The organism is Adlercreutzia sp. DFI.6.23 (assembly GCF_024462535.1).
GTDB lineage: Bacteria > Actinomycetota > Coriobacteriia > Coriobacteriales > Eggerthellaceae > Adlercreutzia > Adlercreutzia rubneri.
The window spans coordinates 1-57,508 of the sequence record NZ_JANGBP010000004.1 but is presented as its reverse complement, the minus strand read 5'-3'; the positions used below and the strand labels follow the sequence as shown (position 1 = coordinate 57,508).

Below are 57,508 nucleotides of genomic sequence, written 5' to 3'. Positions count from 1 at the left end.
GCGCGACGTGTCCCACATGGTGCCCCGCTTCGACCAGTACGTGCGCAAGTGCACGTTCTGTCGCGATCGCCGAGCGCTCGACCCCGCCGCCGAGCCCTACTGCGTGGCCACCTGCCACCAGCGGGCTCGCATCTTCGGCGACATCGACGATCCGGAAAGCGAGGTGTCGAGGCTCATCAACACCACGCACACCGAGCGTTTGTTCACCGAGCTGGGAACCGACCCGCAGATCTACTACATTCCTGAGATGGGAGGTGGTGCGCGATGAAGCACCATTACTGGGAGGCCCCCATTGTCATCTACCTGTTCCTCGGCGGCTTGGGCGGCGGCATCTTCTTCCTGTCCGCCCTGTTCGATCTGATCATTGCTCCGGGCTCGGGCCCGCTGTTCTTCGCTCCGGTGTTCTTCGCCCTGGCGGCGCTGGCCCTAGGCTGCTTCTTCCTCGTCTTCGAGCTGGGACAGCCGCCGGTGTTCTGGCGCGTGTTCACCACCAAGACCGCCATCATCAAGTGGGGCGCGGTGCTCCTGTCCGTTGCCATGATCTTCGGCTTCGTGTGGTGGGCCAGCTACCTGTACGTGCTCGGTTGGGAGTGGACCTTCGGTTTGGCCGCCGCTCTTGAGGGCGTCCGCCCGATCATGCTCGGCGTGGCCGGGGTGGCGGGCTTCGGCATCATGGTGTACACCGGCGTCATGCTCTCCACACTGAAGGCCCACGCCTTCTGGGCCACCCCGGCGCTGCCGGTGCTGTTCACCGTCTCGGCACTCTCCACGGCCTGCGCGGCCATTGCGCTGTCGCTCGGCGGGGCGCTTCAGCTTGAGGGCGTGGCCCTTCTGCTCGCTGAGCTCATTCACGAGATCGTGCATACGGTCGACATCGTGCTCGTTGTGGCCGAGATCGTCGTGCTGCTCGTGATGGTCTTGAGCTTCTACGGAGCGGGCAACGTGTGCGCCCACGAGGTTGCCGCCCGTTGGGTGCGCGGCAAGACGGCCCCCTTGTTCTGGGGCGGCATGGTCTTCGGCGGTCTGCTGCTCCCGCTTTGCCTGTATGTTTTCGGCGCCGGCACGGCGGCTTCCGCGCTGGTAGCGCCGTGGCTCGTGCTCTGCGGCGGCCTGCTGCTGCGCTACCTGTGCGTGTACTCCGACGAGCGCGCGCCCATTCCCGGTGAGGTGCGCTTCAACGAGCGCCTGCCGAAGAAGGACGCGGCGTTCCTCACGGCTTGGAAGAAGGACGAGAATCTTTACTAGGTCGGCGCGGTGGGTCGACCGGTGGGTTTGCGAGGCGGCCCGCATCGGGCGCAAGCTCCGATGCGGGCCGCCTACTGATAGGATGCGGAAGGAGGATTGCTGTGGACGATATGGCGTTCACCGATGCGCTGACCGGGCATGTTATCGCCGTGTCGGCGGACGGCGGGGCGGCGCGCGTGGTCGAGAAGCGGCCTGTCGAGGATGCTCCGTCGGTGTTCTTTCCGGGCTGCTCGATGGTAAACTACGCGCCCGCGCTCGTGTCGGTTATGGCTGATTATCTCGCGGGTGCGGGCATCGCGCAGGGCGTCTCCCTTCTGTGCTGCGGCAAGATCCTCGATTTCGAGGAGGGGGGAGCGGCCCGTCGCGACACGGTTGACGAGAAGATGCGCGAGGCCTTTGCCCGGGCCGGCGTGCATCGCATCGTTGCCGCGTGCCCGAACTGCTCCGCCGCGCTGCGACGGGCGCTCGCCGCCCCCGGGGCGCCGGCTATCGAGGTGGTACCGCTTTCGCGCGCGCTAGCCGATGCCGGCTGCCGGATCGAAGAGGGGGCCATCGCGCGCACGCTGGCGGCCAAAGGGCTCACCTGCGACGGCGGCGCGCTTCTCTGGGTGCACGACTCCTGCCCCGATCGGGGCGCGTACGGGTTCGGCAGTGGCATGCGCGAGCTTCTGCCTGCCGCGGCGCTCATCGAGGAGAACCTCAAGCCCGCCTCGCGCTGCTGCGGATCGACGGCTCGGGCCGCGGGCCGCTTCGAGGCGGCGCTCTCGCAGGGCGCGCGCAGGGCCGATGAGGCGGCGTCGTGCGGCGCGGACGCGCTCGTATGCGGCTGCATGAGTTGCGCGGCCTCGCTCACGATGGCCCAGGAGACGCTTCCCGTCGTTCATTACCTGGAGTTTCTCTGTGAATACCCCATGGACTGGCGTGCCCTGGCCCGCCCCATGGCCTTGCGCTTCCTTTTGGAGGGACGCGCCGCGCCTGAGGGAGAGGGCGGACGTGGCTTTATCGATCTGGCGCGCGATGCGGAGGCCGGGCGATGAGCGCGGTTGAGGAACGTCCGAGCAATTGCCAGTACTGCGGCTACGACTGCGCGGTCATCGCGACGGTGGAGGACGGACGGGTGACGGGGCTGCGGCCCGATCCGGCACGCTACCCCTATGGGTCGCAGGTCATGGCCGCATGCAGGCGCTGGCCCATGAACGTGGCGGCGCTCGACGCCCCCGACCGCGTGAACTGGCCGCTGCGTCGCGTCGGCGAGCGGGGGAGCGGGAAATGGGAGCGCGTGAGCTGGGAGGTGGCCCTCGACGACATCGCGGAGCGGCTGGCGGCGCTGGCGGCTGAGAGCGGGCCGGAAACGCTGGCGAGCGCCATCGGCGGCCCCCATGCGTCGTTCTGGCCGCTGCACCGTTTCATGAACCTGTTCGGCTCGCCCAACAACATGGGTATCGGGCAGATCTGTTGGAACCCGCGCGTGTGGATGGATATGGCGACGTTCGGCTGGTCGGTCGAGGCCGATATCGTGCCGGGGCTCACCGAGTGTCTCGTGCTGTGGGGCACCAACCCGGCGCAGTCGGACAACTCCGCGTTCTGGCAGCACATTCGCGCCTACGCCGCGGGCGGGGGCGCCCTTGTCGTGGTCGATCCGCGGAGAACCGAGGCTGCGGCCATCGCCGACGTGTGGTTGCCCGTGCGTCCCGGAACTGATGCGGTCTTGGCATTGGGCCTTCTGAACGTCATCATCGGGGAGGAGCTCTACGACGCTTCGTTCGTCGACGCATGGTGCTCTGGTTTCGATGAGCTGGCGCGTGCGGTGGCGCCGCTTGCGCCCGAGGCCGTGGCGGTTACCTGCGGAGTTTCGGCCGACGATATCCGCCGGGCGGCGCGCCTGTTTTCAGGCGGTCGCGCCTCGGCTCTCGTGTCGGGCCGCGGGATCGACCAGATCGGCGCGGCGGTGGCCCCGACCCATCGGGCGCTGTGCTGCCTGCGCGCGATCACGGGCAATGTGGATAAGCCCGGCGCATGCGTGCTTGCCGAAGCGCCTGATTTCGTGAGCGAGCTGGCCATGGAGATGAGCGACGCCATGCCTGCGTCCTGCCGCGCGGCGGCGCTTAGCTCCTATCGTACGCCGTTGCAGAGTTATGCCGGCTACGACGCCCTGCGCGCGCTCACCGAGCGCTTGGGACGCACCCCTCCCATGCGATACCTCACCTCGGCTCATCCCGATCTGGTGCTTCGAGCCATGGAGGAGGGGCGGCCCTATCCCATTCGCGCGCTCGTCGTGCAGGCGACCAATCCGTTGCTCACCTACGGCGACACCGCGCGCGTGCAAAGGGCTCTCGCAGCGCTCGACCTGCTCGTGGTGCTCGAGTACCGTCTCACGCCCACCGCGCAGCTCGCCGACTACGTGCTGCCCATCGCCGGCGCGCTGGAGCGCCCGGTTCTGCAGGTGCACGGCGGCATCGCCAACGCTGCCTACGGAGGGCCGGCGGCTGTGGCTCCCTACTACGAGCGCCGGTGCGACTACGACGTGTTCCGCGAGCTGGGACGTCGTTTGGGGCAGGCCGAGTTCTGGCCCGAGGAGACGCTCGAGGACGCGTTTGCGTCGCAGCTTTTACCTGCAGGGCTTTCCTGGGAGGAGTTCTGCATCGAGGGCACCTACTGGCCCCGGCCCGCCTACGCGAAGCATGAGGCGCTCGGAGCGGATGGGCGTCCGGTCGGATTCGCCACGACGACGGGCAGAATCGAGCTCGCAAGCGAGTTTCTGCCTTTCCACGGCGGCAGCCGCCTGCCCGAGCCCGTGCTTGGGGGTCCTAAGGCTCCTCGCCGCTCCCTCACGCTCATCACCGGCGCTCGCAGACAGCCGTATAATGCTTCCATGTACTTCGAGAATTCGCGCTTTCGTGATGGGGCGGCAGCACCGGAGGCAACGGTGAGCCCGGCCTGCGCCGAGGCGCTCGGGCTTCGTGAGGGGGATGCCGTAGAGGTGGTCACCGATGCGGGGGTGGCCCGCTTCGTCCTTGCGGTGGCCGCCATGCGCGACGATGTGGTGAGCGTCGACTACGGCTGGTGGCACCCCGAATGGGGCGCCGATGAGCGTCTTGGCGGCATGGACGAGTCGAATGCCAACCACCTGACCCGCTGCGAGGTGGGCGAGCCCATGATCGGCAGCTGGTCCTACAACGCCATTCCGTGCGACCTGCGGCTCTCTGAAGAGCCGTTGAGCTGGGTTTCTAAGAACGACTGCGTGTCGAAGAAAGGATAGACATGACGACGAAAAAGCACGCTCTGCTGATTTTCAGCAAGCCCCCCATCCCTGGCATGGTGAAGACGCGCCTCACGCGCGAGCGCGGCGGCATTCTTTCCGAGCAGCAGGCCGCCGAGTTCTTCCGTCGCAGCCTCTACGACGTGAGCGAGCTGTGCATGCACGCGCTCATCGAGCTGCAGCGCGAGAACGACGCGCGCTTGGCTGCCGATCCGGACGCCGATGCCGTCACCTACGACTTCTTCGTGTCCACCACGCCGGCCGACAATGTTCAAGCGATGCGCGAGACCTACGATGCCATAGGGCCTTGGCCAATGGAGGTGCACTACCTGACCGATGCCGGCGCCACCTTCGACGACCATTTCGACGACGCGTTCTCCCAGCTGTTCGCCTTGGGCTACGAGTCGGTGGTCTCGGTGGGAGGCGATATCCCCACGCTGCCGAAGAGCCATATCACCCAGGCGTTCCAGTGGCTCGACTACTTCCAGTCCCTCGGCACGCCGGGCTTCGTGCAGGCGCCGTGCCAGGAATGCGGCACGTCGCTAGTCGGCTGGAGCGCGAACACGCCCATGGACAACCAGGGCGTCTACTACAACACCTGCGGCCGGGCGGCGCTCGACGCCTACGTGGAGAAGCTCAAGGAGACCGGCGCCCCGTCGGCCTACCTCATGCCGGTAGCCGATGTGGACGAGGGCGGCGATTTGGCCCACGCCATCTCGTGCCTGCGCGCCATCGAGGAGGCCTCGCCCGCCCAGGGGCTGTTCGTGCCGCAGCGCGTGATCGACTGGATCGACTTCATGGGCTTCAAGGTGACCACGCCCCCCAACGAGAACCACGATCCCAGGCAATATATCGATAAGTAGGACGCCATGGAAGAGACGCTGATTGACAAGACGATCGCCCTGTGCCCGGAGTGCTTGGCGCCGCTGCCGGCGACCATTTCGGCCGACGGGGAAGGCGTCGTGTGGATGGAGCGCACCTGCGAGGAGCACGGGCGCACGCGCACGCGCATCTGGCCCGATGCCGAGCACTACCGCTGGCTGCAGTCGCTGGCCCTTCCCAAGACGCCGCCGCGCGCGAACTGCGCGGTCAGCGCGCCGTGCCCCCTGGGCTGCGGCACGTGCGCGCGCCACGAGCGGCGCGGCACGCTGCTCGAGATCGAGGTGACCCGCGCCTGCAACCTGCATTGCCCGGTATGCTTCATGAGCGCGGAGGATCCCACGGGAGACCCGAGCTTGGAAGAGATCGCCGCCATGTACGAGGTCATCGCCGATGCCGTGGGCACCGATGGAGCCGTGCAGCTCACCGGCGGCGAGCCAACCTGCCGCAAGGATTTGCCTGAGATCATCCGCATGGGACGCGAGAGGGGCTTCTGGGGCATCGAAGTGAACACCAACGGCCTGGTCATCGCGAGCCGCCCGGGCTATTTGGAGACGCTTGTGGAGGCGGGGCTCACCGGCGTGTATTTGTCCTTCGACGGGATGACCGGGGACGTGTACGAGGCCACGTGTGGGCGCGACATTCTGGACGTGAAGCTCGCCGCCATCGAGCGGTGCCGCGAGGCGGGCATCCAGGTGGTGCTCTCGGTCGCCGTGCTCTCCGGCGTGAACGACGGGCAGCTCGGCGATCTTCTGCGCTTCTCGCTGGAGAACGCCGATGTGGTGGCGGGGCTTGCCCTGCAGCCCGCCTTCACCTCGGGCCGTTTCGAGGCCGACCGCGAAGGCGCCCTAACGGCGGGCGATGTCATCTTCAAGATGGCCGAGCAGTCCGAGGGCCTCATCGAGGCGCGCGATTTCTGGCCGCTCGGCTGCTCGAATCCGCTGTGCGACACCGGCCTGTTCCTCGTGCGCGACCAGCGCGGCGCCGATGAGCGGTACCACCCGTGGGGCTTCTATCCCGCGACCAAGGTGCTTACCTTCGACGAGTACCGCGAGGCCTACAATCCCGACAGCCCGCAAGGATCGGTCATCCCCGATATCCTGGCATCGCGCGGCGTGCCCGTCGCCGATGGGCTGTCCGTCATCGTCATGAACTACATGGACGCCAACACCATGGATATCCAGCGCATGCGCGAGTGCTCCATGATGGTGACGGTGCCCGACGGGCGGGCCATTCCGTTCTGCTCGTACCATTTGACCGACGGCGCGGGGCGGCGCGTGTACGCCCCCTGGTGCAAAGAGGAGCTGAGAAATCGATGAGCGAGAGAATCGCGCTTCACGAGGGCGCCATGGAGGTATCCGACGCTGCGGGCATGACCGATGCGAGCGCCGTGAGCCACCAGATACGCTTCGATGAGGATTTGTGCACCGGCTGCGGCTTGTGCGAGGCGTTCTGCCCCATGGAGGTCATCGTCATGGGGGAGGGCGCACCGCGCGTCGTGCACGCGGAGGCATGCTGGGGCTGCGAGACGTGCTCGGGGCAGTGCCCCGTGCACGCCATCCGCATCGAGGCTACCGCGCAGGCGGCGCAGGAGACCGGCGAGCAGCTGGCGCCCCCGCTTGCCGAAGAGGTGCGTGAGCAGTACCGCGAATGGGCCCGCGTGCTGCGCGAGGTGCTGGGGCTGCGCTGGCACCCGGTGGCCGTCTCGCTCATTCGCGAGGGGGAGCCCCTGCCCGACGTGCCCCTTCCCGAGGAGCGTCTGCGCTACTGCCAGGCCCTCATGGCCGCCCGTCGGGGGCGCGCCCTCATGATGCCGGCGAACCGCCACGCTTGCCCCGACGGCACGTCCATCCTGGGTCTGTCGCCCATCCCGAAGAAGCTCGCCTCGGGTGAGCTGTACATTCTGTTCCACAAGCTGGATTCGGTGGAGGCGGCGCGCCGCATGGTGGCCGAGCGGCCGAGCCTGCCGCCGCGCTCGGTGCGCGCCACGGTGACGTGCCCCTTGGACGATCCGCGCTGCGAGGCCGAGGTGGTGGCCGTCATCGGCACGCCCGAGCAGATGATGTGGCTCTCGATGGCCACGTCCTACTATACTGGTCACAGGCACGACTTCCACGCATCCGGCTACAACGCCCAGTGCGTCGAGACCACGCTCATCCCGCTCACCTCCGGTGAGATCAACATCTCGTTCGGCTGTTACGGGTGCCGCGCTTCGTCGGACGTGGACGACAGCCTCATGATGATGGGCATCCCCGTGACCCTCATGGACGAGGTGGTGCGGGGATTGCGCGAGCTGGGGCGCCGGGCCATTCCGCAGTCGCGCGACAAAGTGTATCTGCCGCCGTTCTAGGAGCACCGCGATGTCAGATGTGCCTTTCACGTTGCGAGACGCTCGCGAGTCCGATCTCGCTTATCTGAATGCCTATGCCGCCGCCGAGGGCATGGATGACCTTCCGTCGGCCGAGAACGTGCGTGTCGCTGTCAACGAGGACGACGTGCCCGTCGGCTTTCTGCGCCTGCAGCAGGGCAGCAACGGCGCGGCCCATGTGAACCCGGTGGTTTCCTGCGCGACGTGGCGCGGATGGGGTGTCGGACGCGCGCTTATGGAAGAGGCGCTGGCATCCCGCGGCGAGCTTCGCCTCGTGGCGCGCGCCGCTTCGGTGCCGTTCTACCGTGCCCTGGGCTTTGGGGAGCTGTCGTGGGATGCTATCGCCCCGGAAATCGCTGTCGATTGCGACGGCTGCGAGCTGCGTGGGGAGTGCTGCCCGCTTCCCATGGGAAAGAAGATGCGATGAGCTGGAACACTGCCTTTGAAGTTGTGTCGGCCGCCGCCGCAGCGTGCCGCGGCTGCGGCGCCTGCGTGCCGCGCTGCGAGGTGCTCGCCTGTGCCGGCGGCGCGGATGAGCCGCTGAGCGTGGGGGAAGTGGCCGCCGCCTTCGCCGATGCGGCGGCGGGGGACGACGGTGAGGCGGCGCGCGCAGCTGTCGCCGCGCTGGCCGCCGAGCGCCCCGAGCTTGTCTTGGCCGTGCGTCGCTGCTGCATGGACGGTTTCTGCACCCTGGTCTGCCCCGACGGCATCGACGCCCGAGGGGTTTTCTCCGCCTTGCGGGTGCTTTTGCACGAGGCACGCCTTACGGGCGACGACGGCTTCACGATGACCCGCGTCGATCAGGAATGGCACATCTTCTCGGCCTACCGGGCCGTGCACGGCATCTTCTACAACGATTTGCCCTCGTTGGAGAACGCGCGCGCGTGGGGGGCCGACACGCTGTTCTTTCCTGGCTGCTCGCTTGTCAGCTATGCGCCCGAGCTCACGCGCGAGGTCTTCGCGTGGCTGCAAGAGCAGGGGGCATCCGTGGCCCTGTCGGCCGATTGCTGCGGAAGCCCCCTGCGCTCGGGGGGTTTCGCCGATCGCTGTGAGACTCACAAGGCGGCGCTGGTTAGTCGCGCTCGCGAGGCGGGAATCAAACGCGTGGTGTTCGTGTGCCCGGGCTGCCGCGACGAGTGGGAGACGACGGCGGGCGCCGAGGCGTTCGAGCTCGTTGCGCTGCCCGAGCTTTTGGCCGCCGCCGGCGCGCGCCCGCGTCCCGAGAAGGTGGCGGCTCTGGCCGGCTGCGACGATCCAGTGCTCGCGATGTTCGACTCCTGCCACGATAGGGACGGGCGCTTCGGAGGGCCTTTGCGCCGCATCTTCGCCGATTGCCAAAGCGTGGAGCTCGACCACCATGGGAAGAGCGCTCTGTGCTGCGGGGCCGCCGGCGCCGTATCGCTGGTCGACCAGCCCCTGTGCGATGCCCGCGCCCATCGCGTGCTCGACGAGGAGCCCCGTGAGGCCGGCGCCGACCTCGTGGTGGCCAACTGCCCCACGTGCGCCTACACCTTTGCTGCCACGCGGCGCGGCGACGCGGCGGGAGCCGTCGCAGGGCCGGCCTTCTGCCAGTACCTGGAGCTGCTCTTCGAGGCCGGCTTCGACTGGTCGGGCGTGTTTGGCCGGCTGGAGTCCATGTGGTCCGGCGAGTACGGCCCCTGGCTTGCCCAGGAGCTGCTCTGAGGGCTCGGTCGTTCCTTGCGCACGGTTTTAGCCGCAAGGACTTATAATTCCCCTTGACTCTTCGACCCATTGTCATAAAATGGTCGTATCTACTATTTGACTAAGTCTAATAGTAGATACGACCATCTATTGAAAACGGGAGGAACTATGGTTGAGAGCGAATATGGCCCATGGTCGTTTCGTCTCGCGACGTCTCGGATGAGCCGTCGCGGGTTTGTGGCCGCTGCAGGCATGACGGCGGCGGCGATGATGCTCGGCGGAACGCTTGCGGGGTGCTCCGGGTCGGGCGAGAAGTCTTCCGAGGGCGGTGCGCCTGTACCGGGCGACATCGACTACGCCGACTGGGACGCGGTGCTCGCTGCGGCCAAGGGACAGACGGTCTCTTGGTACGGCTACGGCGGCGACGAGGCGCGCAACACCTGGATCAACACGGTGCTGGCCCCGGCGCTGAAGGACAAGTACGACATCACGCTCGATCTGGTCGGCATGGACATCAACGACATTCTCACGCAGCTGTCTGGCGAGATGCAGGCGGGCGTGACGGAAGGCTCCATCGACTTCATCTGGATCAACGGAGAGAACTTCTACTCGTGCAAGGAGAACGGCTACTTGTGGGGCCCCTTCACGAGCTACCTGCCGAACTTCAACGACTACATCGATGCGGAAAGCCCCGAGGTGGCCTACGATTTCGGCTCTCCCACCGAGGGCTTCGAGTGCCCCTACGGCAAGGCCCAGATGCAGATGTGGTACAACAGCGACATCGTCGATGCCCCGCCGACCACCGTCGAAGAGTTCAAGGCGTTCTGCCAAGCCCATCCCGGTCAGGTGACCTACCCCGAGCCCGGCGATTTCACCGGCACTGCCTTCATCTCCTGCCTCATCGCCGGCGTCATCGGAAAGGACGAGTTCGAGAAGCTCTCGTCCATGGACGCCCCCACCGAGGAAGGCGTTCTCGCCATTGTCGAGCCCGGCCTCGACTATCTGCGCGAGTTGAGCCCGTACCTGTGGAAGGAGGGCGCGACCTTCCCGGCCGACGCTTCCACGGTGGCCACCATGTACGCCGACGGCGAGCTCGTCTTGAACATGGGCTACGGCGCGCCACAGGATCTCGTGAACACCGGCCAGCTGCCCGAGTCCACCCGCTCGTTCATCTTGGACACGGGCACAGTGGGCAACTCGAATTTCATGGCCGTCGCCGCCAACGCGCCGCACAAAGCGGCGGCCCTCGTGGCTATCAACGAGGTGGTCTCGCCCGAGATGCAGCTGTCCATCTACGAGAACCTCGGCAACATCTCGGTGCTCGACATGGCGAAGCTGCCCGAGAGCGAAAGCGCGGCCTTTGCCGAGGTGCCCCTCGGTTCCACCCAGATTCCCCTTGACGAGCTGTTGGATCACCGCATTGCCGAAGCCGCCGGCCCGGTTATCCCGATTCTCGAGAAGCTGTGGCTTGAGCGCGTGGCCCAGGGGTAGAATCTGCTTGTCCGTGAACGTGAAAGGGGGCCGATCGTGACCGTGAACCGTCTTGTCCGGCGGCGATGCGGGCGCGCCATCGCCCCCTATCTTCTTATGGCGCCGGCCCTCGTGCTGGTTGCCGTCTTCCTCTATGGCGTGGTGAACGGGGTGCTCCAGGGTTTCGGCATCATGCCGTTTATCGGCATGGCGGATTTCACCTTCGAGTACTGGGCCGAGGCGCTCACCCGCTCCGATTTGGCCGCGTCGGTGGGCTTCAGCCTGTATATCGCCCTCGTCTCGTCGGTGGTGGCGCTTGCCGGCGGCATCGTTTTATCGGCGGCTCTGTGCGCGGTGCGGCGCACCCGCCTGCTTGCCCTCATCGATGTTCAGACCCCGCTCATGTGCGCCCACATCCTCGTGGTGCTGGCCGCCGTCTCGCTCTTTTCGGGATCGGGGCTCGTGCCGCGCATCCTCTATCATCTCGGGCTCGTGAGCGCGCCCACCGACTTCCCCTCGGTGGTGGGCGACCCGAGCGGCTGGGGCATTCTCGCCACCTATGTGTGGAAGGAGGTTCCCTTCGTCGCGTTCTGCACGGTGACGCTCATGGGCCATGTGTCGGACCGCTTCGGCGAGGCGGCCGCCGCGATGGGGGCCTCGCCGGTCCGCTCCTTTCTCACGGTGACGCTGCCGTTGTGCAAAGGAGCGCTCCTCAAGGCCTTTCTGGTCGTGTTCGCCTTCGCCTTCGGCGCCTACGAGGTGCCCTTTCTCCTCGGGCCCACATCTCCCAAGGCGCTTCCCGTGCTCGCCTACCTTGAGTTCCAAAATCCCGATATCGCGAACCGGTGCGTGGCCATGGCCCTCAACGGCATCATGGCTGCTGTGACGACGGCGGCAGCGGCGGCGTATTTCGCCGTGCTGCGCCGCGAGAAGAGGGATCGATGAGCCGGCGGCGCGAACGGAGGCCGGCCCGCGCTGTGGCCCGCGCCCTGGTGGCCCTGCAGGCCTTGTGCGTTCTGGGCCCGGTGGCGATCATCGTGGTGTGGGCGTTCACGGCCTCATGGCCCTGGCCGTCGCTTCTGCCGGAGACGTTCTCCGCCCGCGGCATCGAGGAGCTGTTCGGCCCCGCCCAGCGCGCGGGGGAGGTGCTCGGCGCCTCGGTGGGCATCGCGCTGGCGACGGCGGCGCTCACGACGGCGGTGGCGACCCTCGCCGGACGGGCGCTCTCGCACTACCGCTTCTTCGGCCGCGAGGCGCTGCGCTTCGCCGTTCTTCTACCTTTCCTCATTCCCGCCACGGTATTCGCCATGGGGGTGCAGGTGGCCTTCATTCGAGCGGGCTTGGCGGGCACCGTCGCGGGCGTCGTCCTCGCGCATTCCATCGTGGCTCTGCCCTATGCGGCCCTTATCATGGCCGACGCCATGGAGGCGGCCGGCTCCCGGCTCGAGGAGCAGGCGAGGGTGTGCGGTGCCGGCGGCGCGAGAGCGTGGCTCACGGTCATTCTGCCGATGCTCTCGCCCTCGCTTCTGTCGGCGGCCTCCATGAGCTACATCTTGTCGTTCTCGCAGTACTTCCTCACGCTTCTGGTCGGCGCGGGCAAGGTGAAGACCCTCGCGCTCGTCATGTTCCCGTATCTCGCTAGCGGCGACCGCACGATCGCGAGTGCCTATGGCGTGGTGTTCATCGCCGCCACGTTGGCCGTGTTCCTGCTGTTCGAGGTGCTGCTGCGCAAGCAGACGGCCCGCGAGATCGATTACTTCAACGGATAGGGGGAGGCAATGGAACTCGACGTTCGTCATATCGATCTGAGCCTGGGGGAGGGCAAGAGGGCCCGCACTGTGCTCGGCGACGTGTCCTTCTCCGTTCCGGATGGGGCCTTCTGCTCGCTTCTGGGCGAATCGGGGGCGGGGAAGTCGACGATACTCAAGGTGATCGCCGGCATCCTTCTGCAGGACGGGGGCAGCGTGCTGTTCGACGGCGCGCCGGTCGACGGGCTGCCCGCGCATCGTCGCGGCATCGGCTTCGTATTCCAGGATGTGCGGCTGTTCCCCCATATGACGGTCGAGGAGAACGTCGCCTATCCGCTGCGCATGGCCGGTGTGGGCAAGCGCGAGCGCCTCGCCCGCGCCGGCGAGCTGCTGGAGCGCGTGCAGCTGCCTGGCTTCGGCCCGCGCCGTGTGCAGACGCTTTCCGGCGGTCAGGCGCAGCGCGTGGCGCTGGCCCGCGCTCTTGCGGCGGCGCCCGCGGCCCTGTTGCTCGACGAGCCCTTCTCGGGGCTCGATGAGAGCCTGCGCGACGATATGCGCTCGCTTCTGTTGCGCCTGCATCGAGAGGACGGCCTGACCGTGCTCATGGTCACCCACGATGCAAATGAGGCAATCATGATGTCCGATCGCATCGTCGCCCTCGACGGCGGCCACATTTCGCAAATCGGCACCCCTGAGGAGCTGTACCGAAGGCCCGCCACGGCCAAGATAGCCGCCTGCTTCGGCGACTGCTCGGTGCTTAAGGGCTGCGTGGAGTCGGAACGGTTCATCCTCGACGGCATTGTGCTGCCCGCTCTCGGCATCGGCGACGGGCCGGCTGTGGCCGTGGTGCGCCAAGGCGATTGCTTGCTTAGCCCCGTTGGCGAGGGCCATGGGACGGTGCCCGCAGGAGAGGCCGTCGTGCGTTGCGGCGTCTATGCCGGAGCGGGCTACCTGACGCGGCTCGATGTGGCAGGTCAGACGCTCACGGTGCCCACGGCCAGCCTGCCCGATCCCGGCGAGATCGTGCCTGTGCGCATCGACGGCAAAGGCTGCTTCGTGTTTTCCGCCTAGCGTCTTCGTCCGAAGGCGTTGGAGCAACAGAAGGCCGGGGGCTTTGCTGCTCCCGGCCTTTGTGCTTCAGACGAGTCATAGTATACGACACGGCCAACTATTAGACAAGATCAAATATCTCTATCTTTCAAGGCCGAGCATCTCGCAGGCGCGCTGCCAGCCGGCGACGGCATCGGCGAGGTAGGCGGACGGGTTCGCGATGACGGGCGCGGACACGACGGCCTGCGGCGTCCCGGGCAGCGCCCGTTCCAGGTAGCCCGCAAACAAAAGCCTCGGGTTGAGGGCGACGAGGAGCGGCTCGTTGGCGAACAGCTCCGGTTTGATGAGGGCCGCGGCGGCCACCTGATCCCAGACGGCGAAGCCGTCCCAGGCGTAGCGCTCTCCCATATCGGCGAACCAATAGTCGATGGCGCCCATAAGCCACGCATCGTCGGTGAACGCCTCTGAGAGACGCTCGCGCGTGACGTGGGCGGGCAGGCAGTTCTGGGCCGTGGCGATGGTCACGGGCGCGCCCGAGGCGAGCAGCGCGAAGGTGGCATCCGCATCGCAGGAGAAGTTCAGCTCGTCCATGATGCGCCCGTTGATGACGAGGCTTTCCGTGATGCCTCCCATGAGCGTGAAATCGGCGGCGTTTCGGAAAAACGCCTCGTCGCGGGCGGCCGCGGCGGCGAGGTTCGTCGTCGATCCCGTGGCGAGGACCGATATCTCGCCTGGTGCGGCCGCGCACGCCTCGGCGAGGAAGCGCGCCGCCTCGGTGTCGGTGTCGCCCGGGCCCGCCGCGCCGCGGTAGACGGGGATATTAAGCCCGAGTTTCTCGAAGAGGGCGCGGGTGTTGGCGTCGACGACATCGATGCCCGCGTTGCCGTACGTGGTGCACGCCGCGAGCACGCGACAGCGCTCGGGGTTGCCCAGAAGGTACAGCAGGGCCAGCCCGTCGTCCACGTCGCAGCCGCGAACTCCCATGGTGTTGTCGAAATCGAGGATGATGTTCTTCACAGATAGCTCCTAACGATGCGCGTCAGAGGCCGCGCCCCTTTACAGCAAAATGGTGAGGCCGTCGGCAGCGCAGCGCACCCGGCCGTCGTAGGGCTCAAGGCGCGCTTCCAACTCGGCCAAGGTGATCGGCGTGTCGTAGTGCATGGCCAAATGCGTCAGGTAGATGGTGCCCGCTCCGAGCGCCAGCCCCTCCTCGATGGTCTCCTGCACGCTGTGGTGGGCGCCCGGGCTCCAGTTGCGGCCCCAGAACGTGGCGTCCATGATGAGCGCGTCCGCGCCGCGCACCCGCTCGGCGGTTTCAGGGGGAAGCGCGCCGGTGTCCGAGGCGTAGAAGGTGCGGCGACCGGAGGGGCCCTCCATGAGGTAGCCGTACGTGCCCGGGGCGTGGGTGACGGGAAGGGCGGTGTAGCGGACGTCGTCGAAGGCGAATTCATCGAAGGGAGCCAGCTCTTGGAAATCGAGGATGTCGTCCAGGTAATGGAACTCGGCGAGGATGCCCGCGCGCGCCGCAGGGCTCGCCGCGCAGGGAAGCGGGGCTCCCGTGACCAGCCTGACCATGTACTCCAGCTCGCCGAGGCCCCCCAGATGATCGAAGTGCGCATGGGTCCAAAGCACGCGGTCGACCGCGCGCACGCCCTCGCGTTCGAGCTGGTGGCGCAAATCGGGCGGCGTGTCCAGAAGAAGCGTGCGCTCGTTGCGCACGAGCACGCCGCAGTCGCCGCGTCGGGCGCGCGGATCGCGTCGGGCCTCCTCGCAGGCGGGGCATTCGCAGAAGAAGGCGGGCACGCCGCAGCCCGCGCCCGTGCCGAGGAACGTGAGGGCGGGGCCGGAAGAGGGGGCCGTCGGCGCGGTTGCCGAGGGGGTCTGCGCTGCCGGCGTCGATGCGCTCATGACAGCTCCTTTCCGCGCGCCGAGGCACGCAAGGGTCGAGTTCGGCGCGTCGAGACCTCTCGTCCCGTCGCCGCTGCGAAGTAACTTGTAGTATACTCTCGCATATATTAGATCATATCAACTAAAAGCGGTAGGTGGAGATGCCGAAAGGAGGAGGGCGTCATGGAGCCAGCTTGCGATTCGGCTGCGCCGTCGTCTGAATCTCTTCGAGAGGCACGGCGCTTCGTGGAGGGAAACGGCGCGCTTGCGCGTGCCCTCGGCGTGGACGGGCCCGGCGAGCTTACGGTGCTTCCTTTGGCCCAAGGCGAGCACAACGCCAACTTCGTCCTTGAGGCTCGCGACGGCCGACGCTTTGTGCTGCGCGTCAACTACGCCAGTCAGCTGGGGCTCGACGATCAGATAGGCTACGAGTTCGCGGCCCTGCGCGCCTTGGCGTCCAGCGGGCGGACGCCCGAGCCGCTCTACGTGGACGGCACCCGAAGCCGCATCGGGCGCGGCGCTCTGGTGGAGAGCTTCGTGGAGGGCGCCTGGATCGACCTTGAGGACTCGCGGCAAGTGCGGGAGGCGGCCCGGGCCCTCGCCGACGTGCACAGCGTGGCGGCACCCCCCGATTGTGCGCTTCTTCGGGCGGAGGACCCCTTGCGCTCCCAGTTGGAGAGCTGCCGGAGGCTCTTCGACGGCTATCAGGCGAGCGATCTCGCGGAGGGGCGTGTGATGCGCGAGGTGGACGAACTGTTCGTCCGGGCCCAGCGGGCCGTCGATGCGGCCCCGGTGCCGTCGCCCTGCGAGTGCTCCCATATCCTCAACACGGAAGCGGTGCCGTCCCATTTCCTCATCGACGGTACGGGGCGCGCGGCCGTCGTCGATTGGGAGAAGCCGGTGCTGGGAGAGGTGGCGCAGGATCTCGCCTACTTCCTCTCGCCGACCACCACCATTTGGGACAGCGATGTTATTTTCAGCGCTCCTGAGCGGGCGCAGTTCCTTAAGGCCTACTGGGAGGCGGTGGGCGGCCGCTTCCCCCGGGGTTCCTTCGACGCCCGCTTTCCGGCCTATCGCATGGTCAACGCCCTGGTGGGCATCACCTGGAGCTGCAACGCTTGGGTGGAGTACCACGATCCGGCGCGCCCCTTGCGCAACGAGAAGACCTTGGAGCTGCTGCCGATCTATTTCTCCGAGGAGTTCCTCGACCTCATTCGGCGCGATTGCTTCGACGCCCTATAAGAAGGAGCCCCTCGCGATGAGGGGCTCCTTCTCGAGATAGGAAGCGTGTTTGGCGGGGGGAGGGCCTACCAGTTGCAGGGGGCCTCGCCCTTCTCCTGGCGCTCGGACTTGAAGATCGTATCCGGCACCTCCTCGCCGTGGTAGCACTTCACAGCGCCCTTCTCCTCCAGCTCGGCGATTTGCTCGGGCGTGTAGCCGTACTGCTCCAGGTACTCAGCGGTGTGGTAGCCGATGGGCTTGGAGAGGATGATCGGCGGGTCGCCGTAGCCGCCGAAGCGGATGGGCGTGGTGGGCAGCGCGTGCTCGCCGAAGGCGTTGTACTTCACCTTGCGGATGGCGTCGTTGACGTAGGCCTCGTCGTCCTTCAGGATGTCGGTGAAGCGGAAGACCTTCTGGCTCGGCACGTCCCACTCTGCCAGGATCTTGAGCCACTCCTCCAGGTCCTTCTTCGAGAAGCCCTCGTCCAGGATGGTGATGAGCTCCGGCTGCAGGTGGTTCGCCTTCACGTTCTCGATGGTCGCGTAGCGCGGATCGTCCACCAAGTCGTCGCGGCCGATGATCTTCATCATGTCGTTGTAGTAGCGGTTGTGCTGCGGCTGGCAGATGTAGAGCCACTTGTCGTCCGCCGTCTTGTAAGTGTTGTTGAAGGGGTTGGGCACGTCGGTGCGGGACTTCGGGTAGTCGGCGCCGAACTGCTGCGCGCAAAGGCCGATGGAGCCGCCCCAGATGGCGGAGTGGTACAGATTCACGACCACCTTGTCGCCCTGGCCGGTGCGCAGCTTGTTCACGAGCGCGCCGAGAAGGCCGGCGGCCATCATGATGGCGGTGTTGTAGTCGCCGAAGGCCTGCGGGGGAATGGCGGGGGAGGTGTCCTTCTCGGGGAAGGTGCCGGCCACGCCGCCGCGGGCGGCCCAGCACACGGCATCGTAGCCGGGGGCATGGGCGAACTCGCCGAACTCGCCGTAACCGCGCATCTGGCCCCAGATCAGCCCCGGGAACTCCTCGTGCAGGGTCTCGTAGTCGAGCCCGAGCTTCTTCAGGGCGGCGGTGCGCATGTTGTTCATGAAGATGTCGGCCTCGCCGATCATCTTCTTCGCGATGGCCAGGCCCTCGGGATCCTTCAGGTTGAGCGACACCCAGTTCTTGTTGGTGTTGTTCAAATCGATGGTGGGATCTTCCGTATCGGTCAGCTCGCAGCCGAAGCCGGGGCCCTGGGTGCGCTGGGTATCGCCGGCGAAGGACTCGATCTTGATGACCTCGGCGCCCATCTCGGACAGGACGCGGACGGTGGCCGGGGCGGCCACGTAGGTGCACATCTCGACGACCTTGATGCCGGCGAGCGGGCCGTAACCGTTGAGCTTCTCGGTGACTGTCATCGGAGCATCTCTCCTTTCATGCAAGTGGTTGGTCGGGCGGTTCGTTTGTTTGCATCCCTATCATCGCAGGGGAAAGAACCCCTATCTACGGACAAAATAGAATATGTGTGTAAAATAGACTCGAAATTGAGTAGAAAATACCACTAGATGGAAAAGTTATCCCTATGCAAACAGGACAACAAAGGTATTCTGTTTCAACAAATCAAAGGAGTGGTGTGCTAGGGTCATCGTGTAGAATGCACACTATAGTAAAGAGAAGGGAGCCATAAGGTGGACTTCACGCTGACCGACGGGCAGAAGAAGCTCGTCAGCGCCTTCCGTACGTTCGGGGCCGACACCTTCACGCCGGAGCGCGTGGCCAAGTGGTGCCGCGACCAGGGTCTGCCCGATACGGTGATGAAGGAGTTCGTCGATCTGTACTACGAGACCGCCGAGCCGGACATCGCGCCCGATCTGGCCCACAGCCTGCTCTCGCAGGTGCTCATCGTGGAGGAACTCTCCCGCTGCGCCGGCACGACGCTGCCGTTCCAGAACGACTTGTTCAACCTGCAGATCATGAGCGGGTTCGCCGGGGCCGCCGAGGCCGCCTCCATCGCCGAGGACTATCGCGCCGACGGCCGCCTCATGTTCGCCCTGGCCATTTCCGAGCCCGACGGCGGATCCGACACCATGGCCATGAAGACCTCGTGCCAGACCGTGGACGGCCGACTGCTTCTTAACGGGCGCAAGTCCTACGTGAACAACGGCGAGTACGCCCCCTATATATTGGTGGCCGCCATCGACAAAGACGCGGGGGATACGGACCGCTACCCGTCGCTGTCCTTCTGGCTCGTGCCGCGCAGCGTGCCCGGCATCAACGCCGTACCCATCAGCAAGATCGGCCAGTCCATGCTGCCCTTCGCGCTCATCTCCTTCGACGATGTGGAGCTGTCCCCGGAGTGGCGTCTCGATGCGAGCGAGGGAGGGTTCCAGCAGCTGTTCCATCTGCTGGAATACGGGCGCGTGCTTCTGTGCGCCTCCAGCTTGGGCATGGCCCAGGCGGCCATGGACGACGCGGTGGCCCACGCGCGCTCCCGCAAGGCTTTCGGCGTGCAGGTGGGGCGCTTCCAGCAGATAGAGACCCTTCTCACCGATATGGAAGTGCGCCTGCGCAACATGCGCTCCATGGTGTACCGCGCGGCCTGGTCCATCGATGCCGCCGACGAGACCGAGCGGCTCGACGTGGCCCTCATGAAGCGCTACGTGCCCGAGGCCTCGGTGCAGGTGGCCTCGGACGCCATGCAGATTCTGGGGGGCCTCGGCTACACCGAGGGCTCGCGCGTGAGCCGCATCTGGGAGGACTGCCGCGGCAATCAGATCGCCGAGGGAACGGACCAGGTGATGGTGTACATCGCCGCGCCCTTGATAATGGAACACTACCGTTCCTTCTAAGCTTGCCGCACCTTCTCAATACGAACGATCATGGGAAACTGGGAGAAAAATACTCCCAGTTTCTTCTATTTGTGAAATCTATCAATCATAAATCCTTTCGATATTAGGACAAATTAACTGAATCTGTCCTATTTTTGCAAAGATTATGGGACAAAGCATCCCTTTTTGACCATCCTCAAGGGAATCGTTCTACGGTACAAATACGATAGCGGCGAAAGATCGCCGTCCACGGCTCACGCCAACAGGGGTTCGACGTTTGCGCAAGAGTAGAAGAAATCGATAGAGGAGGTTTACCTTGAGTGGGACCGCTACCAAAGAGAAGCTGACCGTGCGTCACCTTCTCGTCGTTCTGACGGGCATCATGATCACGTTCGGATGCTCGGCTCTATGCTTCTCCACCTGGGGCCTGTTCCAGCCGGTCGTGGCTGAGGGCCTGGGCGTGGAGGTCACCGCCTTCGCCATGTACGTCACCGTTATGTACCTGACCATGACCATCGCCTCGCCGTTTGCGGGCAAGCTGCTGCAGACCATGGACATCCGCATCCTTTTGTCCGCCTCTGCCGCGCTCGTGGGCTGCGCCTTCTTGCTGATGAGCTTCTCGAACACCATCGTGCTGTTCTACGTGGCCGCCGTCATGCTGGGCTTGGGCGAGATCACCATCCTGTGGCTGGCCATTCCCACGCTCATCAACCGCTGGTTCGTGGAGCGCGCCGGCTTCTTCATCGGGTTGTGCATGGCCTTCACCGGCATCGGCGGCGCCATCTGGTCCGCCGTGTTCACCGCGCTGACCGCCTCGGGCGTCGACTTCCACACGATTTACCTCATCTGGGGCGTCATCGCGCTCGTCACGAGTCTGCCCTTCACGCTGTTCTGCGTGCGCAACTCTCCCGAGGACTGCGGGCTGGCCCCCTACGGCGCCTCCATGCAGAAGGCGGCCTCGGGCGCTGAGGTGGCCGCGAAGCCCGCGGGCCTGTCTGCCGGCTTCGTCATGAAGACCCCGATGTTCTACGCCATCTGCGTCTTCGCCGGCCTCATCAACATCGCCATCCTCATCGCCATGCAGTTCCCCACCTACACCAAGTCGCTCACCGACGTGGCCTTCGACGTGGCCGTGGTCGGCGGCGTCATGACCTCGGTCATGATGGTGGGCCAGGCCATCTTCAAGGTGGTGCTGGGCGCGGCGGCCGACAAGAACGCCAAGGGCGCCCTCATCTTCGCCTTCGCCGCTGGCGTTGCGGGTATCCTGCTGTGCTGGTTCGGCACCTTCTCCGAGTACGTGATGTACGTGGGCGCCTTCATCTTCGGCGGCTGCTACGCCACCGCCGTGGTGCTCGTGCCGGTCATCTGCCGCCAGTCCTTCGGCACCCGTGAGTACTCGGTCATCTACTCTCGCGTCTCCACGGTGTTCAACCTCATCGCCGCCTTCGCCGCTATGATCTGGGCGTGGCTCGGCTCGTCGTTCGGCTTCACCGTCGAGTTCATCGTGGCGCTCGCCATGCTCGTGGTCATCCTGCTGCTCGGCCTGTACATCTTCAAGGCTGCTGCCGGCTACAAGAAGGACTGGACGACCGAATAGTCGGGTCCCTCATACCGCTGGCGGGCTCAAAGGGATAAGCGGGGAGTGTAGACTCCCCGCTTTTCGCACTTATAGGAAATCTTTATGAGCCAAGATGAGTTTGATAAACTACGATCAAGGTAGAATCGCGCAATCTGAGAACGGGCCGACCAGCCTTACCGTTGCCTTAGGGGGAACCATGAACCTCTCTCAGCTGAACTACTTCAAGAAGCTCGCCGAGGTGCTTCACTACACGCGAGCGGCGCAGGAGCTGTTCACCACCCAGCCGACCCTCTCCGGGGCCATCTCGTCTCTGGAGAAGGAGCTGGGCGCTCCCTTGTTCGAGCGTAACGGGCGCTCGGTGCTCCTCACGCCCTACGGCGAGGTGTTCTACGAGCACGTGTGCCTGGCCCTGCGCGCCATCGACGACGGCGTGGCGGCCGTGAGCGCGCGCTCCTCGGCCTCCTTCGGCACCGTGAACCTCGGCACTACCTTCACCACCCAGGACCACTACCTGCCGAGCCTCATCCGCGACTTCGAGGAGGCCTTCGACAAGCGGGTCATCGTGAAGGTGTCCCAGGGATTCACCAACTACCTCACCGAGCAGCTGCATCGGGGCACGCTGGATGTGGCCTTCTGCGGCAAGCGCGACAACGAGCCCGATATCGCGTATTTCCCGGTGAAGCACTGCGAACTGGCCCTCTACGTGCGCGACGACCATCCGCTGGCGTCTGCCGACACGATCACCTTCGCCGAGCTGAACGAGGTGGATCTGCACACCTACCGCCGGGGCACCCCCATCGGCGAGCGCGTGGCGAAGATGCTCGAGGAGGCCGACGTGCGCGGCGTGTCTCTGGGCTACGACGACGATGTGTCCATGGGGTCGTTTCTCTCCTACAACGGCGGCAACGCCGGAGCGCTTATGCTGGACTCGCTGGGCGCCCAGCTGTTCAGCAACCTGCACCAGGTGCGCGTCGAGGGCATCCCGGAGCACTTCTACACGGTGTATATGGCCTACCACAAGAAGCACGTGCACTCCCGGGCCGTGGCCGACTTCATCGACTTCGTGAAGGCCTATCCGGGCAACGACTTCATCGGCCAGGTGCTGCCGACAGCGCCGGCCGAGTAGGGGGCGCCGGGCCCGATCGGCCGAGACGGACGTGCGGCGGACGTTTGGGTGTCTGGTCGTTCGACTGCCCAGCCCGTCCGATCCTCCAGGCTGTCTGACTGCCGTCTGTGGTCATTTTGCGCCGTATGCGGCCACTTGTTGCGGGAGGCTGGCAAAGCGCGACCCGTTGTGGTATAAATACGCCTGCTGTGCAGATCGACTGCACGGACATACTTTCGCTTCTGGAGAAAGTGGGACTTTTCCCGCTTTCTTTTGTTGTAGGGGCCTTTTGTGGCCCGGAAAGTGTGGGAGCGTAGGCAACGGAAAAGGAGGCAGACGAGGTGCTGACGGCCAAGGAGAAATCGCTTCTTTCCGCCCTGGAGCCCCGAGCGGCCTCCGAGGGCGTCGAGATCGTCACGCTGGAGATCGTCGGCTCGAAGAAGGCGCCGACCATCCGCGTCTACATCGATGCGGCCGGCGGCATCAGCTTCGACGAGCTGGCCCGCACTCAGGCCTGGGTCGGGGACGTCATGGACGAGCTGGACCCGTTCCCCGGGGCCTACATGCTGGAGGTGTCCTCTCCGGGCATCGACCGGCCGCTGCGCACGCCGGAGCACTTCGCGCGCTTTGCCGGCGAGACGGTGACGGTGAAGACGACCGGCCCCATCGACGGCCGCAGCTCGTTTACCGGCGAGCTTCTCGGCTTCGAGGACGGCTGCGTCATCGTGGCCGCAGACGGCGCCGACACCTTCCGCATTCCGTACGACAACATCAAAAAGGCCCGCGTTAAGGGCACCATCGACTTCAGCGCCTAGGGAAAGGATTAGATACGTGGCAACTTCAGAACTGATCGAGGCCTTGCAGGCACTGGCCCACGAGCGCAAGATCGACGAGTTCTACCTCATCGAGCGCTTGGAACAGTCCCTGGCGAAGAGCTACGAGCGCATCCTCGATCTGGAATGGGACGCGCGCGTGACCATCGACCGCCAGACCGGCAAGATCTACGTCTACGAGCTCGTGCCCGTGGGCGAGCCCGACGAGGAGACCGGCGAGTACAGCGAGTTCGAGGAGCGCGACGTCACCCCCGACGACGTGAGCCGCATCGCCGCCCAGAACGCCAAGGGCGTCATTTCCTCGCTCGTGCGCGAGGCCGGGCGCCAGTCCATCTACGACGAGTTCCGCGGCCGCGTGGGCGATTTGGTCACGGGCACCGTGTTGCAGGGCACGCCGGACTTCACCATCATCAAGATCCGCGAGGGCGTCGAGGCGGAGCTGCCGCATTACGACGCCAAGCGCAACCCGGGCGAGCGCAACGAGCGCCCGGCCAACGAGCACTACCGCCACAACCAGCGCCTGAAGGTGCTCATCATCGAGGTGCGCAACCCCAACGCCGACGCGCCCCGCGCCCGCGGCGAGCAGGCGCGCCCGGCCATCGTCGTCTCCCGCACCCACCCCGACCTCATCCGCCGTCTCTTCGAGATCGAGGTGCCGGAGATTTACGAGGGGGTCGTGGAGATCAAGTCCGTGGCCCGCGAGCCCGGCGCCCGTTCCAAGGTGGCCGTGTTCTCCCGCGAGGCGAACCTGGATCCGGTGGGCGCCTGCGTGGGGCCGAAGGGCTCCCGCGTCCGCATGGTGGTCGAGGAGCTGCGCAACGAGCGCGTCGACGTCATCCAGTGGAGCCCCGACCCGGCGGTCTACGTGGCCAACGCCCTGTCGCCGGCGAAGGTGAGCCACGTGAGCATCGACGAGGACAACAACTACGCCACGGTCATCGTGCCCGACGACCAGCTGTCGCTGGCCATCGGCAAGGAGGGGCAGAACGCGCGCTTGGCCGCCCGCCTCACGGGGTGGCATATCGACATCAAGCCCCAGAGCTTCCAGGGTGCGTCTTTGGTCGATGTCGAGATGGACGACGAGGTGGAGGAGGACGACGGCTTCTGCATCTTCGTCGACGAGGACGGCAACCGCTGCCGCAACCACGCCCGACCGAACAGCCAGTACTGCGGCGTCCATGCCGATGCCGAGGCAGAGGCCTAAGGGGTAGAACCTGATGGCAGCACAGACGACAAAGCGCCAGCGCACCTGCATCGGCTGCGGCGCGACCCTTGGGAAGGGCGCGCTTCGCCGCATCGTGCGCAACGGCGAGGGCCTTGTGAGCTTCGACCCTACGGGCCACCTCGCCGGCCGCGGCGCCTACGTCTGCTCTGAGGACTGCCTCGCCGCGGCGAGAAAGACCAGGAAGCTTGAGCGCGCCCTGCGCTGCAAAGTGACCGACGAAGATTACGAGCGCGTTCTTCGCGAGCTTGCCCTCGCCGAGGCACCGGGAAAGAATGAGGAGTGATATATGGCCAGCATGCGCGTACACGAGTTGGCGAAGGAATTCGATATGTCGAGCGGGGATCTGCTCGATCGCCTGAAAGAAATGAAGATACCGGCGAAGTCCCATGCGAGCATGCTCAACGATGCCTACGTTGACAAGATTCGCAAGAACCTGGAGCCGGAGATCCGCGCCCGCGCCGGCGCCCTCGAGGCCGAGGAGGCCGCGGCGCTGGCCGCCGAGCAGGAGGAGGCCGAGCGCAAGCGCGCCGAGGAGGAGGCCGAGCGCAAGGCCGCGCGGGAAAAGGAGCTCGCCGAGCGAGAGGCCGCCCGCGCCCGCCGCGAGGGGTCGCGCTCCGACGACGACGCCGAGGGCGAGGAGCACCAGGCGCGCAAGCAGGCGCCCAAGCAGCCCTCCGCCTTCGCGAGCCTCGAGCAGCAGATCGCCTCGGAGAAGGAGCGCGTCGAGCGCGAGCGCCAGGAGGCCCGGGCCCGTGCCCGCGCCGAGAAGGCGGCCGCCGAGGTGGCTAAGAAGCGCGCCGTGGAGGAGGCCTTGCGCCGCGGCCACAAGAAGCCCGCGAAGGCCGCGCCCGCCCCGGCGCCGGCCCGTCCGGCTCCGGCTCCCGCGCCGTCCCGTCCCAAGAACAACTTCGACTCGCTGCTCTCGCAGATCGAGGCCGAGAAGCAGCGCATGGAAGCGGCCAAGAGCGCCCAAGCCGACACCCGCGCCCCCCGCGGCGGCAAGAAGGGCAAGAAGGGCGGGGCTCACCAGGTGGTGCCCGAGCTCGAGGCCCAGATGACCGCCGGCGAGGACCGCTATGCCCAGATGGCTGTGCAGGCCGAGAAGCTGCAGCGCGACAAGGTGCTCGCCGAGGCCCGCGCCGCCGTGGCCGCGGCCAACACCCACGAGGGGGAGGGCCGCCGCAAGAAGCGCAAGGAGAAGCGCGAGGCCGAGGCCCGCGAGCGCGCCGAGCTCGAGGCCATCGAGCGTGGTCTTGACCCGACGCTGGTGCTGGACGACTCCGTGGTGGAGATCCCGCAGGGCGCGTCGGTGGCCAAGTTCGCCGAGCTTCTGGGCGTGCAGCCCAATGACGTCATCAAGCGCCTGTTCATGCTCGGCCAGGTGCTCACGCTCACCCAGACCATGAGCGACGAGACCATGGAGCTCATCGCCGACGACATGGGCCGCAAGGTGCGCGTCGTGTCGCCGGAGGAGGAGTACGCCGTGGTGTACAACGACTCCGAGGCCGATTTGAAGCCGCGTCCCCCCGTGGTCACCGTCATGGGCCATGTCGACCACGGCAAGACCTCGCTTCTGGACGCCATCCGCGATACCGGCGTGGTGGCCAGCGAGGCCGGCGGCATCACCCAGCACATCGGCGCTTCCGTGGTGAACATCGGCGACCGCCAGATCACCTTCATCGACACCCCGGGCCATGAGGCCTTCACCGCCATGCGCGCCCGCGGCGCCCAGGTCACCGACGTCATCGTGCTTGTGGTGGCCGCCGACGACGGCGTCATGCCGCAGACCATCGAGGCCATCAACCACGCCAAGGCCGCCGAGGTGCCCATCGTCGTGGCCGTGAACAAGATCGACAAGCCCGGCGCCAATCCCGACCGCGTGCGCCAGGAGCTCACCGAGTACGGCGTCATCCCCGAGGAGTGGGGCGGCTCCAACATGTTCGTCGAGGTGTCGGCCAAGAAGAAGCTGCACATCGACGACTTGCTGGAGACCATCATCCTGCAGGCCGACGTGCTGGAGCTGAAGGCCAACCCTGACGCTTCTGCCTCCGGCTTCGTCATCGAGGCGAACCTGGACAAGGGCCGGGGCCCCGTGGCCACGGTGCTCATCCAGCGCGGCACCCTGCACACCGGCGACGTCGTGGTGGCCGGCACGAGCTACGGCCGCGTGCGCGCTCTGGTGAACCCGCGCGGCGAGCACGTCGCCGAGGCGAAGCCCGCCGACCCGGTGGAGATCCTGGGCCTGAACTCGGTGCCCACCGCCGGCGACGAGTTCCGCGTCTTCGAGGACGAGCGCGATGCCCGCAAGCTGGCCGAGGAGCGCGCGCTGCGCGCCCGCCTGGCCGCCCAGGAGACCAAGAGCCACATGAGCCTGGACGACCTGTTCAGCCGCATCGAGGACGGCAAGACCACCGATCTGAACCTCATCGTGAAGGCCGACGTCCAGGGCTCCATCGAGGCTCTGCGCGACGCCTTCGACAAGATGGATCAGTCCGAGGTGCGCATCAACATCGTGCACTCGGCCGTGGGCGGCATCACCGAGACCGACGTCACCCTGGCCGCCGCCTCCGATGCCATCATCATCGGCTTCAACGTCCGTCCCACGGGCAAGAGTCGCCAGCAGGCCGAGAAGGAGAAGGTGGACATCCGCCTGTACCGCGTCATCTATCAGGCCATCGAGGACATCAACGCCGCGCGCGTGGGTCTTCTGTCGCCGGATATCGTGGAAGAGGACACCGGCATCGCCGAGGTGCGCGAGACCTTCAAGGTGCCGAAGGTGGGCACCATCGCCGGCTGCTACGTCGTGGAAGGCGAGATCCACCGCGACGACAAGGTGCGCATCGTGCGCGACGGCACGGTCATCTTCGAGGGCCACATGGCGTCGCTGCGCCGCTTCAAGGACGACGTGAAGTCCGTGAAGCAGGGCTACGAGTGCGGCATCGGCATCGAGAAGTTCCAGGACCTGAAGGTGGGCGACACCATCGAGGGCTACCAGGTGAAAGAGGTCGAGCGCACGGAGTAACTCGACTGTCCGGCGTCGAGGAAGCCCCGCATCCCCGTGCTCAAGCAATGGCTCGCTCGGCGGAACAGTCCACTGGACTGTTCCGTTCGCTGCGCAACCTGCGCGCGGGGACACGGGGCTTCCTCGACGCCTACCGTTACAGTTTTGCTTAGTTTTCCACGACTGGTGCATGGCTCTTGGTTTCAACTCTATACTAAAACTATCTGTCCGCCTCGATTGAGGAGATGACGTCATGAAGCAGAGCGCTTCCAACCGCAAGGTCAACGAGCAGGCCCGCGAGGTGATCGCGAGCATCCTTCTGTTCGACGTGTCCGATCCGCGCCTCCATTTGGTCACCATCACCGGCTGTGAGGTCAGCTACGACCGTTCCGTCTGCAACGTCTACTACACCACCGACCCCGAGCGCTACGCCGGCGCCCAGGCCGCCTTCGAGGCCGCCGCGGGCCACATCCGTTCTCTCATGGCCAAGAAGCTCTCCTGGCGCGTAGCGCCGGAGCTGCGCTTCTACGTGGACACGTCGGTCGATCAGGCAGAGGCCATCTCCCAGGCGCTGAATTCTGAGCGCGAGCATCAGGAGAAGCGCATCGAGGAGGAGATCATCGGGGAAGATCGGGAGTACTAGTTTCATGACGGTGACGCCCCAGACCAACACGACGCTTTCCGAGATCGCCTCCGCGCTCGCCGAGCGCGACCACTTCGTCATCGGAGGCCATGTGAGCCCCGACGGTGACTGCCTTGGTTCGGCGCTGGGGCTCGCCTGGGCCCTCCGGCAGTTGGGCAAGCAGGTCGCGTGCGTGCTTGCCCGCGACGAGGAGCCGCCGAGCGACCTCATGTTTCTGCCCGGCGCCGACGGGCTCGTTCCCGCCGCGGGCTTCGAAGGGCCCTGCGAGTGCTTCATCGCCGTGGACGTGCCCACGCCGGAGCGACTCGGCGACGGGGCGCGCCTGCACGAGGCGGCGCCCTTCACCGTTACGGTGGATCATCACGCCGTGCCGCGGGCCATGAGCGACCTCAGCTACACGGATCCGGACGCCGCCTCCACGTCACTGCTTATCTGGGAGCTGGCGGCGTGCTTGGGCGCCGATCGCGAGCGCCTCATCGCCACCTGCTGCTACACCGGTCTCATGACCGACACCGGCCGCTTCCAGCACGGCAACACCGATGCTGCCGCGTTCAAGGGGGCGTGCGAAATGGTCGCCGCCGGCGCGCGGCCCGGGGATATCGCCCGGGAGTTCTATCAGAACCGCAGTCTCGCCTCTATCGAGCTGGAGGGGCGCACGGTGGGCCATATGAGCCTGTCCGGCGACGGCGAGGCGGTGCTCTCGTGGCTCTCGCTCGCCGATTTCGCCGAGTGCGGGGCCGTGAAGGCCGATGCCGAGCCCATGATCGATCTTTTGCGCTCCCTGCGCGGCGTGCGCGTTGCCTGCATGCTGCGGGAGCAGGACGGAGAGGTGCGCGGCAGCTTCCGTTCCAAGGACGACACCGACGTGGCCGCCATCGCCGGCGAGTTCGGCGGCGGCGGACATAAGGCCGCGGCTGGATTTACCATTCACGACGATTTGCGCGGGGCCGTGAAGACCGTCGCGCGCCGTTTGGGCATCGAGAGCCCGACCTTGCCGGAGGAGCGTCTGTGAAGCGGGGGACGACCGATCTGTGCCTCGTGCTGGCCGTGGATAAGCCGAGCGGTATGACCTCCCACGACGTGGTGAGCCGCGCCCGGCGCATCTTCGGCGAGAAGCGCATCGGGCACACGGGCACTTTAGATCCACTCGCCTCGGGGGTGCTGCCCCTGTGCGTGGGGCCGGCCACCCGGCTCGATCAGTTCCTCACCGGCCACGACAAGTCCTATGTGGTCTCGGTCGTCTTCGGCGCTGCCACCGATACCGACGACTGCGACGGCGAGGTCATCCGCACGGGCGTTGTGCCCGATGAGGTGTTCGACCCGTTCTTCGCCAGCGTCTTCGTGGGCGGTTTGGTGGGGAAGTCCAAGCAGCTGCCGCCGGTGTACTCGGCCATCAAGGTGGGGGGAACCAAGGCCTGCGACGCGGCGCGCAAGGGGCGCGTTATCGATCTGGCGCCGCGCGACATCGAGGTGTACTCCGCCGAGCTTTTGGGCATCGGGGGCGCCGACGGCGCGGAGCCGGCCCGCTGGGACATCGCGTTCAAGGTGTCGAAGGGCACCTATATCCGCGCGCTCGCCCGCGACATCGGCCATAGCCTGGGGTGCCCCGCCCATGTGGGGGCGCTGCGCCGCACGGCGGCCGGCGCGATCGGCATCGCCGACTGCGTGACGCTGGAGGTCTTGGAGGAGATGGGGGAGCGCGCCGCTCTGGATCCGCTGAAGGTGCTCGGCATGCGCTTCATCTACCTCGACGATGCCGCTGCGGCGCGGGTACGCAACGGGAACCCGCTGGACGGGCGCGCCGTGGAGCTCTTCGAGCGCCGCAGCGTCGATCCGGCGGCGGAGCTGTGCGCCTGCACGGCGGGAGTGCGCCCCAGCTGCGAGGCGCCGCACGATGGCGAGGTCGTGGCCCTTGTCGCCGATAACCGCATCGTGGCATTATATGAGTATCATGTCGACAAGGGGCGTTTCGCCCCCCGATGCGTGTTTCCAATAGGAGTTTCCCGTGGCTGTAGTGATCTCTAGGAACGATCCCGCCTTCGACGAGGCCCTGCTCGATCGCGCCTCGGTGGCTTTCGGTGTCTTCGACGGCGTCCACGAGGGACACCGCTTCATCATCGGCGAGGCGGTGAACACGGCCCGCGAGGAGGGACGTGCGAGCGCCGTCATCACCTTCGATATCGATCCCGACGAGGTGTTCGCGGCTGATCGGCTGAAGAAGCTCATGACCAACGAGGCGCGCATCGCCAAGCTGGCCGAGCTGGATGTGGACGCGGTTGTGGTGCTGCCGTTCTCCCGCGAGTTCGCGGCCCAGAGTCCCGAGGATTTCCTTAACGCCTGCTTTGGCGGCGGCGTGCCGAGCCACATCCACATCGGCAGCGATTTCCATTTCGGTCGCAAGGCCGCGGGCAATGTGGAGAGCTTGCGCGCATGGGGCGCCGAGCGCGGCATGGAGGTGCACGGCCACGAGCTGGTCGCCGAGGGCGGCCGCCCCGTGACGGCCACGCGCATCCGCGGCCTTCTGTCCGAGGGCCGCGCCCGCGAGGCGGCCGACCTTCTGGGGCGCCCCTATACTCTGGAGGGAACCGTGCGCCCGGGCCGCGGCGAGGGCCGCGACTTCGGCTTCGCCACGGCGAATTTGGAGGTGCCGCCGGAGCTTCTGGCCATCGGAGAGGGCGTCTACGCCTGCTACGCCGTGGTGGACGGCGTCCGCTACAAGGCCGCCGTGAACGTGGGCATCCCCGCCACCTTCGCCGACACCGCCAAGGAGAACATCGAGGTGCATATCCTCGACTTCGACCAGGACATCTACGGCCAGCCCATCGAGGTGGAGTTCGTGGAGTGGCTGCGCCCCATGCGCGTCTTCGATTCCACCGACGAGCTCATCGCCACTGTCCAATCCAACATCGCCTGGGTGCGCGAGAACCTGTAGGGGGCTTTCGCGATCTCGGGCTGAAGCCGGGGCTAGGCAGGCGCGAGCTGCTAGCCGCGATCGTTGCCGAAAAGCTGGTCGTACTGGACGATGGCGTAGGACTTCAGGGCGTCCTCGGCCTTCTGCTGGGCGTCGGTTTCCACGGCCTCGCCGAACCAGTGCCACGTTCCCTCGGCATCCCGGTATCCATTCAGGTTCACGGCGGGCAGCGCCTGGCGCAGAGCCGATCGGTACAAGGCGCGGGCGTCGCGGGGCAGCCCCGTTGCGTCCAGAAGCAGAGTCGAGAGGTAATTCAGGCTCGTGACATCGGCGTCCTCGATACGCGTGAGCGATTCCTCGTACTTTCCGCGGGCCGCGGCGTTCGCCCAGATGAAATACGGCGTCCGGTAGCGTGCCTGCACCTCTTCCAAGCCGGCGTCCTCCACGGGCTTGCCGAAGGTCTCCTCGAAGAGCCAGTCGGCGAAGCCGGGTTGGTGGTCGCCGAAGAACACGACGATGGTGGGCTCGTTCCGCGCGTTCAGCTCGTCCACGAGCCAGCGCAGATCCTCATCCGAGCGCCGGATGGCCGCCAGAAACTCGTCCACCTCGGGGTTTTCCACCTCGTCCGATTCCAGATGCACGGCATCAGCGGCGGGAACGAGCCCCGTGTCGTATCCGCCGTGGTTCTGGATGGTGACATCGAAGACGAACTGGGGCCCCTCTCCCTCGTCGATCTTCTCCAGCACGCGCTCGTAGGTGGTGCGATCCGTGACGAGGTCGCGGAAGGTGTCGGCGTCTTCCATGGTGGTGATGTCGTCGAACGCGTCGAATCCGAGCTGCTCGTAGATGCGGTCGCGCCGCCAGTTGGCCGCCTCGGCCGGGTGAATCGCATGGGTGCCGTACCCCAGGCTGCGGAAGTAGGAGGCGAGGTTGTCCACCCCTTCCAAATCGTAGAGCACGTAGGGGTACACGCCGCCGCCCATGTTGCCCATGGAGGCGCCGGTGAGGAACTCGAACTCGCTGTTGCAGGTGCCCCCGCCCATGGCCGAGACGTACACGTCGCCCGCGGCCAGGGAATCGTTGGCCACCTCGTGGAAGAACGTCGGCGCGGCGTTTGTTCCCTCAAGGCCGGGGTATTCGGAGAGATCGGAGAACGTCTCGTTCATGATGGCGATGACGTTGGGGCCGTCGTAGGGGAGTGCTTCGGGCTGTTCCGGCGCTGCATCGCCAGTGGTGGGCGCCGTTGAGTTTTGGTTGCCCGTTGTGTCGGGCGAGGGGGACTCTGCCACCGTGCCGTCCGTTCCCGTCAGCGGATCCTCGGCGAAGGGGGCCAGGATGGCGTCCACGGCCTCGGCGGAGTAGCCCTCCGGAGGCTTGGGCGTCAGCTCTTGGGCCCGCGAGAGGAAGCAGAGCGCGGTGCCCTGGGTGGCGTAGGAGCCGCGCACGTCCCATACGTCCACAGTCACCTCGCAGTCCTTCTTGATATCGATGGCCTGGTACTGCATGGCGCCGAGGCACACCAGCAGGGCCGCCGCCAGCATGTTGGCGGCAATGTCCCAGCGGGCGCGCTTTCGTTGGGGGCACAGCTTCGCCAGGGCGATGCAATAGGCGGCGAACAGCGCCCAGCAGAACGCGAGGCGACCGGTGAGAAACAGGCTGTAACCGCCGGCCACCGAGGCGGCGGTGCCGAGGGCGAACAGATCCGCCGGCACGATGGGCTGCCCCTTGAAGGCGATGATGAAGAAGTTGGCGGTGCCCCACATAAGGCACAGTCCCACGAACGCGGCGAGCGATGCGCGGGTGCGCTGTCCCGCCAGAAAAGTGATGGCGCAGCCCAGCCCCAGGATGAGCAGGTTGTCGATGACGTAGCGCTGGGGAATGGCGAAGACATCGCCGTTCCACGGCAGCTCGAGGAGCAGAAAGCCCAAAACGACGGCGAGCGCGAAGAAGACGCTGCGTCGCAGCGCGTCCATTGCCCGCGGCCGCCCCGTGGCGCCCGAGCTGGTTTCAGTTCGTTCCCTATTCAAATAACCCCTCCGGTTCAAGAGTAAAACAACAACTTACCACGGCTGGAGCTGCTTCGCTTTGGACGGAACGGAACGTCCCGCCCGTCTCGGGAAAATCTCCATGGCAATTCGGGCCATAATTTTCGAGTTGTTAGCATTGCGAATGGCCTCCCGCTATCCCACCAATTCCACAAGAAGGCTGAAACTATCGATAAACGAATAGTCGATGAGGCAAATTCTTTCAGCGAAGCTCGAAGAACGCCATAAGCGATCTCATCAATGCTAACAACTCGAAATTTTGGCGAAAAAATGGGTGAGAAATCGTCTGGAAGGACACAGGCTGGAATCTGCGGGTATACTGCACCCATGAGTAAAGAACGAATTTCCTGGGAAAACGAATACCCCGACGAGTTGGAGCGCGAGGGCCGCATGAGGCCGACGCTCGCCCGCGCCGTGCGCGATCATGAAGCCGCGGGCAACGCTGTTGACGAGGCCGTCGCGGAGGCAGTCTGGGCGGACGGCGAAGGCGAGGCGGCCGCCATGGACGTCGTCGACGACGCGGCCGCCATGGGAGCGGTCGCGGAGGCAGCCGTCGCGGAAGCCGTGGGCGAAGGCGGTCGCGCCAAGCCCGGTCGCTCCCGCGAGACCCAGCAGCAGAAGCTCGCGCGCATCAAGCGCGAGCTGGAGGCGGTGCCCACCGAGCCCGGCGTGTACCTGTGGAAAGACGCCGCCGGCGAGGTCATCTACGTCGGCAAGGCCAAGCAGCTGCGGGCGCGCATGCGCCAGTACGTGAACTTCCAGGACGATCGCGCGAAGATTCCCTTGCTCGTGGAGGCCATCGACTCCTTCGACTACCTCGTCGTCGACAACGAGCACGAGGCGCTCGTGCTGGAGAAGAACCTCATCAACCAGTACAGCCCGTTTTTCAATGCGGACTTCAAGGACAACAAGAGCTACCCCTTCATCGCGCTCACCAAAGGCGATGTGTTCCCGGCCATCAAGTACACTCGCGAGAAACACAAGTCCGACACGAAGTACTTCGGTCCTTTCACTGACGCCCGCGCCGCCCGGGAGATGATCGACATCGCCCGGCGTGTGGTGCCCCTGTGCGCCGCCACCTGCGCCGACTGGCGGGGACTCACGCGCGCGCTGGAGAAGGACCCGCTCGCTTTCTTGAAGCGCGATGCGCGTCCCTGTTTCGACTGCCACGTGGGCCTCGGCCCCGGCGCCTGTTGCGGGGCCATTACGCCCGAGGAGTACGCCCAGAACGTGCGGCGCATCGAGCGCTTCCTCGCCGGCAACCACCGCGAGTTCGTCGACGAGCTGACGGCGGAAATGCAGGAGGCCGCCGAAGAGCTCGACTTCGAGCGGGCGGGACGGCTGAAGGCGCGCATCGACACCATCAACTCGCTCGCCGACAAGCAGCACGCCGTGTCCTCGCGCGACCTGTCCGCCGACGTCGTCGGGTTCTTCCGCGAGGAGACCGTGGCCGGGGTGAACGTGCTCGTCATCCGCGAGGGACGCATCGTGAACGCCAACGAGTTCGTCTTGAACCGTGGCACCGACGTGCCCGATCAGGATCTGCTGCGCAACTTCCTCATGCGCTACTACGACACCACCACCTCCATCCCGCGCGAGGTGATCGTGCGCGCACTGCCCGAGGACGCCGAGGCCATGGGGGAATGGCTCACGGGCAAGCTCGACTCGGCCCACGGCGCCAAGGTGCGCTTCTGCGCCCCGCAGAAGGGGGAGAAGGCCGACCTTCTGACCATGGCCGAGACCAACGCGCGCCACGTTCTCATGCGCTACAAGGTGCGCACGAACTACGACGACAAGCGCATCAACAACGCCCTTCTGCAGCTGGAGAGCGCCCTGGCCTTGGACGCGCCGCCCATGCGCATCGAGTGCTTCGACATCTCCACCATCCACGGCTCCTACACGGTGGCCTCCATGGTGGTGTTCACCGGCGGAAAGCCGGACAAGAACCAGTACCGCCGCTTCAAGATAAAGACGCCGCTCGACGAGGCCAACGACTTCCTCTCCATGCAGGAGGTGATGCGGCGCCGCTACGCGCCGGAACGTTTGAGCGACGAGCGCTTCGGCAGCAAGCCGGACCTCATCATCCTGGACGGCGGAAAGCCGCAGCTGACGGCGGCGCTCGCCATGTTCGAGGAGATGGGGATCGACGACATCGCCATTTGCGGTCTGGCCAAGCGCGACGAGGAGCTGTTCGTGCCTTGGCAGGACACGGGACCGGTGGTGCTGCCCTCAGGCTCGGCGTCGCTGTACCTGGTGAAGCAGGTGCGCGACGAGGCCCACCGCTTCGCCATCACCTTCCACCGCGAGCTGCGCGGCAAGGGTATGACGGCGAGTATTCTGGACGACGTGGCGGGTCTGGGGCCCGTGCGAAAGAAGGCGCTGATGAAGCACTTCAAGTCGTTCAAGAACCTGAAGGCCGCGAGCCTCGAGGACATCAAGGCCGCCAAGGTCATCCCCGAAGAGGTGGCCGAGGAGCTGGTGCGCGTTCTCGCGCAGTATAATGAGCGGAAAGAAGAGAAGGAAGAACAGCTGGCCGATAGCGTCCTGGCGAACACCATCCCGTAGGGGCAGACCTTGGTCTGCCCTTCCGAGCGGGATAGCCATGCTTATGAGGGGCGACCAAGATCGCCCCCTACGGAGAGCTCGTTCAGACAAACGGAAAGCCTCTGTGAAGAAGAGCGATCCTTTCAGGAAAGGAGGCCTTTGTGGCCGAGGAGGTAATGGAAGAGGCTCAGATGCCCGACTTCGTCATCGTGACGGGCATGTCCGGCGCCGGGCGCACGGAAGCCATGCACGTCTTCGAGGATTTGGGCTACTACTGCGTGGACAACTTGCCTTCGAGCCTGCTCGCCGAGCTCGTGCGCGTGAACGAGAGTACCGAGCACGAGGGCGGCCGGCGTCGTCTGGCCGTGGTCTGCGACTCGCGCAACGGCGACTTCTTCGGCGATCTGGAGGCCGAGCTTTCCTCCATGCGAGAGGCCGGCGTCTCCTACAAGACGCTGTTCCTCGATGCCGCCGACGACAAGCTCATCGCCCGTTACAAGTCGAGCCGCCGCCGGCATCCGCTGTGCACCGACGGCACCACCATCTGGCAGGGCATCCAGCGCGAGCGGCTCATGCTCATGGGCCTTCGCGACCGCGCCGACTACGTCATCGACACCACCGATATGCTGCCCCAGAAGCTGCGCAGCACCATCCGGGGGCTCTTCGCCACGGGCAGCGAGCGCAAGGGGCTTGCGGTCACCGTGTACTCCTTCGGCTTCAAGCACGGCGCCCCCTACGATGCGGATCTCGTCATGGACGTGCGCTTCCTGCCGAACCCCTATTACGATCCGGAACTGCGGCCGCTGACGGGGCTGGACGCCCCGGTGCGCGACTTCGTGCGCATGCGCGAGGAGACCATCGAGTTCGAGCAGAAGTGGCACGACCTTTTGGACGTCGTCATGCCGGGGTACGTCGCCGAGGGCAAGCAGCAGCTGGCCATCGGCGTGGGCTGCACCGGCGGCCAGCACCGGTCGGTGGCGCTTGCCGAGGCCACGGGCGATTACCTGAAGTCGAAGGGCTATCGGGTGAGCGTTGCCCATCGCGATCTGCGTCTGGCCGAGCGCGGTCACGACGTGCAGCGCGAGAGCGACAACGTGCTGGACGCCCGTGCCGGCGGCGGAAAGGAAGCGTAGAAGGTGGCCGGCATAAAGAAGAGCACCGAGGCCTTCCGCGTTGATCCGGCGGCCACGGCGGCGTTCTCGGCCCTGCGCAGCGCGCTTCCGAACCTGCGGCCTTTGGATGAGGACGCCCGCGCACTGAAGGCGGTGGTCATCGGCGGGGGCACCGGCGCTCCGGTCTCCATCCGGACGCTGCTCTCCTTAGGCGTGCAGACGAGCGCCGTCGTGGCCATGGCCGACGACGGCGGCAGCACCGGTGTTTTGCGCGAGGAGGCCGACGTCACGCCGCCCGGCGACATCCGCAAGTGCCTCGTGGCCTTTGCGAAGGATCCCGCCGACCCGCTTGTGCGGGCGCTCAAGTACCGCTTCGCCGTGGCCCGCGACCATGCTCTGGGCAACCTCCTTCTGGCCGCGCTGGAAGATGCGACGGGGTCGTTTCCCGAGGCCATCGCCATCTGCGAGAAGCTGGTGGACGCCCAGGGGCACGTGTATCCCTCGACGTTGGACCACGTGGTGTTGTCGGCCCAGACCCAGGACGGGCGCATTCTGGACGGTCAGGCCGTGGCCTGCCATTCCAAGACGGCGCTTGCGCAGGTGTGGCTCTCCGCCGAGGACGGCCGGCCGCCGCGCCCTTACGAGCCGGCGCTTCAGGCCATCCGCGAGGCCGACCTCATCGTGCTGGGCCCGGGGTCGCTGTTCACCTCCATCATCCCGAACCTGCTCATCCCCGGCGTCGTCGAGGCCATCCGCGCCTCTCGGGGCCGCGTGCTATTCGTGTGCGCCCTGGCCGACGTGCAAGGGGAGACGTGGGGGCTGACGGCCCGCGAGCACTTCGAGGCGCTGACGGCCCACGGCATGGAGGGGCTCATCGACTACATGCTCGTGCACTCGAAGGTGCCTCTGCGCGCCGAAAGCCCCGCCACGGGCAGCTTCGCGGCCATCTCCGGGGCCGAGCTGGAGCACGCTTCCACGAGCGACTTGAACGACGACCAGCTCATCAAGGGGGTGCGTCCCATCTCCATCTCCTACGCCGATATGCTCGCCATCCAGTCCCGCGGTCCCATCGTCATCAGCCGCAACCTCGTGGACGCCGAGCAGCCCACGTGGCACTCGCCCTTCGCGCTGCGCGATGCCTTCCAGAACGTCATCAAGCTCTCGCGGGCGCGCCGGAGCTAGGCCATGTCGTTCACGTCCGAGGTGAAAGACGAGCTGGCCCGGGTCGTGCCCGCCTGTCCGCAGTGCGAGAAGGCGACGCTCGCGGCGCTGGTGCGCATCGAGGGGACGCTGTTCGTGAGCGGACCGGCCCGCTACCGGGTGGAGATCGCCACGGACGCGCCGGCCTCGGCGCGGCTCGTCGTGCGGCTTTTGCACGGCATCTATTCGTTGAAGACGAACCTCACCATGCGCCGTTCGGTGCTGCACAAGACACCGAACTATCTCATCGAGGTGCCGGCCCAGCCCCATCTGGCCGATGCCTTGCGCGACATGGGGGTGCTCTCGGCCGAGGGCGGCCTGGAGATGGGTATCAAGGAATCGCTTGTGGCCAAGCCCTGCTGCGCGGCGGCCTACCTGCGCGGCGCCTTTTTGGGCAGCGGCTTTATCTCGAACCCCAAAAGCGACTTTCACTTTGAAATCACCGTGGAATCCGAGGCGCTGGCCGAGGGACTCGTGGAGCTCATGGCCCGCAAGGACATCACGGCCCGCATCATGGCACGGCGCAGCTCGTACATGGTCTACCTGAAGAGCGGCAACGCCATCACGGAGTTCCTCGCCTTCGCCGGCGCCCACCAGGCGGCGCTTTCCATGGAGGAGGAGCGCGTCGTGAAGTCGGTGCGCAACGACGTGAACCGCCAGATCAACGCCGAGCTGGCCAACCAGCAGAAGGCCGCCAGCGCCGCCGTGGAGCAAATCTACGCCATCCGGCGCGTGGTGGAGCACTACGGCATGGAGGACCTGCCCCCCGCGCTACAGGAGTTCATCCGCCTGCGGGTCACCTACCCCGAGGCGTCGCTGAAGGAGCTCGGCGAGCGGGCGACGCCGCCTCTTTCCAAGAGCGCCGTCTACCACCGCGTCCGCCGCCTCGAGCAGCTGGCCGCCGAGCTGGACGCGGGGGAGTAGCGCCGGCAGCCCCATCGAGGTGGTAAACGGCTTCTCTAACTTCTCCCTTGTGCTGTATTTCCTCCAGTAAGTTGTGTCCGAGTCAATTTACTGGAGGAAATAGGCGGCAAGTTGTTGCGCTCGCTTTTGTGCAGGCGGGACGGTTTTCGGGGCCGTCGGCTTTATCGTGGTGGGAATCGCTTAGCTTCGTAGTAAACTTGTGAGAGGCCTAACAGCTGATACGTGCCCATCGGGCTTCGCGAGTATCTTGTGAAAGGAGATACGCATGACAACCAAGGTAGGCATCAACGGATTCGGTCGCATCGGACGCCTCGTCTTCCGCGCCATGGCCGACGATCCCGCGGTCGAGGTGATCGCCGTCAACGATTTGGGCGACAAAGCCACCGCTGCTCACCTGCTGAAGTACGACTCCATCCACGGCATCCGCAATTTTGATATCGAAGTGACGGATGACGGCTTGGTGGTGGATGGCAAGCACGTGACCATGCTTTCCGACCGCGATCCGGCGAACCTGCCCTGGGGCGAGCTGGGTGTGGATGTGGTCGTAGAGGCCACCGGCATCTTCAAGACCGGCGAGCTGGCGCAGAAGCACCTGGATGCCGGTGCCAAGAAGGTCGTCATTACCTGCCCGGCTAAGGACGAGGACATCACCATCGTCATGGGCGTCAACGACGACCAGTACGACCCCGAGGTGCACAACATCATCTCGAACGCCTCCTGCACCACCAACTGCCTGGCTCCCTTCGCCAAGGTGCTGTTGGAGAACTTCGGCATCAAGCGCGGCTACATGAACACCATCCATTCCTACACCAACGACCAGAAGATCCTCGATCTTCCCCATAAGGATCTGCGCCGCGCCCGCGCTGCCGCCGTGTCTATGATCCCCACCACCACCGGTGCCGCCCGTGCCGTGTCCCTCGTGCTCCCCGAGCTCAAGGGCCGTCTCGACGGCTTCGCCACCCGCGTTCCCACTCCCGACGGCTCTATGGTCGACCTCACGGTGGAGCTGGAGAAGTCCGTGACCGCCGAGGAGATCAACGCCGCCATGAAGGCCGCGGCCGAGGGTCCCTTGAAGGGCATCTTGGAGTACACCGAGGATCCCATCGTGTCCATCGACATCGTGGGCAACGACCACTCCTCCATCTTCGACTCGCAGCTGACCATGGTGCTCGGCGGCGAGGGCAACTTCGTCAAGTGCATCTCCTGGTACGACAACGAGTGGGGCTACTCCAACCGCGTGAAGGATCTCGTGAAGATCCTGCTCCCGTAGCTTCCACAAAGAAATGAATCCGAAAACCCAGCTCGCCTTTCGGGCTGGGTTTTCCCTTATAGGGAAAGGAACGACATGGCGGATATCAAGACTATTGATGACGAGAATTTCGCGGGCAAGAAGGTGCTCGTGCGCGTCGACTTCAACGCGCCGGTGGACGCCGACGGCAACGTGACCGACGATACGCGCATCCGCGCGGCGCTGCCCACCATCAACAAGCTCGTCGGCGACGGCGCCCGAGTGATCCTCACGAGCCACCGCGGCCGACCGGCGGGGGAGGGCTTCGAGGAGTCCTTCAGCTTGGGCCCCATCGCGCGCCGTTTGCAGGAGTTGCTCGGCCGCGACATCGTGCTCTCGCGCGAGCTTATCGGACCTGCGGCTCAGGAAGCCGTCGACGCGCTGGAAGACGGTGACGTGCTGCTGCTGGAGAACATCCGCTTCGACAAGCGCGAGAAGAAGAACGACCCCGAGTTCGCCCGTGCCTTGGCAGACCTCGCCGATGCCTACGCGAACGACGCCTTCGGCACGGCTCATCGCGCCCATGCCTCCACGGCCGGTGTTGCGGCTTATCTGCCCTCCTATGCCGGCTATCTCATGGAGCGCGAGGTGGCCACGCTCACGGGCATGCTCGACGAGCCGCGCCGCCCCTTCGTCGCCATTCTCGGCGGCTCGAAGGTCTCCGACAAGATCAAGGTCATCGACGCGCTGCTGGAGAAGGCCGACACCCTCATCATCGGCGGCGGCATGTGCTTCACGTTCCTGGCGGCCCAGGGCAAATCCGTGGGTACCTCGCTCATGGAGGCCGATTGGGTCGAGCGCGCCGGCGACATGATGAAGAAGGCCGCCGACCGCGGCGTGTCGCTACTGCTTCCCGTGGACGTCGTGTGCGCCGATGCCTTCGCGAACGACGCCAACCTCGCCACCGTCTCGGTGGACGAGATCCCCGACGACATGATGGGCCTCGATATCGGCCCGGAGACGGCCGAGCTGTACGCCGAGGCCATCGGCATGGCCAAGAGCGTCTTCTGGAACGGCCCCATGGGCGTCTTCGAGATGCCCTCCTTCGAGGCCGGCACCCGGGCGGTGGCCGAGGCCGTGGCCGCCAACGAGGAGGCTGACACCATCATCGGCGGCGGCGACTCGGTGGCCGCGGTGAACCAGTTCGACCTGGCTGACAAGATGACCTTCATCTCCACGGGCGGCGGTGCCTCCATGGAGCTCGTCCAGGGCGAGGCGCTCCCCGGCGTCGAGGCCCTTCGCTAGAAAGGAAGCAATATGCCCCGCAAGAACCTCATTGCCGGCAACTGGAAGATGAACAACACCATCCCCGAGGCCGTGGTGCTCGCTCAGGAGATCTCCAACCGCATGGAGCGCGACTGGCTCGAGCTGGTGGACGTGGCCGTCTGCCCGCCGTTTGTGGATCTCAAGCCTGTGAAGAGCGTCTTCGAGTTCGACCGCGTGGATATCGCCGTGGGCGCCCAGAACGTCTACTGGGAGCCCAAGGGCGCGTTTACCGGCGAGATTTCCATCGCCATGATCAAGAACATCGGCTGCGCCTTCTGCATCGTCGGCCATTCCGAGCGCCGCAATCTGTTCGGCGAGACCAACGAGGAAGTGAATTTGAAGGCCCGCGCGCTCATCGAGGCCGACATCACCCCCATCATCTGCGTGGGCGAGTCGCTGTCCGTGCGCGACGGGGGCACCTACCTCGATTTCGTCACGGCCCAGGTGCGCGCGGCCTATGCCGGCATGGACGCGGCCGACGCCGCCCGTACCGTTGTGGCCTACGAGCCGGTGTGGGCCATCGGCACGGGTCGCACGGCCACGCCCGAGCAGGCCGAGGAGGTCTGCGCCGCCATCCGCGCCACCGTGTCGGACATGTTCGGCGCTGAGGTGGCCGAGAGCCTGCGCGTGCTCTACGGCGGCTCGATGAACGAGGGGAACGCGGCGCTGCTCCTCGCCGAACCCGACATCGATGGCGGCCTTATCGGCGGTGCGGCGCTCAAGGCCGATTCGTTTATCCAGATCGTGAAAGAAGCCTGCTAAATGGAACGACCTGTTGTGGCGCCGGCCCGCGAAGAGCTGCGCCTTCCCGCCTGTCTCATCATCATGGACGGCTTCGGCCTGGCCGAGCCGGGCCCCGGCAACGCCATCTCGCTGGCCGCAACACCGGTGCTCGACCGCCTGTTCGCCGAGGCGCCCACCACGCGCCTGGCGGCCTCCGGCGAGGCCGTGGGCCTGCCCGAGGGGCAGATGGGCAACTCGGAGGTAGGGCATTTGAACATCGGTGCGGGGCGCGTGGTGTTCCAGGAGCTCACGCGCATCAACCGCGCCTGCCGCGACGGATCGATCGCCGTAAATCCGGAGATCGTCGCGGCCTTCGAGACGGCCAAGAAGCAGGGAGCCGCGCTGCATCTCATGGGACTGCTCTCCGACGGCGGCGTGCACTCCTCCAACGAGCACCTCTACGCGCTCGTGGACGCCGCCGTGGCGGCCGGGGTGCCGCGCATCATGGTGCACTGCTTCATGGACGGCCGCGACGTGCCGCCCGCCAGTGGGGCCGGTTATATGGCCGAGCTCGTAGATCATCTGGAGCGGGCCGCATCGAAGGCCCCGGACGGCGCGCCCTGCGAGATTTCCATCGCCTCCGTGGAGGGCCGCTACTACGCCATGGATCGCGATAATCGCTGGGAACGCGTGGAGCGAGCCTACGATGCCGTCGTCTGCGCCGAGCCCTTCCGCGACCTGGCTGCCGTGGCTGCCATGGAGGCCTCCTACGGAAGCGAGGTGACCGACGAGTTCGTCGAGCCGGTGGCCCTGGATGCCCGCGGTATGCGCGACGGGGATGCCGTCATCTTCTTCAACTTTCGCCCCGACCGCGCCCGCGAGATCACCCGCGCCATCACCGATCCGGCCTTCGCCGGCTTTGAACGCAAGAAGTGGCCGAGCGTGCATTTCGTGTGCCTTACGGAGTACGACCCAGACATTCCGGCGGCTGTGGCATTCCCCAAGGAGTTCCCGGAAAACGTGCTGGCCGATGTGCTGGCTGACGCGGGGCTTACCCAGTACCACATCGCCGAGACGGAGAAGTACGCCCATGTCACCTTCTTCTTGAATGGCGGTCGCGAGGCCGAGAAGGCGGGGGAGAGCCGATGCCTCATCGCGAGCCCCAAGGTGGCCACCTACGATCTGCAGCCGGAGATGAGCGAGCCCGAAGTGGCCGACACCCTGGCAGCGGCCATTGACGCCGATGAGGCCGATGTGTACATCGTGAACTTTGCCAATTGCGACATGGTGGGGCATACCGGCGTCGTGGACGCGGCCCGCGCGGCTGTAGAGGCGGTGGATGCCGGCGTGGGGCGCGTGCTCGCCGCCATCGAGCGCAAGGGCGGCGTGGCGCTGGTCACGGCCGACCACGGCAACGCCGACAAGATGATCGCCGAGGACGGCGGCGCGTTTACCGCGCACACCACCAACCCGGTGCCGCTCGTGCTCGTGGACGCGAGCGGGTCGGACCTCGCCCTTTCCGGCGCAGAAGGGTGCCTGGCCGACATCGCGCCCACGCTGCTGGCGATGATCGGCCTGCCGCAGCCGTCCGAGATGACCGGCGAGAGCCTTCTGGCTTGAAATCGTTTCGATGCCGCCGCGTGACCCTTGAAGGCGCCGGCGGCATCGGCTATACTAGTCAACTTGCGTACGCAAAACACTGGAAACGTAAAGGAAGCGTGACACGTTGAATCCCCTGGTAATCGTCTTCTTGGTTCTGCTGGTTCTGTCCGGCGTCGGCCTTATCATCTTCATTCTCATGCATTCGGGCAAGGGCACGGGCATCTCGGACATGATCGCGAGCTCCATGTATTCTACCCAGACGGGCACGAGCATCATCGAGAAGAACCTCGACCGCATCACCATCGGCTGCGCTATCGTGTTCCTGCTCTCGCTGGTGGTTCTCATGATCATTTACCCCCACGGAACCATTACCCAGTAATTGGAAATTTCTTCTTGCATCGCGCGGGAGTTCTGTTAGAATAATCGTCGCTGCAAATAGCATGTCGGAGTGGTGGAACGGCAGACACGCTAGCTTGAGGTGCTAGTGCCCATATATCGGGTGTGCGGGTTCAAATCCCGCCTCCGACACCATCGATCACAAAAGGGCCCGTAGGGCCCTTTTTTGATGCCGATGCTGCGAATCCGATAGGCACCTGATCTGACCCCTTGTTTTGGGCTCGGCGCGGCACGAAGGCCGCTTGGCCCAAAGGCGGGGCCATATCAGGCACCTGTCGGCCCCTCGCTGACTTCCTTGGGCGTTCGGGGGAGTCGCACTTGGTCCAATTAAGGAGTGAATGATGGAGACAGGCAAAGAGAAAACAGCTCATGGGCGGCAGGTGGAGAGGGTTCTTTGGATCGTTCTCGTCTTGAACCTGGTGGTGGCCGCCTCCAAGTACTTCTACGGTCTGGCGTCGGGATCGGCCTCCATGCAGGCCGATGGCATCCACTCGGTATTCGACTCGCTGGGCAACGTCATCGGGCTTGTCGGCATCAGCTTGGCGGCGCGTCCTGCCGACGCGGGGCACCCTTACGGCCATTCCAAGTTCGAGACCTACGGTTCGCTCGCCATCGGCGTGCTGCTCCTCTTCGCTGCCTTCGAAGTAGGCTCCTCGGCTGTGGAGAAGCTGGTCGCCGGCACCTACACGGCTCAGGTGACGCCCGTGTCCTTCATCGTCATGGTGGGAACCCTCGTGGTGAACCTGTTCGTGACCTTGTACGAGCGCCGCGCGGGCAAGCGGCTCAAGAGCGAGATCCTCGCGGCGGATGCGGCCCACACGCTCTCCGACGCTTTCGTCTCCATCGGCGTCATCGTCGGCCTCGGCTTCGTCGTGGCTGGGTTCCCCATGGCCGACCCCATTATGGCGCTGCTCGTGACCGTGGCCATCCTCGCCTCCGCAGTGGGCGTGTTCCGCACGGGGCTGCGCACCCTTTCCGACCACGCGCGCATTCCCGCCGCCGACATCGCCCGTGCGGCGGAGAAGGTGGATGGCGTGCGGTCGATCCATGCCGTGCGCACCCGGGGCACCGAGGCTGAGGTCTACTGCGATCTGCACGTGCTCGTCGATCCGCAGATGACGGTGCTTGCCGCCCATGACCTGGGAGATAAGGTGGAAGGTGTCGTGGCCGCGGCCTTCCCTCAAATCAAGGAAGTGCTCGTGCATATCGAGCCGGATACGGCCGCCGAGCGCGCCGAGGGCTAGCGCAAAAAAGCCGCCGTCCGATTTCGCGGGCGGCGGCTTTCGGTAATCTGCGGGGACGGCCAGGGCGTCTTTCCTAGGCCTGGGCGGTGAATCGGATGCCGACGTAGAAGGCGGTGTTCGGCAGGCCCGAAATGTCGTAGACCTCGTCCAGCTCGATGACCGACACGCGCCAGTTGTAGGTGCCGTTGTCCGTGGACACGACGCCGGCCTGGTAGGTGTTGCCCGAGTCGTCCACGCCGCTGTCGGTGACCTCGGCATTTTCCAGCCCCTCCACCTGCATGGCCCCCTGGACGGCCTTCTCAATGGTGCCCGAGGCGAAATCGGCGTAGCGCAGGCGCATGTCGTCGCCCGCCTTGCGCGAGACGGTGAGCGTCCAGGCTCCCTTCAAAAGCTTCACGGCGTCGCCGGCCGACAGCTTGTCGATGCCCTGCACGTACATGAGCCCCGCTTCTTCCAGGGAGACGTCGGCGGGCAGCTTGATGACCTCGAAGCCGCCGTCGGGGTCGGTGCCCACGGGGGTGCGCTCGTATAAAGTGTAGCCGGCATCGGTAAGCGCGGTCATGATTTCCTCGTCGGAAAGCGGCATGAGCGACGAGAGCAAAGGGAAGTCGTAGGAGACCTCGCGGGCCAGATTCTCCTGCAGCGTTTGCTGCTGGCGGATGGGCTCGTTCATGATCTGGTCGAAGTAGCGACCTAAAAAGAGGCAGCCGATGACGGCGGCCACGACCATCGCGGCCAGCATGATGGCCCTCACGCGAGGGGGCGTCTCCAACGGCCGGGAGAGCTCGGCGCCGTCGTAGTAGCGCACGTCCCCGATCTGCACGGTGCTCTTCGGCTCGCGGGCCAGCGGGTGGAAGCCTGCACGGCGGGTGGGAGGCACCTCGGCTTCGCCCGATCGGGCATGGCTGGCCTTGCGGCGGCGCGCCTCCTCGGCGCGGCTTACAGCGGCTTCGGTTGAATCTACGGAATCGCGCAGGTTCTCGTCTTGGGTCATGAATGGCGCTCCTGTACGTTACGGTGTTGCTGCCGATTATACCATTGCTTCCCCGTTGGCTCTCTGCTAGGATAAACGGACTCCATGGGGGAGTAGCTGGCGCCTTCGGGCGCGGCTCGTCAACATCGTGGCCACGGTTGCGCGCATGGGCGGCAACGGCGGACCTGGCGAGCCTCAATTAGCGAGACTCATGGTGCAGGATTGACCGCGAAGGTCTGTTCTGCACCATGAGTCTTTTTTTGTGGGTCGGATGGGCCGGCCCGCGCGGACCGAGGAGGAAGACGTGGATCTTTCGATTTTTCTGACGCCGGAGGCTTGGATCAGCCTCCTCACGCTCATTTTCCTAGAGATAGTTTTGGGCGTGGACAACCTGGTGTTCATCTCCATCACCACCAACCGCCTTCCACCGGAGAAGCAGCATATCGGCCGCAAGCTGGGCCTGGCCGGGGCGCTCATCATGCGCATCCTGTTTTTGTGCTTCGCATCCTATTTGGTGCACATGACCGCGTCGCTGTTCACCGTGAACCTCGGCGCCTACAGCCACGGCTTTTCGGTGCGCGATATCGTCATGCTTCTCGGCGGCGGCTACCTCATCTACAAGGGCATCCGCGAGTTGGCCGATGTGCTGGCTCTCACCGAGATCAAGGCCGAGACCTCCGAGGAGCACAAAGCTCGCCATCTCATCGGGCTGCCCCAGGCCGTCGGCACCATCATGGTGATGGATCTCGTGTTCTCCATCGACTCGGTCATCACGGCCGTGGGCCTGGCCGAGCACCTTATCGTCATGATTCTGGCCGTCATGATCGCCGTGTTCATCATGATGATCTTCATCGATCCCATCTCGAACTTCATCAACAGCCATCCGGAGATGAAGATCCTGGCACTGGTGTTCATCTGCGCCATCGGCGTTCTGCTCGTGCTCGACTCCGCCGGCATCCACACCTCCATCGAGGTGCTCGACATGCACATGGAGAAGCTCATGGTCTACTTCGCGATGATCTTCGCCGTGGTCTTGGAGTTCATACAGATGGCCTTCAATTCCCGCCTGAACGCGTGGAAGAAGCAGCTGGCCGACGAGGCCATCGACGCGGCGGTGCGCGAGGCCGAGGGCGGCGAGGAGCCGGCGAAGGTGGGCGAGCAGGCCCGCGCCCGCGTGGATGCCGCCATCGAGAACGCCGAACGGATCGACTAGCGGTGCGGGCGTCGGAGGGCGTTTTCGGTGCTCCTGGCGTCCTTGGCGGCCGTTTGCGGACGAGTCTTGAATTTCTTGAAATTAGGGCTTGCATCGCCTGGCTGCTTCCCTTATAGTATCTCCTCGCGATGCGGACATGGCTCAGCTGGTAGAGCATCACCTTGCCAAGGTGAGGGTCGCGGGTTCGAATCCCGTTGTCCGCTCCATTGTCATCAGAAGGCCGGTCAGGCTCTTGTTTGACCGGCCTTTGCAATGACAGCCGCCAGGGAATGGCGACGTGGCCAAGTGGTAAGGCAGAGGCCTGCAAAGCCTTCACCCCCAGTTCGAATCTGGGCGTCGCCTCCAACCTGGAACTTATATGCGGACATGGCTCAGCTGGTAGAGCATCACCTTGCCAAGGTGAGGGTCGCGGGTTCGAATCCCGTTGTCCGCTCCATGATTTCACGAATCGGGAGCCTGCGGGCTCTCGATTTTCTGTATGAGGGCTTTTGTCAAGCAGCGTGCCTGCAGAGCGCAGTGCCAGCGTGGCTTTTTATCCCGAACGATAGGTGCTACGACATTTTGCCCCCTTTGGCTACAACCAGCCTGACAGAACTCAGTGTCCAGCTGCGGGTTTTTGCCCGATTTCGAATTGCAACCTGTAGCCCAAGGGGCTGTTTTGTCTAAAGCGGGAAAAGGAACTGGCAAAAGAGAGCCTCAGGCTGCGGGTGGCTTGTTCGATGGTACGACCACGCGGAGAGATCGTCCATCCTCAATTGTTGATCGCGTGCACAAAATGAGCGTCACCCTATGGTAGTATGGCGATACGGAAAAGATTCGGCCGTGAGAGGCGGTTGCCCATGGAGACGAGCAAGGTAAAATGCCGCGAGTGCAAGGCTCGCGCCACCCAATACGAGGGGGCGTTGCCGACCCGGGGCGTTGCGAAGGTCCTCGTGGCCGGGTTCGCCATCTACATTCTCGGTCTGTGGGTGCTCGTGGCTCTGGCGGGTTTCACGACCGGCGATGCTGCCGAGGTGGGCATGATGGATATGCTCATCGTGCTGGCCGTCGTCGTCACCCTTGCCACGGCCGGGGTGGTGTGGTGGATGTTCCGCCCGAAGGCCGGCAAGGTCGTTATCTGCGAGAAGTGCGGCGCCCGCTATGCGGTGGTGCAGCCTCCCAAGTACACCAACGGTTGGAACTACGACAAGATTGCCCCGGCATCGGGCCGCGAGCTTCCCGAAGGGGAGCCTGCATCCGATGAGGGAAGCCAGGCTCCTGCCCCCGCATCCGCGCCATCTGCCGCCAATTCCAAAGAATCCTGAAAAACCCTTTGACAGGGAACGGCGATCTGTTAAACTACTAACTCGCTGCTGAACGAAAGCGAGGCGGCAACCCCGAATGCGCGATTAGCTCAGGGGGAGAGCACCACCTTGACACGGTGGGGGTCACAAGTTCAAATCTTGTATCGCGCACCATGAAACACCAGGTCAGAGGCTTGAAAGCTTCTGACCTTTTTCTTTTCCCGGGTCCAAATGGAAGCAAAATGGACTCAAAATCCGCCCCCGTGACTTCATTACCAGTCCATCGCCTCCACCGCCTCGTGCTTCTGGGCCATGTCCACATGGGTGTAAATGTCCATGGTTGTGGAGTACTTCGCGTGGCCCGCGAGCACTTGGAGAACCTTCGGGTCGGTCTTCTTGCGGGCCATGGCCGTGAGGTAGCTGTGCCTCATATCGTGCAGCGTCATGCCCTGGCAGCCGTAGCCGTCCCTGTGACACTCCCACCACCGGGTGACGGAATGGGGCCGCATCCTCTCGCCCAGCTCGTTGCACATGAGCGGCGTGTCGTCTCCGAGGACGGGCCACGGGCTGCCCGTCTCCTTCCGCGTCTCCGCGAACATCTCCTCTATGGCGGCAATGCGCTCCCTCAAGTCCGCCTTGAGGCTCGCGGGCATGGGGAGCGCCCTCTTGGACGCGGCGGTCTTCGTGTCCTTCTGCCGCCCCAGGCTATCGGTGCCGTGCACCACGTGTATCTCTCCGGCCTCGAAGTCTATGTCCCGCACGTCTAGGCCCACGATTTCGCCGCGCCTCATGCCCGACCCGACCGCCGCCCGAAGCGCGAACTCCATGGGCTTCCTCGGATCGAGGGAATCGACGAGCGCCCTGATGCCCTCGACGGGAGGGGGGGTGCGCTGCTCCGTGTCTATGGCCGGCGGCTCGGCGTACTCGCACGGGTTGGAGTCGGCGTCGCCCCCTTCACCGCATCCCGGAACATCCTGTGGAGCGTCACGGATATGTCGCGCACGTAGGTTCCGGACAAGGGCCTGCCTGAAGGGCTCTCGCCGTTTCTGAGGGCCTTGTACATCGCATCCAGGTGCGCCCAGGCCGAATTTCCTCGATCCGGGCCTTAGAGAGGTGCATATTGGCGCACACGATGTGGCACCTGTTCTTCTGCAACGTGTCGTAGGCGACCTTCGCCGCCCGCTCGGCCAGCCACGCCTCCGCGTAGGCGGGGAAGAGCATCCCCCTCTCGCGCCTAACCTCGCCGCGCTCGATGGCGGCCACGAACTCGTCCTTGGCGTCCTGCGCCTCGGAGTACGTCCCGTGGAACACCCTCGTCTTGACATAGCCCTCGTCGCCCTCGAACTCGCCATCGATCTCCGCGCGAAGCTGCCACTTGCGGCACTTGCCGCGCGACTTGCCGCGCTCCATCTTGTACACGGAGCCTTTGCCGCGAACCTTTACCTTGGCCATGGTACAATTCACCTTGCCTTCCTATTCGTAGGATGGTATTTCTTCTGCGAGCCCCGCCAGTCCGCCAAGATCAAAGCGGGGCTCCTTCTCTTAATACTGCTCGCCCACTGCCGGAACAGTGCCGGAGCACTGCCGTTGCACTGTCGAGACAGTGTTTTGTTGCGAAAAGGTTCACTATCCTTCAACCGCAACATCTTGTGTTTCATCCTTCATTTATGGAAGGTTTTCTGCAAAATTCGAAATCAACGTTCAATATCTTGTGCCTTTACTTTTGCAGCGCTGCAAACTTATAATCGAGATAGCTCATCTACCGACTCGTAAGTGTAGAAGGAGTATCTGGTTGCGTCCCTCTCGGGGCGCTTCCTGCTTCTCTGGACACTTTGTCAAATTCCTTCCTCAGTTTCTCAAGCCTGTGTTCCTGATCGACGTAAAACGCTGTTATCAGGAGGCAGTATTTCTCCCTCCTCTCTAGCACGACGAGATACTGCTCGTCCTCAAGGAGCATCTTCACCCGGCTGTGCCCCTTGTAAGGAGTCGACCATACGAGCATTCCTTCGCACTCCGTGCATTCGGGGCGATTGCAGCCGCAATTCTCGATGAACGCTCGCGCCCATCTAATGCGCTCGCACCGGTTCATGTCGGGTTGCCTCTCCCCGTCCTTTCCGTAGTCGCAGCACGTTATGTGCCAGAACGCCTCTTCGCGACCGTGCTCCATTGGATGTCTTCGCGTGTTGACGGGAAGTCCCTCGAAGGTGGGTTTCGTCAGCAGGAAGTCGCGCTCGAATATCTCGTACAGATGATCCTCGTAAGCCTCCCATTGCGCAAGGTCATCGCATGGGAGAAGATCAGGCAGCCAGCACCAGTCCTCAACCACGGTCTACCTCCAATCATGCTCCCACACCAGCAGGTTCAGCTTGTCCTCGCTCGACAGCGTGGTGTTCGTGAGATTTATCTGCGAGCGAGTGATGGTCCTGTTCACCAATTCGACCTTCGTCGAGTTCATCTGAGGGGTGATATAGGGGTTGTTGTGGCGGTAGCAGATGGCTCCTGTCAGGATATCAACGAGTTGCATGATCTGCACCTCGTCGGAACGGATTGGCTGGACGCGCCTCACTATCTCATGGCTGAAGTCGTGGGCGTTCGCGGCGCACACATCCTCGAGCCGACGGGCGTTCTCGCTCGAATGAGTGTCCTTGATGTCTATGTAGACGTAGTACCTCGCATCTCGGCGGAATATCGCCTTCAGAAGCACGAAGTACATCTTGTAATACCACTCATCGTGAGTCTGACCGTAGCGCGCGTGATCGAGCTTCTTCTTGTCCGGTATGACCACGCCACGGAAATGAAGATCGTCGTCGTCGAAGAAGTAGTCGAGAAAATCGACGTACAGAGATCGGTTTCCCGGGGCGGCCTTCGTCCACTTCACCTCGGCCTCTGGCTTTATGCGATGCTTCTTCTTGATCTCGATCAATCTTTGGTTGATCTCCCGCGTTTTCTGTTTCGGGCACCATATGGCCCCAAGTGCCATGGCATTGGATGAGCTGTGCTCCAAATGACAGCTCTCGTCGCAGTAGACGTTGAATTCAGATCCTGAGAAAATCCTGTTAAAATTTTGCGCTGAAATGTAGTTCGAACTGTGCTCCATTACTGGGTCCTCCTACTCCATCTCCCTCGGGGCCTGATACCAGGTGATCACGCCCGGGATCTCTAGGCTGTGCTCGCTGTCCCGCCTTATGATGATGTCCTCGTGGTCGGGGTTGTGGCTCTCCGGCGAGAGGATCATGGTGTTGGCCGTCATGCGCAGCCGGCGCACGATGTAGTCGCAGCCGTCCACCGACGCCATCACGATCGAGTTGTCGCGCGGCTGCTTCTTCCGCGACACTACCAGGTCGCTGCCGACGGAGAGCACCTTGTCCATGCAATCGCCTTCGCTGGACACCACGAAGCAGTCGGGATCCTCGTCCACGAGAAACTGCGGGATGCTCACCATGGTGGCCTCGTCGCACACGTCCGGCTGGGCGAGAACCCCCGCGTGCACCTTCCCCAGGCGCGGCGCTAGGCCCATGGCCATGCCTACGGCGGGACGGGCGTTAGATATTCCTGGAAAGTCTCCATGCTCTTTTGCCGCTAGGCCGTAATTCTCGGAGAGAATATCGTCCTCGCTCAGATTGAAGTAATCGCATATGTTGCGCACGGCATCTTTGCGGGGGGTGGAGCCCTTGCGCCAGCCAGTAACCGCTCCGGGTGTCACGTCTGCTATTCGTGCCAGATGGTCTTGATTAATGTCGTATTTGACCAGTAATGCATCAATGTTTTCAGGGATACCCATATCGCCTCCTTCAATGAAACTCAATTTCTATGAGCATTTTACTACCAATTAAAAAAATCTCAATTATTTTTTTAGTTTTACTAAAGTTTGTGATAAATTGTGCTGACGAAAGGAAGCAAAAGATGCGACCTTATAGTTTAACGCTCGCAACAGTCCGTGACGCTTCGGGTATGAAGCTCGAAAAATCAAAGATACCTCAGGCGTGAAGGCTATTGCCACGTATGTTTCTTGTGAGGGCAAGCTGAGAGTTTTCTAGTTGTTGGAGATTGAAGCATCTACAATGCCATCGCTGAGCACGCGCGCATGCTGCTACGCGATACCGTGCATGAATTTAACCAATATGATTTAGAAAGATATAGCTCCGCTGGAAGGTGAATAAATGGGTCTGCAGGAAGTCAAAGATGGCAAGACCTTGCGCGAGGTGGTTGAGGTGGTATCGAAGGGATCAATATGCGGCCGACCGCAAATCCAGTTAAGTCGTTAGGTTGCAGGAACGTAATGTTTTAAAGCTGCGGTGGACGTACTGCGCACCGATTGCTGACCGCATGGTCAGACCTTGTATCGAGTGCTGTGAGTCTATAGGTGGGTTATCCTGGTTTTTGTCTTTGTCTCAGGTAGCTGGAAGGCAACGCTCCTGTAATGACTAGCAATGAATGGCATTCCTGATCAGAGATTAAGGTTGCCATATGAACCAACCGGAGAAAGCGAAGGCGACGTGGCAATTCACTGAGGCATGCAACAACTTATGACTACTTTCATAGAAATACAGCAGGAGTTTGGGAGATGCTGTCGGGCTAACGATGGCATGTCCTGTATATTTACTCGAACTTTAAATGATGGCACAAGAAAGATGATTGCTAATCGGCTCAACCAATATGCGGCACAGCTTGATTGGAATAGAGTTATCGGTCTCGTCGACGTATCAAAGAGGCACGATGCGACTGCGGGCATTCTAGTGTGCGACACAAAAGCTTATTTCTACGGCGGTCGCAATAAACCTCAGAAGGTCTGGTACGACGAGGTTAGTAGAATCGCGATATTGAGAACTGAGGAAGGATTCGACTACGGGGTAAAATTTGAGCTCGATAGCAACGCCGATTATTTGTGGAAATGCGACGTCGTAGACTGCGAGGCCATCACAAAGCTCATCAAAAGTATCAAGAGGATCAACCGTGCCGCGGCAGAGGAATACAGCCGAGTCAATCTGGAGTACGAGAACGAAGCTGCTGGAATAGAAGTAGGCGGCCTGACCGTCGGGAGCAGGGGCGTCGTCAATAAGGTGTACGACGAAGAGAGGTTCCATGCTCGGCAAGGCCACGGATTCGCCGCGGAAAGAGCAAACAATCTAGAGGACCGCCTGCATGGCAAGAAAGCTACCATCGAGGGCGATAACAACGTCAAGAACGGCCCTGATAGGGCGATCCACCAGCCGGACGGGGCAAAGGTTCTAATCCAATCGAAGTACTGCGCGACCGGAAGAACGAGCATAAACGGCTGCTTCGAGAACGGCGGCAGCGGCGAGTTCCGCTACTTCGACAGCAACGGAAAGCCCATGGTCATCGAGGTGGCCTCCGACACCATCGAAGATGCGCGCAAGGCGATGGCCGGCAAAATCGAAAACGGGCAGGTCAAAGGAGTCACGGATCCTGAGAAGGCCAAGGAGATAGTGCAGCCGGGACACTTCACCTACCAGCAAGCGAAGAACATCGCCAAAGCCGGGAACCTGGACTCCATCATCTATGACGCGAAGTCCGGAGCCGTCATCTCCCTCTCGGCCTTCGGGGTAAGCGCCTCCATAACCTTGGCCATTAGCATATGGAATGGCGAGGAGCCGACCGTTGCATTGAAGAACGCTGCATTCAGCGGAATCAAGATAGGCGGTACGACGCTGGTCACGACCGTCCTGGCAAGCCAGATCGCTAAGTCCAGCATCAGCGGCGCGATGACCCCCAGCTTTCAGGCGTTGGCGAAGACCCTGAGCCCCAAGGCCTACGCAGCGCTGGCGAACGCCTTCAGGAGCGGAACCACGCTTACGGGAGGGGCTGCGATCAACAGCGCCGCCAAATTGCTGAAGGGCAACGCTATCACGGCTGTGGTGACCACCGCGGTGCTGACGTCGTTCGACGTCAAGGACATAGTGCTCGGCAGGATCTCCGGGGCGCAGCTGGCGGTCAACTTCGCCAAGACGACCACAACGGTTGTCGGGGGCACGGCGGGATGGCTCGGCGGATCGACCGTGGGCACGATGGTGCTTCCCGGCGTCGGCACGGTCGTGGGCGGTCTTGTGGGTTCTCTGGTTGCTGGCGGTGGGCTTGGCGTGCTAATCGACAAGGCTACCGGCAAGTTCTTCGACTCAGATACCGACAAGATGATCAGGTTGATACAGGCAGCCTTCCGGGACGTAAGCGAGGAGTACCTCCTGAGCCAAGACGAGGCCGAGAAGATATCGGACAAGCTTGTGGCTAAGATTAACGAGAAGGCATTGAAGAAGATGCATTCAAGCAAGGACAGGTACTGGCATGCGAGAGGTATCATCGAGCCACTTGCGAACGAGCAGGTAAAAATACGCCCGCGCATCGCGGCGCCCAGCGAGGATTTAATGGAGGAAAGCATCGATTCCGTGGTCATGGACATCGCTTTGGAGTTGGGAGGTAGTGGTTTAGATGAGTGACGAGAAAGAAGTAGCACAAAAGCTCGAGGAGGCCTTGAGGCGCTACGGGGCTGACTACGGGTTCGTCGTTACCGACAAGTCCGTGAGGAAGCTGATTGACGGCAGTGCTTATGCAACCGTTGAGGTGAAGGACTGTACGCCGAAGAAGCTTGCCGAGGCATTCATGGAAGTCGGCAAGGTCATTGAACAGTCGGATGATGGGATGGAATGCGTGGCAGTAGTTGGTGCTGGTGTGGCCAACATGAACATCGCGTTGGTTGTGACAAAAATGGGCAAAGACAAGGTCGAGTTTGCGGCTACTGCAAATGAAGGACTAATTAAGCAAAATACTGCAAAACACGCGATTGATCGAGTCGAGAAACGCCTTTTATTGGTTAGTCCTCGCGAAGTGCGAGTTGCAGCTATTTCTAATTGGTGAGCATCTGCTACGTTTGAGTTTGAGTTTCGAGCAATATGAGCTGAAGTTTTCGCAGATGGCATGTTATGCCGCTCTGATTTTGTAACGCCGCCCTTACGTGGAAAAGTTGTGGAAGCGAAATAACCTCACCTGGGGTATCATTGTTCTCAATGTTCCCCTACCGAGGAGTTGGTCTTTCCATGAGCACAGAATCAATGACCACGACAGGGGCCGCCGTGCCCCAGGCCGCAGCGGACGGGGTGACCAACCCCAAGGGCATCGGCTTGTTTCGAATGGTCACCACGGTCATCACGCTCATCGTCGGCGCGGGCGTGTTCTCGCTGTCGGGCGATGCGGCGGCCGGCGGCGCGAGCGGCTGGGCGATACTGACCGCCTGGGGCATTTCCGCCATCGGCGTGTTCTGCCTCGTTATGACGTTCTTCGCGCTTTCCCGGGTTAAGCCCGACCTCAAGGGCGGCATCTACACCTACGCCGCCACGGGATTCGGCGACTTCCTCGGCTTCAACAGTGCCTGGGGCTACTGGATCTCGGCCCTTCTGTGCACGGTCAGCTTCTCGGCGCTTCTGTTCGGCGCGCTGTCGTACTTCTTCCCGATCTTCGGTAACGGCACGAACCTCTACGCCGTCATCGGAGCCTCCTGCATCATCTGGTTCTACGCCTTCCTTGTGAGCCGCGGCATCAGCGAGGTGACCCTCATCAACGCGGTCATCACCATCTCGAAGTTCGTGCCCCTGCTCATCGGCATCATCGCCATCATCTTCATCGGCGCCTTCAAGCCCGACATCTTCATCGCGAACCTCACCACTGGAGCCGACCCGTCGCTGGCCTTCGTCGACCAGGTACAGACGGCCATGATGGTGACCATCTGGGTGTTCATCGGCATCGAGGGTGCGGTGGCCATCTCCGGCCGCGCCAAGAAGGCGAAGGACGTGGGCAAGGCCACCATCATCGCGTTCATCTGCGTGCTGACGCTGTACCTGACGGTGTCCATCCTCTCCATGGGCGTCATGCCGCTCTCCGAGCTGGCCAACCTCGAGAATCCGGCTCTGGCCTACGTGATGCAAGCCGCCGTGGGCGATTGGGGCGCCGTGCTGATCAACTTTGCCGTGTCGCTCTCGCTCATCGGCGCCATGCTCGGCTATACGGTGCTCGCCAGCGAGTCACCCTTCGAGGCCGCCGAGGAGGGCGTGTTCATTAGGGCTTTCGCCAAGACCAACGACAAGGGCGCGCCAGTGGTTACCCTCGTCGTGACGAACATCATCATCGAGCTGTTCCTCATCACCTGGCTGTTCACCGATTCCACCTACCAGTTCTTCTACACGCTGTCCGCCGGTATGATCCTTCTGCCGTACCTGCTTTCGGCCGCCTACTTCGCGAAGGTGGCCTTCAAAGAGCCCGACGCGTTCAAGGGGCGTCTTAACGGCCCCATCCTGATGTGGCGCATCCTGGGCTGCGTGGGCGTCGTCTACAGCCTGTTTCTGTCCTGGGCCGCGGGCGTGCTCGGCGTCATCCTCATGTGCCTGCTGTACGTGCCCGGCATCCTCATGTACATCTGGGGCAAGAGGGAACGCGGCGAGAAGTACTTCCAGAGCACGCTGGACAAGGTGGTGCTTGTCATCATCGTCGCGGCGGCCTGTTTGTCCATTTTCCTGTTGGTGACGACGCCCGGCCTCGTGTAGCGGCGCTTCAACTGAGACGAGAAAGCGGCCCTGGAGCAATTCCGGGGCCGCTTTTTGCGTGGAAGGAATGGGTGGGAATTCACGGGCGAAAGGCGAGGAGGGGCAACGAATCTTTGGCCGTCAGGGCGGTACTGTCAATAATCTTGCGCAAATTCCAGCAGGCGACCGCCAGCCGTCGGCATGATCACTCGTCCAGCAGCGACACGTCCAGATACCTCCTCGACCCCCACTCGCTGTCGGCCACGTACTTCAG

Annotated in this window: 50 protein-coding genes and 5 tRNA genes (1 of these 55 cut by a window edge); 45 read left to right on the top strand and 10 right to left on the bottom strand. The window is 64.2% G+C overall.

All coding sequences use genetic code 11. From position 1 onward, the window contains the following. The 13 genes from NE591_RS04760 to NE591_RS04700 form a co-directional block, all read left to right on the top strand. Positions 1 to 268: the final stretch of a 4Fe-4S dicluster domain-containing protein gene (locus tag NE591_RS04760; RefSeq protein ID WP_117284715.1), read on the top strand. It extends 314 nt beyond the left edge of the window; the window shows 268 of its 582 coding nt (coding positions 315-582); its start codon lies beyond the left edge, outside the window; its stop codon occupies positions 266 to 268. Further along, the gene (nrfD, locus tag NE591_RS04755; protein WP_117284716.1) at positions 265 to 1,245 is read left to right on the top strand and encodes an NrfD/PsrC family molybdoenzyme membrane anchor subunit; all 981 of its coding nucleotides are present in this window, start codon (positions 265 to 267) and stop codon (positions 1,243 to 1,245) included. Before NE591_RS04760 ends, nrfD begins: the two co-directional genes overlap by 4 nt. Positions 1,246 to 1,355: 110 nt before the next feature. Continuing rightward, positions 1,356 to 2,282, top strand: coding sequence for a heterodisulfide reductase-related iron-sulfur binding cluster (locus NE591_RS04750; RefSeq protein WP_223900884.1), 927 nt, complete (start codon positions 1,356 to 1,358; stop codon positions 2,280 to 2,282). Further along, positions 2,279 to 4,504 carry a molybdopterin-dependent oxidoreductase gene (locus NE591_RS04745; RefSeq protein ID WP_256156385.1) on the top strand — a complete coding sequence of 742 codons (2,226 nt, stop codon included), beginning with the start codon at positions 2,279 to 2,281 and terminating at the stop codon, positions 4,502 to 4,504. The genes NE591_RS04750 and NE591_RS04745 overlap by 4 nt, the downstream gene beginning before the upstream one ends. Before the next feature lie 2 nt (positions 4,505 to 4,506). Further along, positions 4,507 to 5,367, top strand: coding sequence for a DUF2064 domain-containing protein (locus tag NE591_RS04740; RefSeq protein WP_117284719.1), 861 nt, complete (start codon positions 4,507 to 4,509; stop codon positions 5,365 to 5,367). Positions 5,368 to 5,373: 6 nt separating this feature from the next. Beyond that, positions 5,374 to 6,702 (top strand): radical SAM protein, encoded by a 1,329-nt coding sequence (locus NE591_RS04735; RefSeq protein ID WP_256156383.1) that lies wholly within the window; start codon positions 5,374 to 5,376, stop codon positions 6,700 to 6,702. Further along, positions 6,699 to 7,733: a DUF169 domain-containing protein gene (locus tag NE591_RS04730; RefSeq protein WP_256156382.1), complete on the top strand. Its 1,035-nt coding sequence runs from the start codon at positions 6,699 to 6,701 to the stop codon at positions 7,731 to 7,733. Before NE591_RS04735 ends, NE591_RS04730 begins: the two co-directional genes overlap by 4 nt. A gap of 10 nt (positions 7,734 to 7,743) precedes the next feature. Beyond that, positions 7,744 to 8,178 (top strand): GNAT family N-acetyltransferase, encoded by a 435-nt coding sequence (locus tag NE591_RS04725; protein WP_223900844.1) that lies wholly within the window; start codon positions 7,744 to 7,746, stop codon positions 8,176 to 8,178. Next, positions 8,175 to 9,434: a (Fe-S)-binding protein gene (locus NE591_RS04720; RefSeq protein WP_256156381.1), complete on the top strand. Its 1,260-nt coding sequence runs from the start codon at positions 8,175 to 8,177 to the stop codon at positions 9,432 to 9,434. Before NE591_RS04725 ends, NE591_RS04720 begins: the two co-directional genes overlap by 4 nt. A 147-nt stretch (positions 9,435 to 9,581) precedes the next feature. Next, entirely contained in the window at positions 9,582 to 10,904 is a 1,323-nt protein-coding gene (locus NE591_RS04715; protein WP_256156380.1) for an ABC transporter substrate-binding protein, read from the top strand. A gap of 36 nt (positions 10,905 to 10,940) precedes the next feature. Next, on the top strand, positions 10,941 to 11,828 hold the full coding sequence (locus NE591_RS04710; protein WP_256156379.1) for an ABC transporter permease: 888 nt from the start codon (positions 10,941 to 10,943) through the stop codon (positions 11,826 to 11,828). After that, the gene (locus NE591_RS04705) at positions 11,825 to 12,652 is read left to right on the top strand and encodes an ABC transporter permease (protein WP_256156378.1); all 828 of its coding nucleotides are present in this window, start codon (positions 11,825 to 11,827) and stop codon (positions 12,650 to 12,652) included. Before NE591_RS04710 ends, NE591_RS04705 begins: the two co-directional genes overlap by 4 nt. 9 nt (positions 12,653 to 12,661) lie before the next feature. Continuing rightward, the gene (locus tag NE591_RS04700) at positions 12,662 to 13,702 is read left to right on the top strand and encodes an ABC transporter ATP-binding protein (RefSeq protein WP_256156377.1); all 1,041 of its coding nucleotides are present in this window, start codon (positions 12,662 to 12,664) and stop codon (positions 13,700 to 13,702) included. Positions 13,703 to 13,822: 120 nt separating this feature from the next. Here NE591_RS04700 and NE591_RS04695 read toward each other — a convergent pair whose 3' ends face one another. Both NE591_RS04695 and NE591_RS04690 read right to left on the bottom strand, forming a co-directional pair. Further along, positions 13,823 to 14,698 (bottom strand): nucleoside hydrolase, encoded by an 876-nt coding sequence (locus tag NE591_RS04695; RefSeq protein ID WP_117285178.1) that lies wholly within the window; start codon positions 14,696 to 14,698, stop codon positions 13,823 to 13,825. A 39-nt stretch (positions 14,699 to 14,737) separates the two neighbouring features. Further along, complete coding sequence (locus NE591_RS04690) at positions 14,738 to 15,589, bottom strand: MBL fold metallo-hydrolase (RefSeq protein ID WP_223900837.1); 852 nt, start codon at positions 15,587 to 15,589, stop codon at positions 14,738 to 14,740. A gap of 162 nt (positions 15,590 to 15,751) precedes the next feature. On the opposite strand from NE591_RS04690, the gene NE591_RS04685 reads away from it, so the two are divergent. Continuing rightward, positions 15,752 to 16,810, top strand: a complete 1,059-nt coding sequence (locus NE591_RS04685; protein ID WP_256156376.1) for a phosphotransferase — start codon at positions 15,752 to 15,754, stop codon at positions 16,808 to 16,810. A 65-nt stretch (positions 16,811 to 16,875) separates the two neighbouring features. Here the strand turns inward: NE591_RS04685 and NE591_RS04680 are convergent, their stop codons facing one another. Continuing rightward, on the bottom strand, positions 16,876 to 18,186 hold the full coding sequence (locus NE591_RS04680) for a CaiB/BaiF CoA-transferase family protein (protein WP_022739816.1): 1,311 nt from the start codon (positions 18,184 to 18,186) through the stop codon (positions 16,876 to 16,878). 270 nt (positions 18,187 to 18,456) lie between these two features. Here NE591_RS04680 and NE591_RS04675 point away from each other — a divergent pair, with 270 nt between their 5' ends. The 11 genes from NE591_RS04675 (at position 18,457) to ribF (ending at position 30,914) form a co-directional block, all read left to right on the top strand. Beyond that, positions 18,457 to 19,617, top strand: a complete 1,161-nt coding sequence (locus NE591_RS04675; protein WP_114539132.1) for an acyl-CoA dehydrogenase family protein — start codon at positions 18,457 to 18,459, stop codon at positions 19,615 to 19,617. A 295-nt stretch (positions 19,618 to 19,912) separates the two neighbouring features. After that, complete coding sequence (locus tag NE591_RS04670) at positions 19,913 to 21,193, top strand: CynX/NimT family MFS transporter (RefSeq protein ID WP_022739818.1); 1,281 nt, start codon at positions 19,913 to 19,915, stop codon at positions 21,191 to 21,193. 178 nt (positions 21,194 to 21,371) lie between these two features. Continuing rightward, positions 21,372 to 22,301, top strand: coding sequence for a LysR family transcriptional regulator (locus NE591_RS04665; RefSeq protein ID WP_256156375.1), 930 nt, complete (start codon positions 21,372 to 21,374; stop codon positions 22,299 to 22,301). Positions 22,302 to 22,621: 320 nt separating this feature from the next. After that, entirely contained in the window at positions 22,622 to 23,095 is a 474-nt protein-coding gene (gene rimP / locus NE591_RS04660; protein WP_114539130.1) for a ribosome maturation factor RimP, read from the top strand. Between the two features lie 16 nt (positions 23,096 to 23,111). Beyond that, entirely contained in the window at positions 23,112 to 24,317 is a 1,206-nt protein-coding gene (gene nusA / locus NE591_RS04655) for a transcription termination factor NusA (RefSeq protein WP_022739821.1), read from the top strand. A 13-nt stretch (positions 24,318 to 24,330) separates the two neighbouring features. Continuing rightward, positions 24,331 to 24,621, top strand: coding sequence for an RNase P modulator RnpM (rnpM, locus tag NE591_RS04650; protein ID WP_114549264.1), 291 nt, complete (start codon positions 24,331 to 24,333; stop codon positions 24,619 to 24,621). A 3-nt stretch (positions 24,622 to 24,624) separates the two neighbouring features. Continuing rightward, a complete protein-coding gene (infB, locus tag NE591_RS04645; RefSeq protein ID WP_161127204.1) occupies positions 24,625 to 27,360 on the top strand; it encodes a translation initiation factor IF-2 in 2,736 nt (911 codons plus the stop codon). A 232-nt stretch (positions 27,361 to 27,592) separates the two neighbouring features. Next, complete coding sequence (gene rbfA, locus NE591_RS04640) at positions 27,593 to 27,982, top strand: 30S ribosome-binding factor RbfA (RefSeq protein ID WP_157011541.1); 390 nt, start codon at positions 27,593 to 27,595, stop codon at positions 27,980 to 27,982. A 4-nt stretch (positions 27,983 to 27,986) separates the two neighbouring features. Beyond that, positions 27,987 to 28,994 carry a bifunctional oligoribonuclease/PAP phosphatase NrnA gene (locus NE591_RS04635; RefSeq protein WP_157011543.1) on the top strand — a complete coding sequence of 336 codons (1,008 nt, stop codon included), beginning with the start codon at positions 27,987 to 27,989 and terminating at the stop codon, positions 28,992 to 28,994. Then, positions 28,991 to 30,007: a tRNA pseudouridine(55) synthase TruB gene (gene truB, locus NE591_RS04630; RefSeq protein ID WP_256156374.1), complete on the top strand. Its 1,017-nt coding sequence runs from the start codon at positions 28,991 to 28,993 to the stop codon at positions 30,005 to 30,007. The genes NE591_RS04635 and truB overlap by 4 nt, the downstream gene beginning before the upstream one ends. After that, positions 29,988 to 30,914, top strand: coding sequence for a riboflavin biosynthesis protein RibF (gene ribF, locus NE591_RS04625; protein ID WP_256156373.1), 927 nt, complete (start codon positions 29,988 to 29,990; stop codon positions 30,912 to 30,914). The genes truB and ribF overlap by 20 nt, the downstream gene beginning before the upstream one ends. 50 nt (positions 30,915 to 30,964) lie before the next feature. On the opposite strand, the gene NE591_RS04620 is transcribed toward ribF, so the two are convergent. After that, the gene (locus NE591_RS04620; protein ID WP_256156372.1) at positions 30,965 to 32,866 is read right to left on the bottom strand and encodes an LTA synthase family protein; all 1,902 of its coding nucleotides are present in this window, start codon (positions 32,864 to 32,866) and stop codon (positions 30,965 to 30,967) included. 399 nt (positions 32,867 to 33,265) lie between these two features. Here NE591_RS04620 and uvrC point away from each other — a divergent pair, with 399 nt between their 5' ends. From uvrC to NE591_RS04565, 11 genes are all read left to right on the top strand, one after another. Further along, on the top strand, positions 33,266 to 35,503 hold the full coding sequence (gene uvrC, locus NE591_RS04615; RefSeq protein WP_231699473.1) for an excinuclease ABC subunit UvrC: 2,238 nt from the start codon (positions 33,266 to 33,268) through the stop codon (positions 35,501 to 35,503). A gap of 155 nt (positions 35,504 to 35,658) precedes the next feature. Then, a complete protein-coding gene (rapZ, locus tag NE591_RS04610; protein WP_114539183.1) occupies positions 35,659 to 36,615 on the top strand; it encodes an RNase adapter RapZ in 957 nt (318 codons plus the stop codon). A gap of 3 nt (positions 36,616 to 36,618) precedes the next feature. Next, complete coding sequence (yvcK, locus tag NE591_RS04605) at positions 36,619 to 37,776, top strand: gluconeogenesis factor YvcK family protein (RefSeq protein WP_231699472.1); 1,158 nt, start codon at positions 36,619 to 36,621, stop codon at positions 37,774 to 37,776. A gap of 3 nt (positions 37,777 to 37,779) precedes the next feature. Beyond that, positions 37,780 to 38,718 carry a DNA-binding protein WhiA gene (gene whiA, locus NE591_RS04600; protein ID WP_256156371.1) on the top strand — a complete coding sequence of 313 codons (939 nt, stop codon included), beginning with the start codon at positions 37,780 to 37,782 and terminating at the stop codon, positions 38,716 to 38,718. 265 nt (positions 38,719 to 38,983) lie between these two features. Continuing rightward, a complete protein-coding gene (gene gap, locus NE591_RS04595; protein WP_114548389.1) occupies positions 38,984 to 39,988 on the top strand; it encodes a type I glyceraldehyde-3-phosphate dehydrogenase in 1,005 nt (334 codons plus the stop codon). Between the two features lie 75 nt (positions 39,989 to 40,063). After that, complete coding sequence (gene pgk / locus NE591_RS04590; RefSeq protein ID WP_256156370.1) at positions 40,064 to 41,251, top strand: phosphoglycerate kinase; 1,188 nt, start codon at positions 40,064 to 40,066, stop codon at positions 41,249 to 41,251. Between the two features lie 12 nt (positions 41,252 to 41,263). After that, on the top strand, positions 41,264 to 42,034 hold the full coding sequence (gene tpiA / locus NE591_RS04585; protein ID WP_256156369.1) for a triose-phosphate isomerase: 771 nt from the start codon (positions 41,264 to 41,266) through the stop codon (positions 42,032 to 42,034). Next, positions 42,035 to 43,615 carry a 2,3-bisphosphoglycerate-independent phosphoglycerate mutase gene (gpmI, locus tag NE591_RS04580; RefSeq protein WP_256156368.1) on the top strand — a complete coding sequence of 527 codons (1,581 nt, stop codon included), beginning with the start codon at positions 42,035 to 42,037 and terminating at the stop codon, positions 43,613 to 43,615. Positions 43,616 to 43,721: 106 nt separating this feature from the next. After that, positions 43,722 to 43,976, top strand: a complete 255-nt coding sequence (gene secG, locus NE591_RS04575) for a preprotein translocase subunit SecG (RefSeq protein WP_022739837.1) — start codon at positions 43,722 to 43,724, stop codon at positions 43,974 to 43,976. Between the two features lie 63 nt (positions 43,977 to 44,039). Continuing rightward, positions 44,040 to 44,128 (top strand) — tRNA-Leu (locus NE591_RS04570). A 203-nt stretch (positions 44,129 to 44,331) separates the two neighbouring features. Beyond that, positions 44,332 to 45,237 carry a cation diffusion facilitator family transporter gene (locus NE591_RS04565; RefSeq protein ID WP_256156367.1) on the top strand — a complete coding sequence of 302 codons (906 nt, stop codon included), beginning with the start codon at positions 44,332 to 44,334 and terminating at the stop codon, positions 45,235 to 45,237. A gap of 73 nt (positions 45,238 to 45,310) precedes the next feature. On the opposite strand, the gene NE591_RS04560 is transcribed toward NE591_RS04565, so the two are convergent. Then, entirely contained in the window at positions 45,311 to 46,231 is a 921-nt protein-coding gene (locus tag NE591_RS04560; protein WP_227070300.1) for a teichoic acid transporter, read from the bottom strand. A gap of 283 nt (positions 46,232 to 46,514) precedes the next feature. Between NE591_RS04560 and NE591_RS04555 the strand changes: the two genes are divergently transcribed. The 6 genes from NE591_RS04555 to NE591_RS04530 all read left to right on the top strand — a co-directional run bounded on the left by NE591_RS04555 (position 46,515) and on the right by NE591_RS04530 (position 48,880). Continuing rightward, on the top strand, positions 46,515 to 47,423 hold the full coding sequence (locus NE591_RS04555; protein WP_173113088.1) for a TerC family protein: 909 nt from the start codon (positions 46,515 to 46,517) through the stop codon (positions 47,421 to 47,423). 130 nt (positions 47,424 to 47,553) lie between these two features. Beyond that, positions 47,554 to 47,629, top strand: a tRNA-Gly gene (locus NE591_RS04550). 65 nt (positions 47,630 to 47,694) lie between these two features. Next, positions 47,695 to 47,768, top strand: a tRNA-Cys gene (locus NE591_RS04545). 15 nt (positions 47,769 to 47,783) lie between these two features. Continuing rightward, a tRNA-Gly gene (locus NE591_RS04540) sits at positions 47,784 to 47,859 on the top strand. A 403-nt stretch (positions 47,860 to 48,262) separates the two neighbouring features. Next, positions 48,263 to 48,727 carry a hypothetical protein gene (locus NE591_RS04535; protein WP_114539113.1) on the top strand — a complete coding sequence of 155 codons (465 nt, stop codon included), beginning with the start codon at positions 48,263 to 48,265 and terminating at the stop codon, positions 48,725 to 48,727. A gap of 78 nt (positions 48,728 to 48,805) precedes the next feature. Beyond that, positions 48,806 to 48,880, top strand: a tRNA-Val gene (locus NE591_RS04530). A 98-nt stretch (positions 48,881 to 48,978) separates the two neighbouring features. Here the strand turns inward: NE591_RS04530 and NE591_RS04525 are convergent. The 5 genes from NE591_RS04525 to NE591_RS04505 all read right to left on the bottom strand — a co-directional run bounded on the left by NE591_RS04525 (position 48,979) and on the right by NE591_RS04505 (position 52,487). Continuing rightward, entirely contained in the window at positions 48,979 to 49,533 is a 555-nt protein-coding gene (locus tag NE591_RS04525) for a site-specific integrase (protein WP_114539112.1), read from the bottom strand. Between the two features lie 157 nt (positions 49,534 to 49,690). Beyond that, positions 49,691 to 50,158, bottom strand: coding sequence for a hypothetical protein (locus NE591_RS04520; RefSeq protein WP_114548386.1), 468 nt, complete (start codon positions 50,156 to 50,158; stop codon positions 49,691 to 49,693). A 307-nt stretch (positions 50,159 to 50,465) separates the two neighbouring features. After that, positions 50,466 to 51,032 carry a hypothetical protein gene (locus NE591_RS04515; RefSeq protein ID WP_114539110.1) on the bottom strand — a complete coding sequence of 189 codons (567 nt, stop codon included), beginning with the start codon at positions 51,030 to 51,032 and terminating at the stop codon, positions 50,466 to 50,468. A 3-nt stretch (positions 51,033 to 51,035) separates the two neighbouring features. Further along, on the bottom strand, positions 51,036 to 51,803 hold the full coding sequence (locus NE591_RS04510; RefSeq protein ID WP_114539109.1) for a DUF3800 domain-containing protein: 768 nt from the start codon (positions 51,801 to 51,803) through the stop codon (positions 51,036 to 51,038). Between the two features lie 12 nt (positions 51,804 to 51,815). Further along, positions 51,816 to 52,487 (bottom strand): helix-turn-helix domain-containing protein, encoded by a 672-nt coding sequence (locus NE591_RS04505; protein ID WP_114539108.1) that lies wholly within the window; start codon positions 52,485 to 52,487, stop codon positions 51,816 to 51,818. Positions 52,488 to 53,337: 850 nt separating this feature from the next. Here NE591_RS04505 and NE591_RS04500 point away from each other — a divergent pair. The 3 genes from NE591_RS04500 to NE591_RS04490 all read left to right on the top strand — a co-directional run bounded on the left by NE591_RS04500 (position 53,338) and on the right by NE591_RS04490 (position 57,255). Continuing rightward, on the top strand, positions 53,338 to 55,158 hold the full coding sequence (locus tag NE591_RS04500) for a hypothetical protein (RefSeq protein WP_114548384.1): 1,821 nt from the start codon (positions 53,338 to 53,340) through the stop codon (positions 55,156 to 55,158). Next, complete coding sequence (locus NE591_RS04495; RefSeq protein ID WP_114539106.1) at positions 55,151 to 55,576, top strand: hypothetical protein; 426 nt, start codon at positions 55,151 to 55,153, stop codon at positions 55,574 to 55,576. Before NE591_RS04500 ends, NE591_RS04495 begins: the two co-directional genes overlap by 8 nt. Positions 55,577 to 55,770: 194 nt before the next feature. Further along, positions 55,771 to 57,255, top strand: coding sequence for a basic amino acid/polyamine antiporter (locus NE591_RS04490; RefSeq protein ID WP_114539105.1), 1,485 nt, complete (start codon positions 55,771 to 55,773; stop codon positions 57,253 to 57,255). The last annotated feature ends 253 nt before the right edge of the window (positions 57,256 to 57,508 follow it).

Bases quoted from the DNA above. Each gene is read 5' to 3' on its own strand.
- pgk (WP_256156370.1), top strand. From the start codon at position 40,064: ATGGCGGATATCAAGACTATTGATGACGAGAATTTCGCGGGCAAGAAG.
- NE591_RS04665 (WP_256156375.1), top strand. From the start codon at position 21,372: ATGAACCTCTCTCAGCTGAACTACTTCAAGAAGCTCGCCGAGGTGCTT.
- NE591_RS04510 (WP_114539109.1), bottom strand. From the start codon at position 51,803: ATGGAGCACAGTTCGAACTACATTTCAGCGCAAAATTTTAACAGGATT.
- NE591_RS04525 (WP_114539112.1), bottom strand. From the start codon at position 49,533: ATGGAGTTCGCGCTTCGGGCGGCGGTCGGGTCGGGCATGAGGCGCGGC.
- NE591_RS04560 (WP_227070300.1), bottom strand. From the start codon at position 46,231: ATGACCCAAGACGAGAACCTGCGCGATTCCGTAGATTCAACCGAAGCC.
- tpiA (WP_256156369.1), top strand. From the start codon at position 41,264: ATGCCCCGCAAGAACCTCATTGCCGGCAACTGGAAGATGAACAACACC.
- NE591_RS04705 (WP_256156378.1), top strand. From the start codon at position 11,825: ATGAGCCGGCGGCGCGAACGGAGGCCGGCCCGCGCTGTGGCCCGCGCC.
- infB (WP_161127204.1), top strand. From the start codon at position 24,625: ATGGCCAGCATGCGCGTACACGAGTTGGCGAAGGAATTCGATATGTCG.
- NE591_RS04535 (WP_114539113.1), top strand. From the start codon at position 48,263: ATGGAGACGAGCAAGGTAAAATGCCGCGAGTGCAAGGCTCGCGCCACC.
- uvrC (WP_231699473.1), top strand. From the start codon at position 33,266: ATGAGTAAAGAACGAATTTCCTGGGAAAACGAATACCCCGACGAGTTG.
- NE591_RS04500 (WP_114548384.1), top strand. From the start codon at position 53,338: ATGATTGCTAATCGGCTCAACCAATATGCGGCACAGCTTGATTGGAAT.
- NE591_RS04735 (WP_256156383.1), top strand. From the start codon at position 5,374: ATGGAAGAGACGCTGATTGACAAGACGATCGCCCTGTGCCCGGAGTGC.
- NE591_RS04730 (WP_256156382.1), top strand. From the start codon at position 6,699: ATGAGCGAGAGAATCGCGCTTCACGAGGGCGCCATGGAGGTATCCGAC.
- NE591_RS04680 (WP_022739816.1), bottom strand. From the start codon at position 18,186: ATGACAGTCACCGAGAAGCTCAACGGTTACGGCCCGCTCGCCGGCATC.
- NE591_RS04635 (WP_157011543.1), top strand. From the start codon at position 27,987: ATGACGGTGACGCCCCAGACCAACACGACGCTTTCCGAGATCGCCTCC.
- NE591_RS04685 (WP_256156376.1), top strand. From the start codon at position 15,752: ATGGAGCCAGCTTGCGATTCGGCTGCGCCGTCGTCTGAATCTCTTCGA.
- rnpM (WP_114549264.1), top strand. From the start codon at position 24,331: ATGGCAGCACAGACGACAAAGCGCCAGCGCACCTGCATCGGCTGCGGC.
- gpmI (WP_256156368.1), top strand. From the start codon at position 42,035: ATGGAACGACCTGTTGTGGCGCCGGCCCGCGAAGAGCTGCGCCTTCCC.
- whiA (WP_256156371.1), top strand. From the start codon at position 37,780: ATGTCGTTCACGTCCGAGGTGAAAGACGAGCTGGCCCGGGTCGTGCCC.
- NE591_RS04565 (WP_256156367.1), top strand. From the start codon at position 44,332: ATGATGGAGACAGGCAAAGAGAAAACAGCTCATGGGCGGCAGGTGGAG.
- NE591_RS04495 (WP_114539106.1), top strand. From the start codon at position 55,151: ATGAGTGACGAGAAAGAAGTAGCACAAAAGCTCGAGGAGGCCTTGAGG.
- NE591_RS04715 (WP_256156380.1), top strand. From the start codon at position 9,582: ATGGTTGAGAGCGAATATGGCCCATGGTCGTTTCGTCTCGCGACGTCT.
- NE591_RS04690 (WP_223900837.1), bottom strand. From the start codon at position 15,589: ATGAGCGCATCGACGCCGGCAGCGCAGACCCCCTCGGCAACCGCGCCG.
- rbfA (WP_157011541.1), top strand. From the start codon at position 27,593: ATGAAGCAGAGCGCTTCCAACCGCAAGGTCAACGAGCAGGCCCGCGAG.
- NE591_RS04750 (WP_223900884.1), top strand. From the start codon at position 1,356: ATGGCGTTCACCGATGCGCTGACCGGGCATGTTATCGCCGTGTCGGCG.
- NE591_RS04745 (WP_256156385.1), top strand. From the start codon at position 2,279: ATGAGCGCGGTTGAGGAACGTCCGAGCAATTGCCAGTACTGCGGCTAC.
- nrfD (WP_117284716.1), top strand. From the start codon at position 265: ATGAAGCACCATTACTGGGAGGCCCCCATTGTCATCTACCTGTTCCTC.
- NE591_RS04720 (WP_256156381.1), top strand. From the start codon at position 8,175: ATGAGCTGGAACACTGCCTTTGAAGTTGTGTCGGCCGCCGCCGCAGCG.
- NE591_RS04725 (WP_223900844.1), top strand. From the start codon at position 7,744: ATGTCAGATGTGCCTTTCACGTTGCGAGACGCTCGCGAGTCCGATCTC.
- NE591_RS04740 (WP_117284719.1), top strand. From the start codon at position 4,507: ATGACGACGAAAAAGCACGCTCTGCTGATTTTCAGCAAGCCCCCCATC.
- NE591_RS04520 (WP_114548386.1), bottom strand. From the start codon at position 50,158: ATGGCCAAGGTAAAGGTTCGCGGCAAAGGCTCCGTGTACAAGATGGAG.
- rapZ (WP_114539183.1), top strand. From the start codon at position 35,659: ATGGAAGAGGCTCAGATGCCCGACTTCGTCATCGTGACGGGCATGTCC.
- NE591_RS04490 (WP_114539105.1), top strand. From the start codon at position 55,771: ATGACCACGACAGGGGCCGCCGTGCCCCAGGCCGCAGCGGACGGGGTG.
- NE591_RS04505 (WP_114539108.1), bottom strand. From the start codon at position 52,487: ATGGGTATCCCTGAAAACATTGATGCATTACTGGTCAAATACGACATT.
- gap (WP_114548389.1), top strand. From the start codon at position 38,984: ATGACAACCAAGGTAGGCATCAACGGATTCGGTCGCATCGGACGCCTC.
- NE591_RS04700 (WP_256156377.1), top strand. From the start codon at position 12,662: ATGGAACTCGACGTTCGTCATATCGATCTGAGCCTGGGGGAGGGCAAG.
- NE591_RS04620 (WP_256156372.1), bottom strand. From the start codon at position 32,866: ATGGACGCGCTGCGACGCAGCGTCTTCTTCGCGCTCGCCGTCGTTTTG.